We start from the raw sequence: 57,671 nt of genomic DNA, 5'->3' as shown, positions 1-57,671 counted from the left end.
CCGCTGTTTGCGGCGCTTTAGTTAGGTTATCGCATTGGTTTATCACTTTGGTTTACCAAGGTCGAATACGGTAAGTTAACTAAAGTATGATATTCGCTGAGTTAGGCACCTTTAAATGATTTTAAAGCAGGAGTTCAATAAGCAATGGCAGCGTATTTTTCCATTATTCTAGTGCTAATCACCCTGATCTCGGGACTTATTTGGTTAGTCGATGTGCTCGCATTCGCCCCTAAGCGTCGTGAGAATTTAGCGTTAGCCAAGGCCTCGCAAGCGACGTTAACCGAAGAAGCCGAGTACCAAATCATTCGTGAGTCGACCATAGTCGAAACCGCACACTCTATTTTCCCTGTGATTGCCTTTGTGTTGATCCTGCGTTCATTCATTTATGAACCATTTCAAATCCCATCGGGTTCTATGATGCCAACCCTCTTAGTGGGCGACTTCATTCTGGTGGAAAAATTCAGTTATGGGCTTAAAGATCCCGTATGGCGCACTAAACTGGTTGAAACTGGCGAGCCAAAACGCGGTGATGTGATCGTGTTTAAATACCCTGAAAATCCGCAAATTGACTACATCAAACGTGTTGTCGGTTTACCGGGTGATAGAATTATTTACCGTAATAAGCAGTTGATGATCCAGAAGGCCTGTGGCGTTGAGCAAACAGATTGCCCAGAACCACAAGTTATCGCCCGTACTGAGATCAGCCGTGGTGATTACAGCCAAGATGGCGTGCCATTACTGCGTTACACGGAGCAACTGGGCGAAGTCGCCCACGATATTTTGATCAACCCAAGTCGTCCCGACATGTTGGGATATTTTAAACGCGAAGGTAACTTACCTGCAGGTGAGTTTTTAGTTCCTGAAGGCCATTACTTTGCCATGGGTGATAACCGCGATAACAGCACCGATAGTCGTTTCTGGGGCTTTGTGCCAGAAGAAAACCTTGTTGGTAAAGCGGTAGCGATTTGGATTAGTTTTGAATTTGACCGCTCAAAAGCCGACTTCCTCCCAACTTGGGTACCGAGCGGCGTGCGTTTTGAGCGTGTAGGTGGAATTAAATAGCATGGAACCGATTAAAAATTTGCCACGTTTGTGTCGTACTTTAAGTTATGAGTTCAAGAATATTGAGCTGTTGACTCAAGCGCTGACCCACAGAAGTGCGGCAAATAAGCATAATGAACGCTTAGAGTTTTTAGGTGATTCAATTTTATCTATTGTGATTTCTGATGCCTTATATCATCAGTTTCCGAAGGCGACCGAAGGCGATTTAAGTCGGATGCGCGCTACCTTAGTGCGCGGTGATACCTTAACGATCATCGCCCAAGAATTTAAGCTCGGCGATTATTTATATCTTGGTCCTGGTGAATTAAAAAGTGGCGGATTTAGACGCGAGTCGATTCTTGCCGATGCGGTTGAAGCCATTATTGGCGCCGTTTACCTTGATTCCGATCTCGAAGTTTGCCGTGTATTACTGCTGAAATGGTATGCCGAACGTTTGGCCGAAATCCAACCTGGGATCAGCCAAAAAGACGCGAAAACCTTACTGCAAGAACATTTACAAGGGTTTAAAAAGCCGCTGCCTGATTACCAAGTAATCAACATAGAAGGCGATGCCCACGATCAGACATTTACCGTTGAATGTCGTATTGAAGACTTGAGCCAAAGCGTCATTGGTGTGGCGAGTTCACGCCGTAAAGCCGAGCAAATCGCGGCCGCTCAAGTATTGGAGTTACTAAAGAAATGACCAAAAAAACAGACTTGTCAGGTATCGATGCAGCAAAAGCGGCAACTGAGCCGAGTTTAGATGAATTACTGGCAAGGATGAATGCGGCCGCGCCAACGCCGTCGGCCCAATACGATGTCACTTATTGCGGCATGGTGGCGATCATTGGTCGCCCTAACGTCGGTAAATCGACGTTAATCAACCGTTTGCTTGGCCAGAAGGTGAGTATTACTTCTAAAAAGCCGCAAACGACGCGCCACCGTATCATGGGTATTCATACCGATGGTCCTAAGCAAATCGTGTTTATCGATACACCGGGTTTGCACATTGAAGAGCAGCGGGCGATTAACCGATTGATGAACCGCGCTGCGGCCAGTTCACTTGCTGATGTGTCTATGGTGATTTTTGTGGTCGATGGCATGACTTGGACCGCAGATGATGAGATGGTGCTCAGCAAGTTACGCCGTGGCGGCGAAGAGCGTCAGACGATTCTGGCGATCAACAAAGTCGATAATATCAAAGACAAAGAATCACTGTTCCCATATTTGGAAGAAGTCGCCAAAAAATATCCTTTCGATGAAATTTTGCCGATTTCAGCCAGCAAGGGCACTAACGTCCAGCGCATTTTAGAGCTAGCGGCGGCGTCGATTCCTGAAGGACCTTTCTTCTTCCCTGAAGACTATGTTACCGACCGTTCGCAACGTTTTATGGCGTCGGAAATTGTGCGTGAAAAACTGATGCGCTTCTTAGGTGATGAATTACCCTATGATGCGACGGTTGAGATCGAACAGTTTAAGATGATGGAAAATGGCGTTTATCAAATCAATGCCCTGATCCTCGTTGAGCGTGAAGGTCAAAAACGTATGGTGATTGGTAGTAAGGGCGAACGTATTCGTACTATCGCAACTCAAGCTCGCTTAGACATGGAGACCTTGTTTGATAATAAAGTCTTCCTCGAAGTGTGGGTGAAAGTGAAATCCGGTTGGGCCGATGATGAACGCGCCTTGCGTAGCTTAGGTTACGGCGACGATTAAGCATTAATTTCAGCGAGCGCGCTTACCGATGAAACGTGGTTACGTTTTACATCATCGCCCATATCGAGAGTCCAGTGTCTTAGTTAACCTCTTAGTTGACGGTATTGGACGGGTCGATGTGGTTGCCCGAACCGGCAGCGGTAAGCGCTCTATCAAGAGTATTCTCCAGCCCTTTCAACCGCTGATCTTCGAATTTAGTGGTAAGTCTGAATTAAAAACCTTAACTCAAGTCGAAGCTGCTGCGCCTGCTGTGCCTCTTTCCGGCCAAAGCTTGTTTGCTGGCATGTATATCAATGAGTTATTGGTTCGCACTTTGTCTGTGCAGCACAACGCCGAAGAGTTGTTCCTCATTTATCATCAAGCCTTAGTCGGCCTTGCCGCGAAGTTTTGCCAATCCCAACTGCGTTATATTGAGCTCGCCTTGCTGAGAGAATTAGGTTTTATGCCTTCGCTTAGCCGCGATACTCAGGGCGAACCACTCGTTGCTGAAGATTATTACCAGCTCGTGCCTGAGTTAGGCTTTCAATTTGTGCTCAACTCCCGTGCTCGCAACGCCTATCAAGGTGCTATGTTGACGGCGCTTAACGATAACCAACTCACCGATGTGCATTTTTTGAGCGCTAAGTTATTGATGCGCTCCCTGTTAAAGCCATTACTTGGGACTAAACCTTTGCTGAGTCGACAATTGTTCGTCAGCGCTGCCAAGCCAACCAAGATTGATGGGAATAATTCGCCCTAGCTCCTGTTTTTTTGTGTAAGCCTAAGTACAATAAGCCGCAATATCAGCGTTCAACATTAAGGAGTTCCCGATGAGCCGTATCTTATTGGGCGTGAATATCGACCATATTGCTACCCTGCGTCAGGCGCGTGGCACCAGTTATCCTGATCCTGTGCATGCCGCCGCCGTAGCTGAGCATGCTGGCGCCGATGGCATCACTATCCATTTACGTGAAGATAGACGCCACATTATAGACCGCGATGTGTATCTGCTGGCGAAAACCTTGAAAACTCGCATGAATTTCGAATGCGCTGTGACCGAAGAAATGCTTAACATCGCCTGTGAAATTAAGCCGACCTATGTCTGTTTAGTGCCAGAAAAACGTCAAGAAGTTACTACTGAAGGCGGTTTAGATGTGGCAGGGCAGTTAGATAAAATCACTGCCGCAGTGACTCGTTTAGCCGCTGAGGGCATTCAAGTTTCCTTATTTATCGATGCTGATAAAACCCAAATCGATGCCGCTGTTGCCTCTGGCGCACCGCTTATCGAAATCCACACTGGCTGTTATGCCGATGCGAAAACGGAAGCACAAGAAGCCACTGAGCTTGCGCGTATCAGCGAAATGGCCAAATACGCCCATGGCAAAGGTTTAGTGGTTAACGCGGGTCATGGTTTGCATTATCACAATGTGAAACCGATTGCGGCGATTCCTGAGTTATATGAACTCAATATCGGCCATGCGATTGTCGCCCGTGCCGCCATTGACGGTTTAGCGACAGCAGTAAAAGACATGAAAGAGTTAATGCTTGAAGGTCGTCGAGGCGAATAATGGCGATTGTCGGCCTAGGCACAGATATCGTTGAGATTGAGCGGATTCAGGCGCATGTGGCGCGCGCAGGCGATAAGCTGGCGAAACGTGTGCTAACCGAGGCTGAGTTGGCCATTTATACTGGCCATAGTCAGCCAAGCCGTTATCTTGCCAAGCGTTTTGCCGCCAAAGAAGCTGCAGCCAAAGCGCTCGGTACGGGCATTGGCCGCGGCGTGTCGTTTCAGCATATTCACATTGGTAATAATGCTGATGGTGCGCCGACGATTCACTTTACTGAAGGGGCGCTTGCGCGCTTACAGCAGCTTAAAGCGACGATTGGACATATCTCTATTGCCGATGAAAAATCCTATGCGATTGCGACGGTAATCATAGAGTCTCAATAAATCCGAGTTTTGTGTTTGTCGTCTATCAAGAAGGAACCTCAGGGTTCCTTTTTTCATTTCTGGGTGGGTATCAAAATAAGTGCCAAACCAGTGAATGCAACAATTTATTTACTTTTGCTGTTCAGCTTAATTGTTTTACGTTAGTTTATGGCTTGCGCGCCTCTCAATTTGGCGCAGGCAAAGCAGGGGCAAATGAAGAGGAACCCAGAATGAAATCCGCCGCAGAGCAGTTATCGACCTACAAAAGTGTGCATTTAAATCACCGTAATATTCAGACCCATTTTATTGGCATCCCACTGATTATTTGGTCTGCTTTCTTGTTGCTGGCCACTGTACGTATTCCGCTGGGCAGTCTGGGCGAGACCAGTTTAGCCCTGATTGTCGGCGTGTTAGTGTCGGCCTACTATGTCCGTTTACACTTAAGGCTCTCAATGGGGCTGATCTTATTTATGGTTCCTGTACTGCTCACAACTGAATGGGCGGCGCATATTGCCGGTGCCACTTGGCTTGCCCTAGGGGTATTTGTGGTGGGCTGGCTGTTCCAGTTAATTGGCCATAAATATGAAAAAGCCAAGCCTGCCTTTGTAGATGATTTGAATCAGTTATTAATTGGGCCATTCTTCTTGATGGCGGAAGTGTATTTTATGCTGGGCCTAGAAAAGGCGCTCAATGCCCAGATAACGCCGATGGCGATTGAAAAGCGCCGTGCACTTGAGGCGAAAAAGATTTAACTCGTTACATCACTTGGGAAAAGTATTGCTCGGGGGAGCAGTCGGCCGAACGACATTTTAGTATGTGGTTCGGCCGATTTTTTATGGGGCAAATCGAAAGCTAAGCTCTGGGCGGGTGATAATGCAGCGGTATGATGCGCACGGTTTTAATCATATTTTCTGCCACATCGATAATCTCTAAGGGATAACCGGCTAAACGTAAACTGGTGTTAGCTGAGGGGATTTCCTCTAGGTATTCTAGGATCAGACCGTTGAGGGTTTTAGGGCCGTCGGTCGGGAAGTTCCACTTCATTTCTTTATTCAAATCGCGAATGGTAATGCTGGCATCGACTAAGTAACTGCCATCTTGCTGCACTTTGATATCTTCACTCGGCGTGGTTAACATTGAAGTAGTAAAGTCGCCGACAATCTCTTCGAGAATATCTTCGAGCGTCACCAGACCTTGAATGTCACCATATTCATCAACCACTAAGCCGATGCGCTCTTTGTTCTGTTGAAAGTTAGCCAACTGCACATTGAGTGGCGTACCTTCAGGCACAAAATAGAGTTCTTTCACCGCGCGCAGCAGAGATGACTTACTAAATTGCTCTTTAGATTGTAATCGTAGGGCATCGCGCAAATGAATAAAGCCCACCGCATCGTCAACTGTGTCGCGATACACTAACACTCGGGTGTGCGGGCTTTGGATCACCTGACGATTGATGACTTTAAATTCGTCATTGACGTTAATTCCGTAGATATCCGAGCGCGGCACCATAATATCTTCAACAGTGACTTTCTCTAAATCTAGGATAGATAACAGCATTTCTTGGTGACGTTGGGGGATAAGTGCCCCAGCTTCATGTACGACAGTGCGCAACTCTTCTTGGCTCAACGCATCGCTACTATTGACGGTTTTAATTCCCATTAAACGTAAAAAGCCTGACGTGATAAGGTTAACGCCTTTCACGAAAGGCGCTAATAGGATCAACAACCAGCGCAGCAGTATGCTGGAGGGGAAGGCGATACGTTCGGGATTGAGTGCGGCGATGGTTTTGGGGGTGACTTCAGCAAATACCAGTACAACGAGTGTCAGCACACCAGTAGCGATGGCGACACCTAAGTCCCCCCAGAGGCGCATACCAATAATGGTGGCGATAGCCGATGCTAAAATATTGACTAAGTTATTGCCGATTAAGATTAAGCCAATCAAACGGTCTGGACGCTCAAGCAACTTCAAAGCTCTAATCGCCCCTTTATGGCCATTGCTGGCTAAGTGGCGTAGACGGTAACGATTGAGTGTCATCATGGCGGTTTCTGAGCCTGAGAAATAGGCTGAGAATAGGATAAGCACTAGTAAAACGATCAGGAGTGCGCTTGTCGATATAGCGTCCAAAAAAGGCTCCAATATGGCCAGTAAATTTAAGTAAATACCGACATTTAAAAAAAGTGTCAAGTCGGCAGCGGCATTAACTGCCTTTGCCGACTTAAATGTTTAGTTGAGGATTAACTCTTTGACAATGCGCGCGCCAAAATAAGCGAGCGAAAGTAAGGTGGCGCCAGTCAGAGTATAAATGACCGCGGTACGAATTTTACAGCCGACCCAATACTGTTGCCACAACATAGTTATGTATACAAACCAAGCCATTATCGACAGGATTGCCTTATGACCTTTGCCATCGGCGAACATGTCTTCAAGGAAGATAAAGCCGGTTGCGAGTGACAAACTGAGCAAGATAACGCCGATAATCACTAAATGATAAAGTTGTTTCTCAACTGTCATCAGTGGCGGAATACCTGGGCTCAGCATAAATTGTTTTTTCTTCAGCTTATTTTGGATCATCGCCAGTTGTATCGCATACAGGGCGGCAATCATCAGGGCACTGTAGGCCATGAGTGACAAGACGACGTGGGCTAATACTTCAGGATAAAGCTCAAAATGCGTGATGAACTTAGGCGGCAATAACCAGAGTAGGGCGACCGAGAGCACAGAGCAGGCGTAAACCACTGGCACTACGACAATCACCTTCAGCCTGAACATCAACACAGTAAAAGTAAAGGCGATAATCCAGTTCACTAAGGAAATCACGTTCGTCAGGCTAAAGTTTTGCCCATCAGTAGTGAAAATCACTTGGGATAATGCAGCAGCATGCAGAATGACCGCAATGGCTGCAATGCCTGCGACGGCGCGGCGATTCGGACCGTCGGGGTGAAACAATCGACTCGTCACTAGTACCAATGCAATGCAATAAAAAAACATGGCTGAGGCAGAAAAGATGACCATGGGTAATTAACCTATTTGTGTAGTTAAAGGTGCCTTATAAACGGGGCATACAGATCAATATTTTCCCTAGAATAACATGAGCTGTCGGCAAATGGGCAGTGACATGAGTTGCAAAATTTAGCAGATTCTTATTGTTAGGGTTAAATAGTGTGTTAACGACAATAAAACATGACTCAGCGCAAGTAAAACACTTAACCACAATCAAGATGGGTGCAGCAGTAGCATAATGCGCATGCATCGTTATAATACAGCCCATCAATCGAGATTCTTAAAGGTATAGAACAGGACGATGTTTGAGAACCTAACCGACAGACTGTCACGCACACTGAAAAATATCAGTGGCCGTGGTCGCTTAACTGAAGAAAACGTTAAGGAAACCCTGCGAGAAGTGCGTATGGCACTGCTGGAGGCCGATGTTGCCCTGCCTGTGGTGCGCGAATTCGTTAATAATGTAAAAGAACGTGCCGTTGGCCAAGAAGTCTCTAAAAGCTTAAGCCCAGGTCAAGCCTTCATTAAGATAGTTCAAAGTGAACTTGAAAAATCCATGGGCGAGGCGAATGAAGCCTTAGATTTAGCCACTCAGCCGCCAGCCGTGATCATGATGGCGGGTCTGCAAGGTGCGGGTAAAACCACCAGTGTGGCCAAACTGGGTAAATTTTTACGCGAACGCCATAAAAAATCGGTATTGGTGGTCAGTGCCGACGTTTACCGCCCAGCGGCGATTAAACAGCTTGAGACGTTAGCGCAAGAAGTCGCGGTGGAGTTTTTCCCATCGGACGTTAGCCAAAAGCCAATCGACATTGCGAAAGCGGCGATTGCCCACGCTAAATTAAAGTTCATCGATGTGGTGATCCTCGATACCGCGGGTCGTCTGCACGTCGACGAAGCCATGATGGACGAGATCAAAGGCTTACACGCTGCGGTCAAGCCTATTGAGACCTTGTTCGTTGTGGATGCTATGACAGGTCAAGATGCGGCGAACACGGCTAAGGCGTTTAACGAAGCTTTGCCACTGACAGGGGTTATCTTAACCAAAGTCGATGGTGATGCACGTGGTGGTGCAGCGTTATCGATTCGCCATATTACCGGCAAGCCAATTAAATTCCTCGGTGTCGGTGAAAAAACCGATGCGTTAGAACCGTTCCATCCCGATCGTATTGCTTCGCGTATTTTGGGTATGGGCGATGTGTTATCGCTGATCGAAGAAGTTGAGCGCGGCGTCGATAAAGAAAAGGCCATGAAACTGGCTTCGAAAGTGAAGCAGGGTGGCAGTTTTGATTTAGAAGATTTCCGTGAGCAGTTACAGCAAATGAAAAACATGGGCGGCATGATGAACATGCTGGAAAAACTGCCCGGTGTAGGTCAATTGCCCCCAGAAGCCTTAGCGCAAATCCAAGACGGCAAGATGACAGGCCAAATGGAAGCCATCATTAATTCGATGACGTCCAAAGAGCGTAAGAACCCTGATTTAATCAAGGGCTCACGCAAGCGTCGTATTGCTGCGGGTTCTGGCACGCAAATCCAAGACGTAAACCGTTTATTGAAACAGTTTACGCAAATGCAAAAGATGATGAAAAAAATGTCTGCTAAGGGCGGCATGCAAAAAATGATGCGCGGAATGCGTGGCATGATGCCGCCTGGAATGAAATTTCCAGGCCGTTAATCGGACATTTTTAGTTAAACCTAGCACTTTATCAGTCGGTTGACTCTGGTAACAATGAACCGCTTACGAAGGACGCAGGCGTAATAATCGCCATCTTTGGTTGCATTAGTTGGAAACTCAGGTAAAATCTTCCGGCTTTCTATCTGGGACTCTTCGCGAACACGGGGTTCCAGTTTTTATTTTTGCTTCAAAGCAAATCATTAGAGGATTGAAAACGCATGGTTACCATTCGTTTAGCTCGTGGCGGCGCAAAAAAGCGTCCATTTTACAACATCGTTGTTGCTGATAGCCGTAACGCTCGTGACGGTCGTTTCATTGAGCGTGTAGGTTTCTTCAACCCATTGGCCCGTGGCCAAGAAGAAACATTACGTTTAGACCTAGCTCGCGTTGAGCACTGGGTTTCTAACGGTGCAGCTGCTACAGAACGCGTAGCAAAATTGATCAAAGACGCTCGTAAAGCAACTGCTTAATAGCGTTAAGGTATAGATTGATGAGCAGTAACCAACAGCCAGTCGTACTGGGGAAATTAGGCTCCTGTCATGGCATTAAAGGTTGGCTGAAAATCACCGCCTATACCGATTCTGTTGAAGGTATCTTTGACTACTCGCCTTGGCTTATTAAAGAAAATGGTGAGTGGCGCGAAATAAAGGTCACCCAGTGGCGTTATCAAGGCAAGGCCGTTGTTGCCTTACTTGATGGCGTAGAAACACGGGAGCAAGCGCAAATGCTCACAAATTGTGAGATTGCGATTTTGCCGGAACAGATGAACGATTTGCCAGCAGATGAATTCTACTGGCGTGATCTCATCGGTTGCGAAGTGGTCAATACAACTGGCTATAACATGGGAATTGTCGATCAGATCGTGGAAACAGGATCGAACGACGTATTACTCGTTAAAGCCAACGCTAAAGATAGTTTCGGCAAAGTGGAACGTATGATCCCCTTTGTCCCTGAGCAGTTCATCAAAACGGTGGACCTGCAAGGTAAACAGATTTTAGTGGATTGGGATCCTGACTTCTAAGTCGAGGTACAACAGATGTGGTTAGGGGTAATAACCCTGTTCCCAGAGATGTTCCGTGCCGTGACAGACTTTGGAGTTACGGGTCGAGCCGTGAAAAACGGCCTGCTCGAGTTGCACACGTGGAATCCCCGTGATTTCACCCATGATAGACATAATACGGTAGATGACAGGCCTTACGGCGGTGGTCCCGGAATGTTGATGATGGTGCAACCCTTGCGCGATGCCATCCATGCAGCGAAAGCCGCAGCGGGTGAAGGTGCGAAGGTGATTTACTTGTCACCTCAAGGACGCAAGCTGGATCAGCAAGGCGTCACTGAGTTGGCTCAATCATCACGTTTGATTTTGGTCTGTGGTCGATACGAAGGTATTGATGAACGCATCATTCAAACGGAAGTGGATGAAGAGTGGTCGATAGGGGATTACGTGCTTTCGGGCGGCGAATTACCGGCGATGACTCTGATAGATTCAGTATCGAGATTGGTTCCTGGCGTGCTAGGAAAACAAGCTTCGGCGGAGCAAGATTCTTTCTCCGACGGTTTACTGGATTGTCCACATTACACTCGCCCTGAAAGCCTTGATGGTGTTGACGTACCGGCAGTGCTGCTAAGTGGCAACCACGAACAAATTAGACTCTGGCGTTTACAGCAAAGCCTTGGTAGGACTTTACTGAGACGGCCAGAATTATTGCAAAATCTAGCTCTGACTGACGAACAAACGACTCTATTAGCGCAGTTCGTTGAAGCAATGAACAAGCATGCTTAGTCGTAGCTCAGTTAATTCTAGAACGGAGTAAGTTATGAACAACATCATTAAAATGCTCAACGATGAGCAAATGAAACAAGACGTACCTGCGTTTGGTGCTGGTGATACAGTAGTAGTTCAGGTTCGTGTTAAAGAAGGCGATAAAGAGCGTTTACAGGCTTTTGAAGGCGTTGTAATTGCTAAGCGTAACCGTGGTCTGCACTCTGCATTCACAGTACGTAAAATCTCTAATGGCGAAGGTGTTGAGCGTGCTTTCCAAACGCACAGCCCACTGATCGCTAGCATTGAAGTTAAGCGTCGTGGTCGCGTTCGTCGCGCCAAACTGTACTATCTGCGTGATCGTTCAGGTAAATCTGCACGTATCCGTGAGAAGCTGGCAACTAAGTAATAGTTACCGCTACAGAAAACAAGACGTAGTGTTCGCACAGAAAACCGCCCTAGTGGCGGTTTTTTGTTGCTGTTTTTTGAGTATTTATACTTGATCTAAAGAGAATGAACAGGCATAGTGGTCGCCTAATTGTAATGGTGTAGCATTACAAAAGTACATTGCGATGGATTTACGCTATTTTTCTTCCGAAATGAATGCCCAAGCTGACTTGAAGTCCTGCTTCGATAACTGGGTTAAACACTAAGTCTTAGGTGGTAAGCATGCAACAAGATACGATTAACAACGTACACATTAGTTCAGAGAAAGTTTTAATCACGCCGCAAGAGCTTAAAAATGCCTTGCCACTTTCTGAGCATGCTTATCGTTATATCCTCAATGCCCGCAAAACCGTGGCTGATATCGTCCATAAGCGCGACAATCGAGTATTGATCGTCACCGGGCCTTGCTCCATCCATGATATCGCCGCCGCTAAGGAATACGCTTTAAGGCTTAAAACCCTGCACGATGAACTCAGTGATGAGTTTTACATATTAATGCGAGTTTACTTTGAAAAGCCGCGTACCACGGTAGGTTGGAAGGGCATGATCAACGATCCCGATATGGATGAATCCTTCGATGTCGAAAAAGGTCTGAAAATGGCCCGTGAGCTAATGATTTGGTTGGCCGAATTAGGGCTGCCAGTCGCCACTGAAGCGCTTGATCCTATCAGCCCTCAGTACATTTCTGAGCTAGTGACTTGGTCGGCCATCGGTGCCCGCACCACTGAATCGCAAACCCATAGGGAAATGGCATCGGGTCTTTCTATGCCAGTTGGCTTTAAAAATGGCACCGATGGTAAGCTCGATGTGGCGATTAATGCGCTAAAATCAGCGGCCAGCAGTCACAGATTTATGGGCATTAACCAACAGGGCCAAGTCGCCTTATTACAAACTGCGGGCAATCCCGATGGTCATGTGATTTTACGTGGCGGTGCATCACCAAACTACGATGCCGCAAGCGTGGCAGAATGTGAGGCACAGCTTCACAAAGCCAAACTCAATGCACGTTTGATCATCGATTGCAGCCATGGCAATTCATCCAAAGACTACAGCCGCCAAAAGCCTGTGTGTGAAGATGTGTTCGAGCAGATTTATAACGGCAATAAATCGATCATCGGCGTTATGCTTGAAAGCCACTTAAATGAAGGCAATCAAAGCTGCGATAAGCCATTAAGCGAGCTAGCTTACGGTGTATCTGTGACAGATTCCTGTATTAACTGGGAAAAAACAGAAACCATTTTACGTGACGGCGCGGTGAAGTTATCTTCAATACTCCCGGCACGCTTCGATATGCTTAAAGTTGCTAACGCTTAAATTGGCGACAGCTTAATGGACTCAGGTATGAATGAAAAAACAACGGCCGAATTAGAACATCTTCGCGGCCTGATTGATGGTGTCGATCAGCAATTATTGCATTTACTGCGTAAGCGCTTAGATCTCGTGGCGCAAGTGGGCACAGTGAAACACGGCGCCGGTTTACCGATTTATGCACCGCAGCGTGAAGCCGCCATGCTCGCTAAACGCCGCGAAGAAGCGAAAAGCATGGGGATTGCACCGCAATTAATTGAGGATATTTTACGCCGCTTGATGCGCGAGTCTTATCTCAATGAAAAAGATGTAGGCTTTAAGCAAGTTAAAAAAGATCTCGGCTCAGTGGTGATTGTCGGCGGTAAAGGGCAACTCGGTGGACTGTTTTCACAAATGCTGACCTTATCTGGCTACCAAGTGAATCTGCTCGATAAAGATGATTGGCAGCAAGCAGATAGCCTATTTGCCGATGCGGGCATGGTGTTAGTGACTGTGCCGATTGCGATTACTTGCGAGCTTATTCGCGAAAAGCTGACCCAATTACCAGCCGACTGTATTCTAGCGGATTTGACCTCCATCAAGACAGAGCCGGTTAAAGCCATGCTTGAGGCGCATTCTGGTCCTGTCGTCGGTTTCCATCCTATGTTTGGTCCCGATGTGGGCAGTTTGGCGAAACAAGTTGTGGTGGTGTGCCACGGTCGCTCGCCAGAGAAATACCAATGGTTGCTTGAGCAGATCGCTATTTGGGGCGCGCGGATTGTCGAAGCAGAGCCCGAACGTCACGACAGTGCAATGCAGTTAGTGCAGGCGATGCGTCACTTCTCGACCTTTGTGTATGGTTTGAATCTGTGCAAGGAAGAGGCTGATATTGATACTTTACTGCAATTTAGCTCGCCAATTTATCGCTTAGAATTGGCTATGGTAGGGCGCTTATTCGCCCAAAGCCCAGAGCTTTACGCCGATATTATTTTTGCCCAGCAAGATAGCCAGCATGCTATTGGTGATTACTTAGACAACTACCGTGAAGCGTTAGAGCTGCTAAAACGCGGCGACAGGAACGAGTTTATTAAGCAGTTCCAAACCGTCGCTAAATGGTTTGGGGATTTTGCCCCTCAATTCCAACGCGAAAGCCGCATTATGCTGCAATCGGTAAATGATATGAAAACCAATTAATAAAGAGTAAGTTACTCTTAAAAACGCCCGTCATTGACGGGCGTTTTTTTATGGATTTTTGGCAGGTTTTATAGCTTTTATTAGTGATTACTTAAGGTGATCGTTCTCTAACATTTAGCATCCCATTCTAGAAATGACTGTCGCTTATGGCGTGTTTAGGTAGACTAGTTTTAAACATGTAAAAATAAAGCATGAATTTAAATTAGGAGTCTATCCATGTTCTGTATTCAATGTGAGCAAACCATTCGTACACCCGCTGGCAATGGTTGTAGTTATTCCCAAGGTATGTGTGGCAAGTTGGCGGCAACGTCAGATCTGCAAGACTTGCTGATCTATATGCTGCAAGGCGTGTCTGTTTATGCCGTTAAAGCCCGCGAGCAAGGCATTATCGATGCTGAAATTGACAGCTTCGTGCCTAAAGCCTTTTTCTCTACCCTTACCAACGTCAACTTTGATGACGAGCGCATTATGGACTATGCGCAGCAGGCGGCTAAGTATCGAACTCAGCTAAAGGCATCCTACGAAGCGGCTTGTGAACAAGCGGGCATTGTTGCTGAGCAAGTGCCTCAAGTCGCTCAGTTAGTGCTGGGGACCAGTAAGGTTGAAATGCTCGCGCAGGCACCGATTGCGCTGCTAAATAAAGATAAGCATAACGTTCATGAGGACATCATGGGGTTAAGACTATTGTGTTTATATGGCCTTAAAGGTGCTGCTGCGTATATGGAGCATGCTCGCGTGTTGGGTCAAACTGATGCCGATGTGGCAGGGCGCTTCCATGAAATCATGTCTTTCTTAGGTGAACTGAGTGTCGATGGCGATAAGCTATTTACCACGGCGATGGATATTGGTCAGTTGAACTACCGCATTATGGCCATGCTTGATGCGGGTGAAACTCAGGCGTTCGGTCACCCTGAACCTACAGTGGTTAACACTAAGTCAGTTAAGGGCAAGGCAATCCTGGTCTCTGGTCATGATATGAAGGATTTAGAGCTTATCCTTGAGCAGACAGTCGGTAAGGGCATTAATGTGTTTACCCACGGCGAAATGTTGCCCGCACTGGCGTATCCTGCCTTTAAAAAATACCCGCACCTTGTCGGAAATTACGGCAGTGCTTGGCAGAATCAGCAGCAAGAGTTTGCCAATTTCCCCGGTGCTGTGGTGATGACGTCCAACTGCATTATCGACCCCAATGTGGGCAGTTATAGTGATCGTATCTTTACCCGCAGCATAGTTGGTTGGCCTGGGGTGGTGCATATCGAAGGCGATGATTTCTCGGCTGTGATTGATAAGGCGTTGGCACTAGAAGGCTTTATCTATGATGAAATTCCCCACACTATCACTATTGGTTTTGCCCGCAATGCCTTGATGGCGGCTGCGCCAGCAGTGGTTGAAAATGTAAAAAGTGGCGCGATTAAACACTTCTTCCTCGTCGGCGGCTGCGATGGTGACAAGGCCGACAGAAGCTACTTTACTGAACTTGCGAAATCGACGCCTAAGGATTCATTAATTTTGACCTTAGGCTGCGGCAAGTACAAATTCAATAAACTCGAATTTGGTGATATTAACGGTATCCCACGTTTGCTTGATGTGGGCCAGTGTAACGATGCCTATTCTGCAATTCAGTTAGCGATTGCATTAGCTGAAGTATTCGAATGCGATATCAATGAATTACCATTGAGTTTAGTGCTTTCTTGGTTCGAACAAAAAGCCATTGTGGTGTTGCTGACGTTGTTATCACTCGGCGTGAAAAATATTCGCACAGGCCCGACGCCGCCTGCATTCTTAACCGCTAATCTCGCTAAAATTTTGGAAGAAAAGTTTGGCTTACGCAATACCACCACAGTTGAGGCCGATTTAAAGACCATGTTGAACGTGGCGTAAATTAGTCGGTGCTCATTGCTGAAGTCCGCTGGACATCGTGGCTTAAATCAGCAATGAGTCGTTGTTTAACTGCGGTTTTCTTTCGGTTTTGCCGAGGGTTAAACCGCAGTGTGTTGCAGGTAAGAATCCTATGAATGCGATAAATTTGAGTGTGATGACAGAGGCAATATCAGCTTTGCCCCATAAACCTGAGAGTGTTAGTCCATTGGTGCACGCCGAGCCAGCGCGAAACGGACCAGTGCTTAGCGAACTGGTGTGCATTGAGCGCTGGAATGAAACCGTCGATGTGGTGAGTTTTCGTTTTCAAGCGGGCGAGCCGATGAAGTTTGACTATAAACCCGGCCAGTTTATGACCTTTGTGCTCGAGATTAGCGGCGAGCAAGTGTGCCGCAGTTATACCTTGTCCTCATCGCCATCGAGACCCTATTCCTTGATGGTGACGATTAAGCGTGTGGCGGGTGGACTGGTGTCTAATTATCTTATTGACCACTTGCAGCCAGGCCAGCGTGTGCGAGTGCTGCCACCTATGGGTCAATTTAACTTAGTTGATATCCCCGCGACGAAATACTTGTTTTTGAGTGCCGGTTGCGGCATTACGCCCATGTATTCGATGTCGCGTTATTTAACTGACACTCAAATTGATGCCGATATTGCCTTTGTGCACAGTGCGCGTTCAGACGCTGATATTATTTTTAAATCGTCATTGGAGACGATGGCGAACCGCTTTAATGCGTTTAAGCTCAGTTATGCGCTGGAGTCGGCGGCAGCATCACTTTTATTCTCTCCAAAGATAAGTTTTGATATAGGGCGATTAACAGCGCAGATGCTGCAAACCTTAGTGCCTGATGTTGCTGAGCGAACGGTGTATCTCTGCGGGCCCGAGCCTTATATGCAGGCGGTAAAAGCGTTATTGGCCGAACTCAACTTTGATATGAGTCGGTTGCACCATGAGAGTTTTGCCACGGCCGAGAAAGCCGCACGTAATAAGCTCATGCAAGCAAAGTCGCCTACAGAAGCAGATGAAAATTCGCAAGCAGGGGCTTTTACTTTGCCTACTTTTAACTTAACCATTGGCGATCGCAGCACAAGGCTAACACAAGGGCAGAGTTTACTTGAGGGAATAGAGTCTGAAGGATTACCGATTATTGCTGCCTGTCGTTCGGGCGTGTGCGGTGCCTGTAAATGCCAAGTATTGGAGGGAGAAACCGTATCGACGAGTGTGATGACGCTCAACGCCGCGGAAATTGACGCGGGTTTTGTACTGGCGTGCTCTACAACGCTAACATCCGATGTGACACTTAAACTCTAGCGCGCTGATTAATTAGTGACAGTTACACAGGGCTTATCAGGCTTATTCTTAAATGGATGGAAATATTTCTAATCCTTAGTTGCGCTTATCTCAGTGAGAACGTAAGGTTAATGACAAGGGCGTATGATGTTTGCGCCCAGTCTATTAGTCTGGCTGGAGTCTCTCAATGACAATGACAACTACTTATGCCGCAAAAATTGAAGACCGTTCTCTTGGGCATTTGTTGTACGCCTTGATGTCGGGCTTTCCCTTATTATTACTCCCCGTGCTGCTAAGTTTGTTCATTAATGTTTCCCAACGTCAATCCCATGGTAATCCATTATTGGCGTCGCATTTGCGTTGGCAACGGCATTCTAATGTCGCCTTTCTTGGCTTGTTAGTGCTGGGCTATTGCGTGCCGTTAACTTGGCTCAGTCTTTCGATTTATCTCTTTGGGATCATTTGGTTTTGCCACAGGATCATTAAAGGGTGGTTAAGTCTATTGGATGGTTTAGAAATCTAAACTTGTGCTAGAGTCTCTAAATTGATGATATTTAGAGGCTCTTATGTCCAGTTACCAAATTCTGTGTATCCTCTGCGCCTTGGCGTTAGTCACTTCGGTTGTCTCTTCACGCGTCCATAAATTGCAGGAAACTGTGGCCATTACGGTTATCGCCTTAGGTATGAGTTTGTTATTGCTCCTAGGGGGAAAGGCCTTAGGCGGACATGTTTATCTGTATTTTGTATCAGGCTTAGAGAAGCTCGATTTTCAAGCCTTGCTGCTCAATGGCATGTTAGGTTTTTTACTCTTTGCCGGCGCATTGCAGATCCGTTTAAAAATACTAAGGCATCAGAAGTGGGAGATTTTAATTCTCGCCTTTGTCAGCACTTTATTATCGACCTTTATCATAGGAGGACTGTTATTTTGGGTCGCACCTATGTTGGGTCTACCGCTACAACTAAGCCACTGCTTGCTGTTTGGCGCCTTGATTTCTCCCACCGATCCCATCGCCGTTTTGGCTATTTTAAAGAAAATGGGTGCACCGGAAGATATTGCTATCCAAGTGGAGGGTGAGTCTTTATTTAACGATGGTATAGGGTTAGTGATTTTTGTGGCGATATCGCAAGTTGCTTTTTCCACTGAACCACTAACATTTATCCATGTCTCTGAGTTATTTATTCGTGAAGCGGTAGGTGGGGTCATTTATGGCGGCATACTTGGCTTTTTATTGCATCATTTTTTCCGCTACTGTGAGGAAGAAACGCAATTGATGCTGGTTACACTGTTGATCCCAACCGCGGGTTATGTGATGGCGGAAGTGTTTGGAGTTTCTGGACCTTTAGCTATGGTGAGCGCGGGGATCATCATAGGTAATTTCAGTGTGCCTAAATTTTTTGCTCGCAACGAGCGAGTGAAGTTACTGACATTTTGGTCGCTGATTGAATCCTTCTTCAATGCTTTACTCTTCCTACTACTCGGCTTACTGCTTTTGTTAGTTACTTTTAAAGCACCATTGTGGTGGTTTATGTTTGTGGCGATTCCATTGGTATTATTGGCGCGTGCCGTGAGCGTGTTATTACCTTATTTGGGCTTTAGGTTGTTTAAGTCTTACAACCCCTATGCAGAGACGATTCTGATTTGGGGTGGTTTAAGGGGAGGATTAGCACTCGCGATGGCGATGAGTTTACCTGAGGGGATTGTCATAGATGCTATTGGTGGTGTGGAGCTGAGGGAACTATTGTTAGTAATGACCTATGCCGTCGTCGTATTCTCTATTCTAGTACAAGGTTCGACTATGACAGGGCTTATTCGCAGGAGCAATGCGGTTACCGAACCATCGAGGGCTGTCGGCGCTTCTGAAAAAGCATAAAGGATGATTGCGCTACGATAGTAAACAATATTAAGCCTGTTAGTCATCACGCTGACTAGCAGGCTTATTTCAGTCAATCAGGGATAAAATAAGTGCCTTTTATCCCTGAATACACTTCGAACTAACCCCATTTCACTTTAAATTAAATCACTCAAGATCAAAGTTTTAAACCGCCCGATATAATTCCCGCACTACAGCGCTAATTAAGTTAAGCGACTCAGAGTCATTATTGCTGTCGAGTGGGCAATTGAGTATCAATCCATCCACTTTAAGCTGCTTAATACCTTGGGTTTGAACCAGCAGGGCATCATCCGAAACGGCATAGCTAGGGTTGATCAAAATGGGCAAATGACTCGTGGCTTTAATCTGGATCAGGCTTGCCAAATCGAGTGAGGGTAGATTGGCGTTATTTAAGGTTCTAATGCCAGAGTCACACAGAATAAGTTGCTGATTGCCTTGGCTTAAGATAATTTCTGTTGCCGTGAGTAATTCTTCAAAACTTGCCATATCGTTACGTTCAAGTATTAAAGGTACTGGTAAGGTGCCCGCTTGAGTGAGTAAGGTTTGATTAAACATCTGCTTACCCGCCAAGAACAGCATATCGGCGTGCTGAACGGCTAATGGCATATCGGCTTCTTGCTCTATGGCAATAATGCACACTAGGCCATATTGATGCAGGATTTGGCGTAGTTTAGCGAGAGTAACTTCTGCCATAGTCAGTTGATTAACAGCGCTGAGCAAAACGGCTTGGAATCCCGCTTCTTTAAGCTGCTTCACTTGCTGCTCGAAAGCCGATAATGCTAAATGTGAAATGTCATTATTCAGTGTGATTTGGGCTATGGCACAGACATGCCCTGCACCGATTGTCATTGCACCGCAGTTGATCTCACTAGCTTGCTCTTTATAGGCTTTGCTATATCGAACTGGACTGGCATTAGCACCATTTTCACTGATAACTTGATCCTTAGAGGTGCTGGGCTCAATCAGTAGCTGGCTGTTGCTCAGCTGTGTGGGCTTGACTGTTTCACAAGGATAACAGCCTAATACTTTGATAAAACGGGTAATCCGCTCTAGTTGCTTTAAACCTGCCTGCATAGATTCACTGGAGATATTCGCGTCGATATCCAAATAGAACATCTCTTCCCAAGGAGTTCCTGGAATCGGGCGTGACTCTAATTTACTCATGTTTAACTGATGCGCTTTTAGAACCAACAGGGCTTCTACTAATGCACCGGCTTTTTGGCCTGTTGCCATGATCAATGTAGTCTTAGCGGGTAACTGCTCTGGCACGGCAACGGCTTTGCGGGCAACAACGATAAAACGGCTCTGGTTGATCTTCTGATTCGCTAAGCCTGCTTCTATCGACTCTAGCTGATAGAGTGCACCACCTTCGGCGCTACCAATTGCTGCAGCGCTGTTATCTGGGCTTTGATTCACCTTGTCCATGGCTTCTGCGCTGCTTGAGCAGTACTCCAGTCTCAAGTCTTTGTGCTGACTTAAATATCTGCTGCATTGGCTAATAGGCTGAGGGTGGGCATAGACAGTTTTGATGTCGGCTAATTTACTGCCAGCTTTTCCTAGTAGGCAATGGCTGACTTCAATCGTCGTTTCACCAACGATTGATAGACTGGTGTGCTGCAGTACATCGTAGACTTCGTTGATTGAACCCGAGGAAGTGTTCTCAATCGGCAGGAAACCATAATCAGCATGCCCAGACTCAACGGCTTGCACTATTTCATCGAAACTTTGGCAACCTAAGTCTAGCATTTCAACTTGGCGGCGTTGGCAATAGCGGGTCGCTGCGAGATAAGAGTAAGAGCCTCGTGCACCGAGGTAGGCGATACAATACTGCTGTTTTTGTGTTTCTGGGTTGGCACGGCCGTGAAGGTAAGTTTGTTGATTCAATACAGAATCTTCAATGATGCTTTGGTAAAGGGAGATAACATAGTGGGCATCTAATCCCTTTTCTCTGCCTTCTTTCACTAGTCTAGCGAGCAGTTCCTTTTCCCTTTGAGTATCTCTGATGGGTCTGACATCCACTTCTTTGCTACGTGCCACTTCTAGACTTAAGCGACGGCGCTCTGCGAGTAATGCCAGCAGTTCATTATCCAGATTGGTGATCTGCTCTCGGGTTTGATTTAAAGGCTGTGGTGTATGCATTCTGACCTCAATTGCCGCCATGTATTTTATCAATCGTTTAAGACAAAAAAGCCTCCCAGTTGGGAGGCTTTGGATTTTTACTTTCGTTTTTACACAGTAAATCCGCCTCCTAGAGTGGGGGTGTAAAAAAGAAAGTAAAAAAAGCTGCTGTTATCATTTTCATGGTCTTAAAACTAAAGGGCTAGGGCTTAGCTGTCAATCAAAACTTTCTCACAGAGAGACTAAAAAGAAAGCGCACCCGAAGGTGCGCTGGTTTGAGTATGAATATATGGTCAAGCGAGTTTATCCTCCTTATGGTCAATGTAGGACAAGGTAAAACACTCGTTTATCTTACATTTACGTGTAACAGTAAAACGTTAACAACTTACTAGATAACGACTTGCATTTACTATGAACACTAACAAGTACTTTATGCGGCATAGCGTATAACATTTTAACTATGCTGTTTGAGTACCAGCGAACTTACGTTGACATGTCTTGCACTTATATTTTAACAATTAACACTTACGTGGATCTATAACATTAAAAACTAACACTAAAAAAACGAACATTTAAAATAAACGATTTACGGCTCATTGGTTGTACTAGGTACATATTGCTGTAAAAACAGCTTAGCCTTATCATGCGCTTAGGTCTTGCTACTTACGTTATTACTTTTTACTTTAAAACCTAACGTGTTAATACATGGAGCGTATAACAAACTCTCATTTACTGTTATTACATTTTTCGTCAAGTCTAGATGCCCTCCTTTTTAGTTGATAATCAAACATTATTTAAGGTGTCTATAAAATATCAAAACTCAACTAACGGTAAAAATTAACACACTACATAAAAATATTTATACAATTTACAGTTTTTACTATAAAACAATCTAATTAAACTAATAATTTGTAATAAAACACAACGAGTTGGACTTACATTAAATATTGATGTTAAGCGCCTGAATTCAATCTCACGCTAAAAATTAACTACATATCAGTGTAAATAGCACTCACTTCATATAACTAATATACATCTCACTAAATGTGACCGTTGTTACCTCATTTATCTCAGTGTTTAGCACACATTGGTGCCGACCCGTTTTACAATAAGCACTTTTGGTAATGTAGCTTTTGTTAATGTGACTTTTGTTTATGATTAACTGAGCCTCCATTGTGGATATAAAAAATTGGATAGTTAAAGGCTTTGCTAATGTACTTTTGTGCTGTTCTCTGCTCCTCATGTTTACTCTGGTATTCAGTAATGCCGCCTGTTTTTGGTGGTCATTCTGTTATTGGGTCAAAATTGAGCACTACTTTTAGTGAATGCAAACATACTTGATTGTAACTAATGTCAACAATATCAACAATATCAATATTTTCAAATTGTTTGCTTTTGTGTTGCCTCCTTTCCAAACTTACTATTGAAAGTGGAACCTAGTTGAAGGTATAACATTGAGCTTTTGAACGTGAAAATTATAAGTAAAATTAATCATTAACAACAAATTTTAGAACTTAAAACCCTTTGAGCTTAAAATCTTAGTACTTAAAACTATATGGGTTGGATTGGTCGTGCTCCTTAGTTATATCCAGTAACGTTATTTATAAATAATATCTTTTAATCAATATATGTAAATCAAAAGTTAAAGTAAATCAACATTTGAAACGATTTAAATTCGCACCACTTCGATTCTTGCTGTCACTTTGTAAAGTGTAGTAGGTATTTAGTCAAACGAACTGTTTTTTTCGTCATTAAAATGATTGCACTAAGCTTTTGTAAAAACTGTGATCTGATTAAATATTTCTACTTTATTGCTCTCAAAGTGGTGCGTTTCTCGCACTCACTAAACTTAAATTATGCCGCATCTTCCTCCTCGTAATCGTCGTTAACTTCAACAATATTATTAGTCGGTGTTAATGATGTGGAACGTTGTGCTTCCGGTTTATGTGTTATGCGATTGAGCTGCTTCTCTAATTTTTGGCCCATGGCGTTAATCGCAGTATATAAATTTTCATGTTTTGCTTGAGCGAAGAGTTCTCCATTTGGGATGCCAACCGATGCTTCAATTTTGAAACCAGGTTTCTCCTCCGTAATGATTACATGGGGATTTATCATTTGCACATCATGCCTTGAAAGTTTTTCGAAACGGCTTTCAATACGTTCACGAATAGGAGATGTGACTTCAAGTTGCTTGCTAGTAATCTTTAGCATATTTCGAACCTTCTGTTGTTTCCTTGGATTTCAGATTACCAAGGTCTGCACTATAAAACGAGATCTAGATCACATTTTTGCGCTGGTTAGTTACTGTTCGTTGGATATTTGATCACTTAGACAAATATCAATAATTCCTGGCCAAAAAGCCTTGTATTACCTGCTAAATCGGGTCATATTCGATGGGATAACTCCGCAGTCTTTGCCCTTATTTACTTATATTTACTTTAAGTTTCATCCCAAATCCCGATAAAATACCTCAACTTATTTCATTCGTTCACTTTGAGTTTGCCCATTTTATGAATATTGAACACGTTAAGATTAAGGTCTGGGATTTACCCACGCGAATTTTCCATTGGGGCATGGTGTGTCTGTTGGCACTTTTATGGTGGAGTGCTGACGCTGGCGAAATGCAGTGGCATCAAATTTTTGCTTATAGTTTGCTTATCCTCATTGGATTTAGGATCCTTTGGGGGATCATTGGTAGCGATACGGCAAGGTTTAGCCACTTTGTTCATCACCCTAAGGTTGTGCTCGACTACTTGAAAGTAATCAAAACGAAGGGAATGTCCGTTGTGCTGGGGCACAATCCTATTGGTGGCTACATGGTTGTCGCACTGATTGGGATCATTAGCCTGCAATTAGTCACAGGCCTTTTTGCGACCGATGATATTTTTACCGAAGGTCCGCTCTATAGCTATGTCAGTTCAGATACCAGTGGATTTTTGACTTGGCTACATAAGATGAACTTTAACCTTATCCTAGCGCTGAGTGCCATTCATGTACTGGCAGTGGTTATCCATGCCATCAAGGGCGATAAGTTAGTTGGTGCTATGCTCAGTGGCTACAAGAAGGTCTCTAAGGTGACACTGTCATCAAGCGTGAATCGTGATCTTACATTCAAGTCAGAGTGGCTTGCCTTAGTGCTGCTGGCTGTATTAGCGGCTGTGGTCTTTGTGTATTTAATGTGGCCGATAGTGCAAGTGCTATAGTTTTACGCAGAGTGTTTGAGTAACAAAAAGCCTGCTAATTAGCAGGCTTTTTGATGGACGAAAAACTAAATAGAACTAGTCTTTCTTATAAACGTCGTGACAACCTTTACAGCTTTTTCCTGTATTCATAAAGGCTTGCTTGATTTCAGCTTGATCACCTTTTTGAGCAACAGTAGCAAGAATGGCGGCATTCTCTTGGAAAGTTTTCATTTTTGCATCGAAATCAGCTCTGTCTTGCCAAACTTTGGCTAAGGCTTCAGTGTCGCCTTTGTCTGAGCCATCAATAAAACCTTCGAAAGGAATTTTTGATAATGCAGCAACATTCGTTGCGCGCATTGCGAAGGTTTCCGCTTCGAAAGGTTTTTTGCCTTTCATCATGGCAGCCATATCGCCGAAGTTATAAGCAATAAGACCAAAGGCAGATTGGCGGTATTCAATCGCATCTTTAGAATCTTCGAAATTGTGTGCCTGTGCAGCTGAAGCCAATAGGGTACTGGCAACGAGAGTAAGTAGTAATTTTTTCATCGTATTCTCACAAATTAGCGTCGAAGTGTGACATTGCGCTTCTATTGTACACAAATTAACTTGATGTACTAGAAGCATTTTTGTCAGTTTTTGTCTGGATAAGATGACTAAACGTAACAAGTTATTTGTATGTAGAGTAAATCTGTTAGACTGCCAATGTAATGCTTGAACAGTACTTATGAGGGTTATTATGCGAGCGAACTGGGATCTAGTATTAGAAAAAATTTTGAGCCACAGCAATTATGAAGATCTTTCTGTGTTGTTTCATTTACTGTTAACCGAAGAAGAGCGTAGTGCGGTTGCCGGACGCTTAAAGGTATTTCAGTTGTTATTGGATGGGGATATGAGCCAAAGGCACATAGCTGCAGAATATGAAGTGAGTATTGCGACGATCACGCGTTGTTCTAATTACTTGAAAAATATGTCTCCTGAGCATAGAGCGAAAGTTCAAAAGTTGATTGGTTAATGCCCACATGGAAACAAGCCCTGTGGACATTTTTTGCGCTTGTTTTGGTGAATAGAACTCTGCCTTAAGGCGTGATGGGCAGCTTATGGCGACGATAGAGTGAACGACGTACCAGAATATATAAGCCGTAGCTAAGTAAGCAGATAGCCAAAATAGGGTAAAGGTCCTTGGGAAGAAATTTAAAGATAGCTAATGCCGCGATGAGATAGATAAAAGGTAAGAAGTTATAAATCATTTCGGGAAGATAGCCTGACTTACGACGTCTTACCGAGTCAGTTCGACGGTTTTGAGAACGCATAACGTAGATCCTCGCACCTAAGACGAACACTACTGTAGCCGCAACTAGGGCATAGTTGATGTCGAGTGCAATAAAACTCGAACTACCGAGCGCCATGTAGCCAAAAGGCAAAAGGCAAAATTTCGTAAAGGGGTTTGGTTAACATAAGCACTCCGTCGCTTAACTCAGGTTGATATCAATATCTAATTGAAAATATTCATATAAAATTTGAATTTTTTCAATTTACCAGTCAGTTATTTATCAATTACGAATAGTATAAACGCTTGCGTATAAAAAATGCACGACCTTAAATTAAGGGCGTGCATCTTAAAAGGTTAAACTATGGCAGTTCAACCGCTTAGGGATAAACTATTTCTAGCTCATCTTGGGCATCAATCTGTATCTAGCCGCGGCAACCACAGCCGCCATTGCCGTCACAACCTGTTTTAGGTGTGTCACAGGCTTCATGCTCTTCATGGTGATGTCCATGATCGTGGTCTGAACCACCACAACAGCCGCCAGCTTCTTCTTTACCTGAACCGCCACAGCATCCACCGCCATGGTCGTGATCATGTCCATGACTTCCACAACCGCCTTGGGCATGAACGTGGCCATGGGTAATTTCTTCGGCAGAGGCTTCGCGAACGTCAACGATTTCGACGCTGAAGTTGAGCGATTGACCCGCTAAAGGATGGTTGCCATCGACGATAACAACATCGTCTTTTACTTCCATGACTTGGACTGGGCGTTGACCCATTTCAGTTTCGGCGATGAAGCGCATGCCTGGGACGATATCTTCGATATCACCAAAGGCTTCTAATGGCACGGCTTGACGTAGGCCATCGTGGTAAGGGCCATAGGCTTCTTCGGCACTAATAGTGACATCGAGTTTTTCGCCTTTGGTTTTACCATCTAATGCGGCTTCTAAACCTGGGATCAGGTTTTCAGTGCCGTGTAGATATAGCATAGGTTCAGAGTCGAAAGAGTCTTCTAATAGTCTGCCTTCTTGATCTGATAAACGGTAATGAATAGTTACCGCGCTGTGTTGAGTGATCTTCATATCGCCTCCGGTTCGGAATGTGCGCGCATAATAACGTGCTTTTTTAGTGCTGGCGATAATTTGAAGTGGCTTATGTTAGATATCGCACAGCTTTTTTTTCGGCAGATTAAAGCCTGTTTTATGCGGTGCAGCATGTGTAATGTGATTTTTGCGCGTTAGCCTGTCAATTTGGTCTGAGTGATGAGGTAGAACAAATAACGCATTAGTTAAAAGTGAACTATAAATAATTAACTGAAAAACAAGTGATTTTATAATAGGTTTCCTGTTTGGTTACGTTAACGTCAACAGTTATCTGTTGCATAAATCGCATTTTTACCCCTAGAAAACTTTATATTAACTAATCTTGATACAGTATTTTATCGAGTGTGAAGATTTGCTGATAAATAATCCATTTTAGGGGTTGACAAGCGCGGGTAAAAAAAGCAATTCTGTTTATCAAGAAATTAACATGGATTAGCCCAAACACATGCATAGCCTAGGTTTCGTAGTAACTACCATTATTACAACCACCACTACAACAATAGTGGGGGCGGGCTGATACACCCTAAAGAATTTTAACAATGAGCCCGCTTCCCACAAAGAAGCGGGCTTTTTTGTTTCTAGCTCTTATTTCTAAGTCGGGCGCGGTACAGGAGAACAAGATGAAAGTAATGAAATTTGGTGGTACCTCGCTTGCAAATTGGCAGCGATTCTCGATGGCAGCGGATATCGTTGCTCAGTCATCTAAGCTTGAACCCATAGCCACTGTGCTATCGGCCCCTGCAACTGTGACGAATGCTTTATTAGAAATGGTCGACGTAGCCGTTAAAGGTGAAGATTATTTACCTGTGCTGCAGCACGTTGAGCGGGTATTTACTTCGCTGTACCAAGACGCCGTTAACTCAGTGTTGTCGAGTGAGCAAAGCGAACAGCTTTTTTCTGGACTCAATGCCCAGCTGGTGATCTGGCAGGATAGATTACGTGGTATCGGATTACTGCAAGAATGTCCCGATGGCATCCGCGCCGAAATCGTGGTTGCTGGTGAGCGTTTATCTGCAGCCTTGATGGAACAAGTGATGATATCAAAGGGGATCACTTCGGCTCAGCTCGACCCACGCGCCTTATTTTTAGGTCGTGGTCGTCCGTTAGAATCTGTCGTTGATATCGCTGTGAGTAAGCCAAGATTTCGCGCGTTGGCGCTGGGTGAAAAACGCGTATGGGTGATGCCGGGATTCACCGCTGCCGATGAACAGGGCAAAGTGGTGACGTTAGGCCGTAATGGTTCTGACTATTCTGCTGCCGTGCTCGCCGCCTGTTTGGATGCTTCAAGTTGTGAAATCTGGACCGATGTTGACGGTGTTTATAATACCGATCCCCGTGTGGTTGCCGATGCTAAGCTGTTGTCACAACTGAGCTATCAAGAGGCAATGGAGCTCTCCTATTTTGGTGCGAAGGTATTGCATCCTAAGACGATTGCACCTATCGCCCAGTTCCATATTCCCTGTTACATCAAAAACAGTTTTAACCCTGATGCGCCCGGCACTCTGGTATCAAACCAAGCCGATGAAACCGGCTTACAGGTTAAAGCTATCTCCAATTTAGATAACCAGACCATGTTCGATATTTCAGGCCCAGGCATGAAAGGCATGGTTGGCATGGCGAGCCGCACTTTAGCGGCGATTTCCCGCAGCGGCGTATCTGTGTCTTTAATCACCCAAAGTTCTTCTGAATACAGCATTAGCTTCTGTGTGGCCACATCTGATTCGGCCAAAGTGAAGTGGGCTTTAGAGCAAGAGTTTGAATTAGAAATAAAAAGTGATTTGCTTGAGCCTATCGCTATGCGCCATGAGCTGGCAATTGTGTCCTTGATTGGTGATGGTATGCGTACCCACAAAGGTGTGGCGGCGCGTTTCTTCCAAGCGTTAGCGCAGGCGAGCGTGAACATTATCGCTATCGCCCAAGGATCGTCCGAGCGCTCAATTTCGACTGTGATCGAGCAGCGTAAGACTAAGCATGCGGTGGCGGCTTGTCATCAAGGCTTTTTCGATGTGCAGCAATATTTAGATGTGTTTTTAGTGGGATGCGGCAACGTGGGTGCTGGTCTGCTCGAGCAGATAAAACAACAGTCCGCCATGCTCAAAGAGCAGCACATCAGTATCCGTGTTTGCGGCATAGTGAATTCGAACAAGATGTTACTCGACAGCGCAGGCATCGATTTAAGCAACTGGTCTAGCTTGCTTGCCGATAGTCAGCAAACATGTGATATCCCAGCGTTACTGGCGTGGGCGAAAGAGCAACAATTACTGAATCCTGTGCTGGTGGATTGTACTTCGAGCGAGCAAGTGTCGGATCTGTATTTGGATGTGATGAACTCAGGTTTGCATGTGGTCACACCGAACAAAAAGTCGAACACCCGCGATTATGCTTATTACCAAGCGCTTCGCCAAACCGCCTTAAAACAGCGTCGCCAATTTTTATACGAAACCACAGTCGGCGCGGGTTTACCTGTTATCGATAACCTGAAAAAACTGTTATTTGCGGGCGATAAGCTGCATAAGTTCAACGGTATTTTATCGGGATCTTTATCCTTTATCTTCGGCATGCTCGATGAAGGCATGACATTGTCTGAAGCGACTGGTCTGGCGCGGGAAAAATGTTTCACTGAGCCAGACCCCCGTGATGATTTGAGCGGTATGGATGTGGCGCGTAAGGTGCTCATTCTTGCCCGTGAAGTGGGACTAAAGCTAGAACTCAGTGATGTGCAGGTTGAATCTGTATTGCCAGCCGAATTTGACGATTCAGGTGATGTTGAGAGCTTTATGGCGCGTTTGCCGCAGGTTGATGCGGCGATTGCTGCTAAAGTGGCGCAGGCCAAAGCCCAAGGTAAAGTGCTGCGTTATGTGGGGCAAATTGAGGATGGTGTGTGCCGAGTGCGTATCGCCGAAGTCGATGCAAATGATCCGCTTTACAGTGTTAAAGGCGGCGAAAATGCCTTGGCATTCTACAGTCGTTATTATCAGCCCATTCCCTTTGTGCTGCGCGGTTATGGCGCAGGAACGGAAGTGACCGCCGCTGGCGCCTTTGCCGATGTATTAAGAACCTTGAATTGGACTCGTGAGGTGAGTGTATGAGTTTGACCGTTTACGCTCCAGCCTCTATGGGTAACGTGGGAGTCGGATTTGATTTACTGGGCGCCGCTTTGGCGCCGATTGATGGCAGTTTACTGGGCGACAGAGTGACTATCGCGGCGGCAGAGTCGGGTGTGAGTCTGGCGCAGACTGGTGCTTGGGCCCATAAACTGCCTGAAAATCCGCAAGACAATATAGTGTACCAATGTGCCGAATTCTTCTTAACCGTCCTGAGTAAGGAGTATTTAGACGCGCTTGGTAAAGCAGATGAAGGCGTAGCGCTGACACTGGAAAAGAACCTGCCCGTCGGCAGTGGTTTAGGTTCGAGTGCAAGTTCAGTCGTGGCGGCGTTATATGCACTGAATGAACATTTTGACAGACCTTATAACGAGCAAGCCCTGCTGGAACTGATGGGCGAGTTTGAAGGTAAGATCAGCGGCAGTGTGCACTATGACAACGTCGCCCCCTGTTATTTGGGCGGCATGCAATTGATGCTCAATGTGCCGGGCACAGTTTGCGAAGCGATACCGAGTTTTAAAGAATGGTATTGGGTTGTAGCCTATCCAGGGATTTCACTCTCGACGGCGATGATGCGTAAAATCATGCCCGATCAATACGATAAAAGCGTCACTATCGATTTTGGCCGTTATTTAAGTGCCTTTGTACATGCCTCTTACCAGCAAAATGCCAAGCTTGCGATCAGCGTGTTAAAAGATGTGTTAGCCGAGCCTTACCGCGCCGCCGCGATTCCCGGTTACGACAATGCTAGAGCCGCGTTAGCCGATTTAGGCATGTTGACGACGGGGATTTCGGGCAGTGGCCCAACCTTGTTTTCGATAACCGATGATTTAGCCACGGCCAACGCCGCTAAAGTCTGGTTAGAGCAGCATTATCTCACCGAGGCGGGTGGCTTTGCCCATGTATGTCGCCTCGATGAGCAGGGCACGCGTAGAGTCGATTAATTCTTATTTTTAGTATCAAGCCTAAGCATTAAGGCTAAATATCCATCTTATGCATAAAAAGCATGCATCAAGAATTAGCATTTAAGGCTTAGCATCAAAAGGTCGAGTGAGCATGGAACTATATAATTTAAAACACCCTTCGCAGAAAGTGAGCTTTAAAGAAGCAGTGCAATTAGGTTTAGGTCAGGACAGAGGTTTGTTCTTTCCCACCCAAATTCCGGTATTAGACGATATTGAAGGGCTGCTGGCGCTGCCATTTGTTGAGCGCAGTAAAAAAGTGCTCGGTGCATGGCTTGCCTCTGAATTAGGGCAAGATGCGGTTGATGAACTGGTTGAACGTGCCTTTAACTTCGATTTACCTTTGGTTGCCGTCGATGAGCAGCGCGCTTGCCTCGAATTGTTCCACGGTCCTACTCTGGCATTTAAAGATTTTGGTGCACGTTTTATGGCGCAATGCGTCAATGCCTTTGTCGGCGACACACGCTTAACCATTCTGACTGCGACTTCGGGAGACACCGGCGCCGCGGTTGCCGATGCCTTCTATGGGCTTGAAAAAGTCAATGTGGTGGTGCTCTATCCTAAGGGTAAGATCAGTGAGCTACAGGAAAAGATGTTCACGACGTTGGGCAAAAACATCCACACAGTTGCCGTATCGTCCGATTTTGATGCCTGCCAAGATCTCGTTAAACGCGCCTTTGATGATCCAGAAGTCCGCGAGGGTTTGAGCTTGAACTCGGCGAACTCTATTAATATCAGCCGCTTACTTGCGCAAATTTGTTATTACTTTGAAGCCGTTGCCCAGTCTAAACAAGGCCACGACGCCGATCCTGTGATTTCAGTGCCAAGCGGTAACTTTGGTAACCTGACGGCGGGTTTATTCGCCAAAGCCATGGGATTACCGGTTAAACGCTTTATCGCCGCAACCAATGCGAATGATACAGTGCCGCGCTATTTAGAAAATGGCCAATGGCAGCCCAATCAAACCCAAGCGACTATGTCTAATGCGATGGATGTGAGTGAGCCAAGTAACTGGCCGCGAGTGGAAGCCATTTGTGAGAAATTAGCTTGGCCGCTGAGTAACTTAGTGGGCATGCGTTTATCTGAAGAGCAAACTTCACTGGCATTAGCTGAGTTGCATGCACAGGGTTATGTGTCTGAGCCCCATGCAGCGATTGCAGCTAAAGCCTTGTCTTTAACCTTAGTGCCCGATGAAGTGGGTATATTCTTAGGTACGGCGCATCCCGCTAAATTTAAGGATGTGGTGGATAGAGAGCTAAAACTTGACTTACCCCTACCGGCCGAGCTTGAGGCGGTGGCGACTAAGACGATTTTATCTGCAGAGTTACCCGCAGATTTTGCCACATTGAAGGCGCATTTATTGGCTGTACTCGCCTAGTCTTAGGCTAAATAGCCGTTTCGGATTCTAGATCTCTGCATCCTGTGATGTAACATAATTAGGGGCAGTTATTTAGAGACATAAATGGCGAGTTTGTATAGAAGGGGAGCTATGCTCCCTTTTTGCTAGTGCCTGCTAAGTACCGATACACTTTGATGCTGTAAATGAGCGTTTATTGGGAGAGATATTTCGCTTATGGCGTCAACCCCAGGTGCGGACTACCCTTATTAATGATGAGGGGACCCCCTGAATTTAGTGTCATTGGATTTGATGCTTTTATCACTGGGAGTGTGTTATTACCTGCGGGGCTCAAATTGTGCCTATATTAAGGTTAAAACTGAGCTGTATTTTTATATGGTTTATCTGCGTCTTGCCCGCCCACAGTGCGTCGCCAGCAACGGCCACTTTTGCCTGTTCAAATCCCATTAAAGTCGGTTATAACGATTGGGCACCCTACGCATGGCAAGATCCCCAAGGTGAGGCTCAGGGACTCGATGTCGAGTTGATGCGTTCATTTGCCCAATTTCTAGGCTGTGACGTGAATTTTATCAACGTGCCCGCTAAGCGTTCGCATCAAATGTTAAAGGCTGGCACTCTCGATGTGATGATGGGGGCCACTAAGACCCAAGACCGCCAAAAATATGCATTATTCTCTGAATACTATCGAAATGAAGCAGTACGCCTCTTTGTATTAGATGAGAAAAAAGAACAAATTCACTTGGACCAATGGCAGGATATTTTTACCCACAAATTGCGTTTGCTTGTTCCGACAAGTGGTTGGTATGGCAATGATTACCATGATTCTCAGGGGCGACTCGAGCAAGCGCAATTATTAGTCTTGAGTCCCAGTCTCGATAAATCTGTACAAATGCTCTATCACGGTCGTGCAGACTTAATCATAGGTGATGCTATGGCTGTTCCCTATATTGCTAGCCAATATCAAGGCGTAAAGTTAGCACCTCTCAGATTAGTATTAGAGGAGAATCCAATCCATCTGATGCTCAGTAAGGTGAGCATGTCAGCTTTACAGCTCACACAGATAAATACTGCTATTCGTACTTTGAAAGATAATGGCGAAATCGCCAGAGTGCTATTGAAATGGCAGCAGATCTCCCTCGCGCAACAAACCAATATGAGCCGTCAGAACCATACCCAAGAGGTTCGTTATACCTTAGCTTTGATTTATCCCTAATTGCGCGATAATCACTGAGTGATTTATTGAGCCCCCTTGGTGGTAACGCTATGACACATTTGCTAAAACTTCTCCGTTTTGAAGTTACTGAACTCTCTATTAAATTCTGCTAGTTTGGTGAGCTAAATTGTCATGCTTTGGGTTTGATTGCGTTTTTTTACAAAAGCCCATGGCAAGAATGTCTTCGCTCACTCTGCTAGCAAAATCTCGTAGTCAAAGAGTCCATTGCTAAAAATAACAATAGGATAGAGGTCATACATGAAACTTCGCCATTCTGTCGCCTGCTGCATGCTTGCCCTAGGCACGTTCACTGCGGCCCAAGCCATCGCTGCCGATGCGGTGAGCAATCAAGGATATTACCGCGCGCCAGCCCTGCACGATCAAACCTTAGTCTTTACCGCTGAAGGAGATTTATGGACTCAGACCTTAGGTCAAAAAGCGGCGACCCGCTTAACGAGTTTACCCGCAGAGGAGCTAGGTGCGACCATTTCAGCCGATGGCAAGTGGGTTGCTTACGTGGCTAATTATGAAGGCGCGAGCGAAGTGTATGTGATCCCGGTTGCCGGCGGTGTGGCCAAGCGGGTGAGTTTTGAGAATAGCCGTGTGCGGGTTCAAGGTTGGACCCCAAAAGGCGAGATTTTATATTCCACCGACAGTGGTTTTGGCCCCGCGAATAATTGGATGCTACGCAGCGTCGATCCTAAAACCCTCACGACCACTGATTTACCCTTAGCCGATGCGGTCGAAGGTGTGATTGATGACCGCAACGAATATGTGTATTTCACCCGCTTTGGCCTGCAAGTCACCGGCGATAACACCAAAGTGTACCGTGGCGGCGCAAAGGGCGAGTTATGGCGCTTTAAACTTGGTAGCAAAACCGAAGCCCAGTTGCTCAGCGGCCAGCACGATGGTTCAGTGCGTCAACCTATGCTATGGCAAGACAGACTCTATTTTATCAGCGACAGTGATGGTAACGACAACCTCTGGTCGATGGCGCTCGATGGTTCAGATGCAAAACAGTTGACCCAATTTAAAGATTGGCAAGTCCGCGGCGCGCAGATGGATCAAGGCAAAGTGGTCTTCCAGCAGGGTGCAGATATCCATGTATTTGATATCGCCGCCGCTAAAGACGCATTACTCAATATCGAACTCACGTCCGATTTTGCCCAGCGCCGTGAGCACTGGGTGAAAGATCCTATGGATTATGCCTCCTCCACCGATTTAGCACTTGCTGGCGATAAAGTGGTGATCACCGCCCGCAGCCATGTGGCAATTGCGGGTGTTGATGGCTCGCGCTTAGTTCAAGTTGCGCTGCCAGGGACTTATCGCGTGAGAGAAGCGATATTGAGTCAAGATGGCAAGTCTGTTTATGCGATTAGCGACATGACAGGTCAGCAGGAAATTTGGCAATTCCCCGCCGATGGCAGCAGTGGCGCTAAGCAGCTGACGAAAGACGGTCATACCTTAAGAATGAGCCTGAATCTGTCCAGTGACGGTCGATTTATCGCCCACGACGATAATGATGGTAATGTTTGGCTGCTCGACTTAAAGAAAAATACCAATCAAAAAATCATCACTAACGGTGAGGGACTTGGGCCTTACGCCGATATCCGCTGGTCCGGAGACAGCCGTTTTATCGCATTAACTAAGTCGGAAATTGGTAAACAAAGACCGCAAATTGTCCTTTACTCTGTGGATGAAAATAAGGCCGAGACGCTCACCAGCGATAAGTACGAATCCTATTCGCCAACCTTTAGCTGTGACGGCCAGTGGCTATATTTCCTGTCAAATCGCCAATTTAGCGCCACGCCAAGTTCACCTTGGGGCGATAGAAACATGGGCCCAGTGTTTGATAAACGCAGCCAAATTTTTGCCATCGCCTTAGTTAGCAATGCCAAATTTCCCTTTAGTAAGCCCAATGAACTCAGTGTTAACCAAGCCGACAAAACCGATGCTAAAGATAAGCCGGAACCGGTGAAAATTGATTGGTCAGGTATTTCGCAGCGCTTATGGCAAGTACCTGTCGATTCAGGCAATTACAGTGAACTGCGCGCCGTCGATGGCAGGCTATATGTGCTCGACCAAGCGATGGGTGATGATGCTGAACCGAGTCTGATGACCATCAAGTTTGATCCTTTGAGTCCGAAAGCCGAGGTTTTTGCCGAGGATATTGGCCATTATGCGGTTTCTGCCGATGGCAAAAAGCTGATGCTGCGTAAGTTCAGCAATGACAAGGCGCTGATGATTGTTGACGGTGGCGATAAGCTAGGCGATACGGATAATGCCAAAGTGCAAACGGATCAATGGCAATTAGCGATTTCTCCCCAGCTTGAATGGCAACAAATGTTTGAAGATGCTTGGTTGATGCACAGAGAATCTTTCTTCGATAAGAAGATGCGCGGCCTCGATTGGCAAGCGACCAAAGTTAAGTATCAACCTTTGCTTGACCGCCTGACTGACCGTAACGAACTGAACGATATCTTCATGCAAATGATGGGCGAATTGGATTCTTTGCACTCACAGGTTCGCGGCGGTGATTTACCCAAAGATCCCGATGCGGCTAAAGCAGCTAGCCTAGGTGCGCGCCTACAGCAAACTGCAGATGGCGTTAAAATTGCGCATATTTACAGTAACGATCCTGAGTTGCCAGCTAACGCTTCACCGTTAAATCGTATCGAAGTCGATGCCAAAGAAGGCGATGTGTTGTTAGCTATCAATGGCACGCCAGTGGCGAACGTGGCTGATGTCACGCGTTTATTGCGCAATCAACAGGACAAGCAAGTATTGCTGCAACTTAAGCGTGGCAGCCAAACCCATAAAACCATTGTTATGCCCGTTAGCGCTATGGTGGATGGCCAATTACGTTATTTAGATTGGGTGAGCCATAACGCGGCAGTGGTCGAGGATGCTAGTAAGGGCAAGATTGGTTATTTGCACTTATATGCCATGGGCGGCGGCGATATTGAAAGTTTCGCCCGTGAGTTTTATACCAATTACGATAAAGACGGTTTGATTATCGACGTTCGCCGCAATCGCGGCGGCAATATCGACAGTTGGATTATCGAGAAGTTATTACGCCGCGCTTGGGCGTTTTGGCAACCGACTCACGGCACACCAAACACCAATATGCAGCAAACCTTCCGTGGCCATTTAGTGGTGTTAACCGATGAACTGACCTATTCCGACGGTGAAACCTTCTCAGCGGGAATTAAAGCGCTGGGTATTGCGCCGCTAATTGGTAAACAAACGGCAGGCGCGGGCGTGTGGTTATCTGGGCGAAATTCGCTGACCGATAAAGGTATGGCGCGAGTGGCCGAGTATCCACAGTATGCAATGGATGGTCGCTGGGTGCTGGAAGGACATGGCGTAACGCCGGATATTGAAGTCGATAACTTACCTTTCGCCACCTTTAACGGTAAAGATGCACAGCTTGAGACTGCGATAAGCTATTTGAAAGATGAGTTGGTTAAGCAGCCCGTTCCAGCCTTAAAAGCGCAACCTCTGCCTGCAAAAGGAATGGCACAGGATATAAAAGCTAAGTAATTGATATTTAAATTCAGTATTTAACTAAAATTTAAGGTAGCTCAGTTAGCATAGTCGCGTACAAAGTTAGGGTGTTGTCTCTTAGTTCCCGAGACAACACCCATTTTTATGCCCATTCATTAATATTCTTACTCGTTTCTGCGTAGATCTGCATAGTGTTCACTTGCTGTTGTTGGGCAATGTGATTAACTGTTATCGCTCTCGCGTCTTCGTTATGGCTTAGGTAATAGGCCGTTGGCGCCGAAATCCCTTGGCTTGTTCCTGTCGCTATAGTGGTTGAATGTGCATCTTTTAACTCCAACAGTTGGCACTAATTTAGCCATCGTACGGTTTAAAAGCTGGACATGAGCTGAACCATAGAAAAGGTTTCGGGGATGCGCATGGTAAGACTCTGTGTGGGGGGGCGACGGTGATTCGGTGATGACAATGAGTCAGACTGGTAATGATCTGCGGTGTGGCAATAAAAAAGCCCGCTTAGGAATCCATTAGCGGGCCGTAGACATCAGCACAAATCTTAAAATTTGATATGGATATCTGTCGCTAAACTATTGGCGACAAAGCAATTTACATGTGCTTTTTCGTGAATTTTCTCAAGGGTTTCTTGGCTGACTTCAACCCCTTCGGCAAACATGACCTTAGGATTCAGCACCATCTTAGTCACGGCCAACTTGCCCGCGTCGTTTTTACCCAGCTCTGCAGTGGCATTGTCCACATAGGACGTCACAGGTAAGCGCTTAAGATGTGCAATCGCGAGAAAGGTCAACATATGGCATGAGGATAACGCCGCCAGCAGGCTTTCCTCAGGGTTTACATTCTGCCCATTGCCTTTGTATTCCGGCGCCGACGAGGCTTGAATCGTCTGGCCACTGCCAAATGTAATGCTGTGGTCTCGACAAAATTCGCCTTCTTCGGCGGGCGAGGTTTGCCAGTTAACCGTTAAGTTAAAGCCCATTATTTTCTCCTATCTGAAGGACATCAGGGCACTATAGCCTAGCGGTGCGCACTTAGCCATGACCTGTGGCCCAGTGCGGCAAGAAGTTATAGCTTAGTGCTACAGAAGTTATAGCCCAGCACTCAGGAATAAACTGCTTGTGAGTACGCTACCAGCCACGATACCAATCGGTAAATGGCGTGGACTGTAGCTTAACGTCAGTATGACCAGCATGGCCGCGAGGGAAATGATCCCCATAAACAAAATGCTACCGTAGGCCCAGCCTTGATCGCTCGCGCAGGCACTTAAGCTAAATGCCAGTAATAACCAAGCAAACAAGGTGAGTAAATGGCTTTGCCATTGTGCTGGTGGACGGTTAAACACATCCTTAAAATGGCCAAACTTAGCTAAGGCGAATAGGGCCAGTGAGAGATAACTTAAGCCTAAGATCCCAAGTACAGGGATAAATTCTGGCATCATGATTTGGCTTCCTCCAATGAAGACGGCGAGGTAAGTTCGTTGGCTAGGGATGTTTGTGGCTCGCTGCGGCGTGCTTTATTCGCCTTGGTATTCGGCGCATTGAATGCGGGTCTTGCTGGGCGCTTGGCTGGGGCTTTAGCAATTAAAGTTAATCTTTTGCTGGCAAATAGCATAGCGCCGCCAAGTAGAATGGCGAGCACGTCAAATCCGACTAAAGGCCATTGATGGGATTGGATATTATCGATGAGATTGCTCGGCGATGTGAAGGCATTAAGCACGGGCAGTGCACAGCACAAACTGCCTGTGATTATCAATGCTGCTTGCCACTGGCGACGTGAACGACCAAAAAAAGCCCACACTCCCATTGCCGCTAACGCGATAAAGAAGCAGTGAACTTCCCATTCGGAGCGGCCTGCAAAACTTGCCGATAGCAGACGGTTTGCGTAAAAGAAGCTCACAGCGCCTAAGGGTAATCCTAAGATAAACATGAAGTTTAACCCTTCGACGAGACGTAATCCCAAGCTTGGTTTCTCGCCTTTATCTATAGCTTTCTGTTGTTTTTGACGTAGGCGAATGGCCCACATCAAGGTGCCTGTAGCGACCATAGCGCAACCTAATAAGCCGCAGAAAAAGAATAATATTCGTAATAGTGGGGCGGCAAAACGCGCCGTGTGTAGCGACATCATAGTGTCGTAGGTGACTGACGCCCCCGAGGCTTCATGCGGGCTGGCATACTTAAGCTCACCATTGACCCCGTTAAATATCAAAATGTTGGCCTCATCGGTCACATCTTTACCTGTGTTTTGGTAAAAGGTCACTTGGCTATTTTGATCGTTAGGGTATGACACTATCACTTGCTTAATTGGCGCATCGCCCCAAGCGGCTTGCACCTGCGGCAGTAATTGACTCAGCTGCACCTGTGGCGCGCTAATCCCCGTGGCTTTCTCGGTTTGTCTGGCGGGGTTTAGCTCTTTTAAAAAGGCTTGGTTGTCACCCGAATAGGCGGTATCCACCGTCCACGGAATATAGATCAACATTAGGGTGATAAGCCCGGTATAAGTGATCATCAGATGGTAGGGCAGGGCGATGACAGAGCTCACATTGTGCGCATCTAACCAAGAGCGGGCGCCCTTGTCGCGTCTAAAGCTGAACATATCCTTGAAGATCCGCTTGTGGATCACTATGCCGCTGATAAGGGCAATTAGCATAAACATAGTGCAAACACCGACGATATATCGGGCCGTAATCGCGGACATATAATGCAAGTCAAAGTGCAGACGATAGAAGAAATCACCGCCGCGACTTGCGCGCACTTCTGAGATCATGCCGCTGCCATCGGCGAGGGCGACATGTTCTTCAGTCTTGCCGCGACGCTGACCTTTTTCTGGTGGCAGTTGCCAACTAACACTTTGAAAGGGTTTACGTTCGGTCGGAAAACCTATCATCCAGCGCTGCGCCGATTCGGGCGAATGCGCTGCGATATAATCTTGGCCTTTATCCAGCTGATTTGCGAGCGTATCGGCTTGATAGTCTTGATAAACCCCTTGGTGTAATTCGGGTTCGTTCCACAGGCTGATTTCATGGCGGAAATAGCTCAAGCTACCCGCAAAAAAGATCAACAATAACACCCAACACACGAGCAAACCTGCCCAAGTATGTAGCCAAGATAAGGTTCTAAAAAATGTCTCTTTCATCTTACTGTCCGCACACCTGAATTAACCCAAAACATAACAAACTCACTAGGCCTAAATCTCGCCATGCATGCCAGGTTTTACGTACACAAAAGGCGTAAATAATGGCAACGGCATAAAACAGAAAAGCCAACATATTGGCCGTTATTGTGCTTTCGAAGCGGGGCATTGGTAGCACGACTGTCAGCAGGCAAGCCAAGGTAGCCGCCGCAATATAACCCGCCAGCAGTGCGGCGCTCGCGCGGGCAAAGACTTTGAAGGCAAACTGCGATTGCTCTTGCTTAAACCATCGCGCAATTTGCATAATCCCCAGTGAAATCAGTGAGAAAGAGCGCGTTTGCACTGCAGATGATTGCGTTGACGTTTTAAACGCGGGTGTATTAGACATAAGTGCCACTTCTCATTTCGAGCCAATATGGGTCCGTTATGGCTATCCGTTACGGTTAATTCTGCAACGTGCGCTTAAGCTTTCTGGTTTAACGGCAGAAGACTCGGCTTAACGGTGAATGCATTTCTATTAACAGGGGATAGCTAACCGCGAGAAGTATAACTTAGTTAATTCAAATGATAAACGATATCATTTAGATTCGAATGTAAATATGTGATCTTGGGCTGATCCGCTTTAATCGATGTAGAAGTAACGAGTGCTTCGTCACAGTTGTTTGTTTTAATTTATTATTGTGTGTCTAGTGGTTACTGCTTGTTTAGCGTTAGGTTAATTTTTGTGCTGTCAATGTGAGCTTTATCAATTTTGATGTACTGAGGTTTTGGCAGAATGCTCGTTATCTTTTTTACCGAGACCTAGCCTGATAACCCTATGCATAAAAATTCTAAGAATGGTGAAACACACCTGTCAGATAATGCGATTTTACTCTCCACGACGGATTTGAAGGGAAACATCAAATATGTGAATCAGACTTTTTCGCAGATTAGCGAGTTTAGTGCTGCTGAGTTGCAAGGGAATCCCCATAACATAGTGCGTCATCAAGATATGCCAGCGGCTGCGTTTAAGATCCTTTGGGAGCGAATTAAGCAGGGTAAACCTTGGATGGGTATCGTTAAAAATCGCACTAAAAATGGCGGTTATTACTGGGTAAATGCCTATGTCGCACCTGTGTATGAAGACGGTAAAATTCACGAATATCAATCTGTTCGCCGTCAAGCGACCCCTGAGCAGATTAAAGCTGCCGAGCGTATTTACAGCGATATAAATCAGGGCAAGCAACCTAAAGCATTGCGCAAAGATAGGCTAGGTTTCAGTGGTAAGATACTGCTGGCCATGCTGATTTCGATTATGACTACGACGATGATTGCCAGTTATTCTCCCATTGTTGCTGCGATTGCGGGGGTGACGGTAGCGTGCCTAGCATGGTATTACCTGATGCAGCCGCTGCAAAAGCTCGTTTCTATGGCGACCAACATTATTGACGATCCTGTGGCGACGGGCGTGTATACCGGCCGCCAAGATGAGATTGGAAAATTGGATCTTGCTCTGCGCTTTTTGATCACCGAAATTGGTGGCGTTGTCGGGCGCATGGCGGATTCTGCCAGTGAAATCCAATCTCAAAGTGTCAATCTTAAACAAACCATTACCAACACTTGGGAGCACGCCGATAGCCAGAGTGAGCAAACGACGCAGGCTGCAACAGCGATGGAGCAGATGAGCGCCAGTTTTGCCGAAGTGACGGGCAATATTCACCGCACCGCCTCTGAAATGGTGTCGAGCCACGAGGCGGCGCAACGAGGGCATTCACGTTTAGAAACAGTGATAGAGGCGATTCATCAGTTGAGTGTGCAAGTGAGTCACTTTTCCGATGTGGTTCAAACGATTGAAGAAGATAGCCGTGCAATTCACCAAGTGCTTGAGGTGATACGTGCCATTGCCGATCAAACCAATCTGTTAGCTTTAAATGCGGCAATTGAAGCGGCGCGGGCAGGGGACAGTGGCCGCGGTTTTGCAGTGGTGGCCGATGAGGTCAGACAGTTATCGAGTCGTACTAGCCAATCCACCTCGCAAATCGAATTAATTGTTAGCCGCTTTAGGGAAAGTACTCAAAGGGCGACTTCGACTATGATGGCGGGACAAGAGCAGGTTAAACGTTCGGTCGGCTTAGCGCAGGAAGCCAGTGTTGCTTTTGGCGAGTTGCTTTCATCTATATCAAGGATTAACTCCTTAAGTGATGATAATGCCGCTGCGATGACCCAGCAGACCTCAGTGGCCGCTGAAATTAGCCGTGCTATCCATGTGATCAGCGATTTGGCTCAACAGAGTTTAGAGCAGACGCTCGATGCGGCGGCGCGGGGCGATCAAGTGTCGCGTTTATCGACCAAGACGCATCATCTGTCCCAGCAGTTTTGGCAGCAGAGCGTGCAACGTAAATATTAAGCGTATTTACCTTATGTCGTATTGGATTTTGTGATTGATTTATTATTAATGCCTGTTTATAAATCAATCACTTAATCGCATTTTTCTGGCGGTTTTATTTTCAACTTCTTGATGGCGGTCACATTTAGGAGATGCTAATACCTGAGTTGATCGAAATATTTGCCAATTCCCCTTGTGTTTTATCCTGCATGCCCCAAGCTCTAGTAGTGAAGCAAAAATAAAAGTAATGACATTAAAAGGGACAACCTATGAAAATAAATATTTCTGGTCACCACGTCGATGTTACTGATTCTATTAGAGAAGATGTTAACGAGAAATTTGCTAAGATCGCCACTCATTTTCCCTCTCTGATCGCACTGGATATCATTATTGCGAAAGAGCATGGCGAGTATCAGGTTGAAATTCGAACCAATTATGAAGGCAGCCGCATTTCCGCTTCGGGTACCGATGAGGTGATGTACCCAGCTATCAAGGCCGCATCGAAAAAATTAGATGCAGCACTTAAGCACCGTAAAGGTCAATTAAAAGCAGATTTACATGAAACCCCGAGCTGCACAACGCCAGCCATTGCCCATGAAATTATCCAAGAGATGGAGCTTCGTTAGGTTTTAATCATTACTCACCGCCTTAGGTGAGCACAAAAAGGGCCTTAACTGGCCCTTTTTGTTGGCTATGATTTTTTCCAGAATGCTAATGGGTTAAATCAACGCCAGTTGTAAGCCCTTGAGTACAGCTTGAGTGCGGTCTCGGCAATCGAGTTTAGTGAGTATGTTAGAGACATGATTTTTCACTGTGCCCTCGGCTAAAAATACCGCATTGGCGATTTCCTTGTTGGAGAATCCGCCCGCCATAAAACTGAGGATTTCCCGCTCCCGTTCCGACAATAATTCATTTCTAGTTACCCCAACGCTAGGTGCAGGTTTAGGCTCACTCATCTGTTTGAGTACCGAAGGCTCTATCAAGTAGCCGCCTTTGGCGACGGTTTCGATGGCGTGCAGTAACTTATCGAGTGACACGTCCTTGAGCAAAAAGCCGTTGGCTCCCGCCTGCAAACTATTGAGGAATAACTCACTGTCGTCGAAGGTGGTCAACATGATGACAGGTAAGCTATTGGCACTCTGGCGTATCTGTTTGAGCATGGCGATGCCATCAAGGTTTGGCATGCGGATATCACTGAGCAGCACATCGACAGGATTATTGGCGAGTTGGCTGAGTGCGTCTTGGCCGTCTTCAGCCTGCCACAACACGCGAATGTTGTTGGAAATGGCGAGCAGGCTAGCGATACCTTGGCGAACCAATTGTTGATCTTCTACTAAGCCGACACTGATGATGTTGTTTTGCGTATCCATATAAATTCCAAAGCGTTTTTAGTAAAAAGTTAAGCGAGTGCTGGGAGGGTGAGTGTGAGTTGGCAGCCGGGCGCCAAGTCATTCGCCCTTAGCTGCACCTTGCCATTAAAAGGTTGCAGTCTTTCCTGCATGCCGCTAAGCCCTGTGCCGAACTGTCCTGTACCGTTTAGCTCTGTGCCGTTTTTAGCTGATACGTTTCGTGCGGTTCCCCGTGTTAGCCCCATGCCGTTGTCGCTCAGTTGCAATACCAATGCGTTTTGGGAGTCTTCCATGCTTAGTTGCAGTTGATTCGCCTTGCCGTGGCGCACGGCGTTGCTGATGCCTTCTTGTAGCACTAACAGCAGGGCTTGAGTCAGTTCGGCTGATTGCAGTGGTTTCATCGCATTGCAGGTGAGAGTGACGCTGGGTAAGCGGGTCATCAACGCCTCTAGAGGGGGGACTAAATCCAATCCGACTTGCACTCTTTGCGCCCTTACGACGGCGCGAATACTTTCAAGTAGCTCTTTGGCTAAGGATTTACTTTGGTTAACTTGAGGTTTGAGGTCTTCGGGCGCTTTATGACTCAGTACTTCTAATTGCAGAGAGAGTGCTGTGAGCTGGTGGCCGAGAATGTCGTGCAAATCGCGGGAGATCCGCAATCTTTCCTGCTGTTCGCTGGCTTGGCTAAGTAGGGCGCGAGTGGCGATGAGCTGTTGGTTTAGTTGTTCTTGTATCAAGCGAGATTTACGCTCGGAAAGCCTTGCTTGGCTGCTGCTGTAGGCAAAGAGTTGAAAGCCAAGATAAATCAAAATATTGAACACATTGCTTTGTTCATGCCAATGCCATTGCAGCAGCGCGTAATAAAGAAGGTTGGCTAACAGTAACTGCGAAATAGCTTGGCGGCGATTAAAAAACTCAGGCAAGAGTGATGCCCAAATAACGAAGAGGATCGGCAGCAATGCATGGTTTGCTGTGAGCAATAAGCTCAACACAATCAACGGCATTGCTAGTGTGGCAAGGCGACGAAACCGCATATTGTTATGCGCCACTTTATCGGTAGCGATCAGTATAAATGGCACTAAATACAGCCCATAAAGCGTGGCATTGAGCATGCCTTGCCATGTATGCAATGCGGCTTGGTTTATCCCAACCCAAGCCACTAATGCCCAAGTGAGCACTCCTGCGGCAATTAACATGCTCTCTTCTTTTGCTAATCGATTTTCTAGCACGAATGACGATTCCTTAATCCAATTCTGCCGACCATTCTAAGGTATCAGCGTCAGATGTCACTATGCCAAAAGTCATCTTGTTAAAATCTTGTTTCATGACTTTTGGCACCTGTTTTTAGTCCTGTGATTTTTTAAGCTAACTCCATCGCAGTTACTTATCAGCGCAAATAACAGGAGTAAGATATGAAACACGTGAACTTAACGATGACAACAACTCTGATTCGCCGAGCAAATATGACCAAAAGGACGTTATCAGCGATTTGGGGCGCAGGCTTAGCTTGCTTGCTCTTGTCGGCAGGAAGTGTATCGGCAGGAAGCATGTCAGCTGAGATCCAGGCACATACCCTGACTGTGGATATCGATAATATTCAAGTACAAACCGGCGCCTTAATGGTTGAGCTTTACGCTAATGCCGAGGATTACGCCGCAGGCCACAATCCTAGCGCATCTATGATAAAGCCCGTCACTAAGACAGAGCACAGACTGGTATTTAGCGATCTCGCCGATGGTCAATATGCGGTCAAGGTCTTTCATGATGAAAACGGCAACCACAGCTTAGATACCAATATGTTAGGAGTGCCGAGTGAAGGCTATGGTTTTAGCAATAACGCCGGCAGTTTTGGACCTGCGAGCTTTAAAGACGCCAGCTTTAGTTTGCAGGCCGATGCGCAAATCACGATACATATTCGCTAAGGGAGGGCTGCACCATGGATAGACGTCAATTTCTAGCAGGCTCTGCCGCCCTAATGACGACTGCTGTTTGGCCTAGTTCAGTGGATAAATTACTGGCACTGGATAACGCACAAGCGGTCGCCCGTGAGCCATGGGCCATAGGTTTTAGCGGGGCGGAAGGCGACTATCAGCCACTCACTATGCAGGTTTCGGGCGAGTGGCCAGCGCAATTGAGCGGCAATCTATATCGTAATGGGCCTGCAAAAATGTCTCGGGCAGGTAAGGCATATCAGCATTGGTTCGATGGCGATGGCATGGTGCAGCAGTTTAGTGTGGCCAATGGGCAAATTCAGCATCAGGCTAAGTTTATCCAAACAAAGAAGTTTAAAGTGGAGGAGGCCGCTGGCGCATTTAAGTACACCACCGCAGGCACAGTGATCCCCAATGCTTTACCCATTCGAAATAACGATGACTTGAATGTGGCTAACACCAGTTTATTACCGCGCCACGGCGAGTTGCTTGCCTTGTGGGAAGCGGGTTCACCCTATCGACTCGATGCGCAGACCTTAACTACGCTCGGCGTTAAAAGCTTTGGCGACAAGTTTAAGGGCTTACCCTTTTCCGCCCATCCACTCGATGATGGACAAGGTGGACTGTGGAATTTTGGCGTCTGGTATGTCGGCGGCGAGAAGCAATTACTTGTGTATCAAGTGGCAGCCGATGACAGCATTGCCAGAATGGAAGTGATTGAATTACCGCAGGCGAGTTATTTACATGCCTTCGCGCAGAGTGAAAATAAGCTAGTGTTTTATATTTCATCCTGCGTGTATGAAGAGGGCGAAACTTATATCGATGCTTTTAAATGGCGCCCCGAATTGCCATCGCAATTACTGGTTATCGACAAAGCCGACTTTAAAGCGCGCCAGTTACACCCGCTGCCTGCTGGATTTGTGTTTCACTTTGGTCAAGCCATTGAGAAGAATGGCGAACTTTCAGTACAACTTTGCCTCTATCCCAATTCGGCGATTTTTACTCAAGGGATGAAAGGGTTACTGACGGGCGCCCGAAAAACAAAAACACCCCATGCCGAGTTAGTGACGATCACTGTACCGCTGACTGCAACACTTACAGCAGCTAGCAAAACGCAGTTTGCAAAGACCTTGCCTTCCTCTGCACGTATTAACCGCAGCGGCGTGATGATGGAGTTTCCCCAGTTTGCGCAGCACACTATGAGTAACAAAGAGTCTGCACAGCAAACGAGCAATGCCGAAAAGCTTGCAGAGAAAACGGGTGGGGCATCAGAGTTTGTTCCGCTATTTGGCGTCGGAGCAAGATCAGATTCGGCTGCTAATTCTGGTTCCAATTCTACCTTTAAATATGAAGCCGAATCTGAATCAGGACTGAGTAATACTCTGTATTGTATTCATAATGCAAAAGACAGCAGCCAGCACGGTACGGATGCACTTGGCGACGCGAGCTATAGCGCGTTTTATCTTGGCAAAGGCAAGATTGCCGAAGAGCCGCTCTATATCCCCGCCACTGAGCAGCATGAAGCCTATTTGTTGATGACTTGGCTCGATTACCACAATGCACAATCTGGCTTGTCTTTGTTTCGTGCCAGCGACATCAGTGCGGGACCCATTGCTTCGGCTCATATGAACAGGGTATTGCCGTTAGGGTTTCACGGTTGTTTCATTAACGCTTAATATGTTGACCTATAAAAAAACGCAGCCAAGGGCTGCGTTTTATTTCAGGCGAAAGCGGTGCTTAGTCTTCAATTTCCGCATTGTGATAGACGTTTTGTACGTCGTCACAATCTTCTAAAGCGGCGATAAACTTTTCAAACATAGCCACATCTTCACCTTCAACTTTAGTCATGTCCTGCGGTACGAAGGTGATGTTGTCGAATTCGAAGTTAACTTCTGGCATCGCTTCGGTCAGTGCAGTTTTGACCTTAAAGTACTCAGTGTGCGGCGCGTAAACTGTGATTAAGCCATCTTCCAGCTCTACATCGCTCACATCAACGTCAGCCATCATCAGCAGCTCTAAAATTGCATCTTCGTCATCGCCCGCAAACACGAATACGGCTTGATGATCAAACATGTGGCCAACAGTGCCTGGGCCGCCGAGTTTGGCATCGTTCTTCACGAAGGCTTGACGCACTTCAGTGAAGGTACGTTTTACGTTATCGGTTAGGCAGTCAACAATAACCATGCAGTTGCCAGGACCAAAACCTTCGTAACGGGCGGTATCATAATCTTCACCGCCGCCGCCTTTGGCTTTTTCGATTGCGCGTTCAATAACATGCGCTGGCACTTGGTCTTTCTTAGCGCGTTCAATCAAGCGACGCAGTGATAAGTTTCCATCGGGCTCAACGCCGCCTTGCTTAGCGACGACGTAAATCTCTTTACCGTAGCGTGAATAAATGCGGGTTTTTTGACCGGCTGTTTTCGCCATGGATTCTTTCTTGTTTTGATATGCTCTGCCCATCTTGATCTCGTTAGCTCAAAAAAATTGCGCCGATATTAGCAGTTTTCTTGGCATAAGTGCAGTCGTCCCTATGTGATTTATTACCGAGAAGGCGACGGGGCACGCATTTCAGGGCAAAGTTGGCTTTTTCAGATGGGGTAAACTTGAGAATGGACTAAGACTAAATCACGCGAAATTAATACTAATGTCTAATGCCATACACACGCGAGACTGTTGATGATAGCTAGCTGCTACTTTGTTTATCTAGCGAGATAAATTTTCTAGCTTATTCAGAGAAATAGACTAAAACTATAAATCTTGAGCGTTATCATGGTGAGTCCTTCCTAGTCAGTTGTAATCGATAGCGGCTGAACGAGGGCTAATGATTCGACTTTTAGCATTTCCCTTTCATTTTTACCTTGCTCAGTTACGGGAAGTATATGGAAATACAGCACAAAGTTTTAATTTTCATCAGTTTCATGCTGATTACTCTGGGAAGTTTATTGCTCGAGGGACTGCATCTTCCGAGCATTGTGCAGGCGCTGATCTTGGGCGCAATCACCTCTGGCTCAGTGGTGTGGGTGTGTTTGCGCGCAACTAAGGCTAAGCTCGACACCGATGAGGCAAATACTAAGGCATTAAAAGATCAAAGCCTTCCCGCCCATGATATCAGTGTGCAAACCAGTAAAATTGCTATTGGTTCGGCTGAAGTGTCACATTTTATTGATTTACTGAACAAATCCATTGAATCAAATGGCGAGCATGCTAGCGCTATTGCCGTTGCCGCGGGGCAATTGAGCCATACTACGGCCCAACTTGGCGATAATGCCGCCGATATTTTAGGTCAGGCACAAGAGGCCGAGCGTGTTAGCGTGCAGGGGCGTAGCCAAGCCCAAAAAGGTGTAGCGGCCATTCGCTCGCTGAGTACAGATATTGATACCGCCGCCGAGCAAGTACAGTCGCTTAAGTCGCGAGCCGAAGAAATCCAAAAAATTACCGAAGTGATTAACTCTGTTGCAGAACAAACGAATTTGTTGGCGTTAAATGCGGCCATCGAAGCAGCTCGTGCGGGAGAGCAGGGTCGAGGTTTTGCTGTCGTTGCTGACGAAGTACGCAGCCTTGCGGGTAAAACCGCGGGTGCGACCCAAGATATCGGTAAGATGTTATTAGAAATCCGCAGCGAAACCGATAAAACCTCTGGACTGATGGAAAGGGTCGTAACGCAAACCGCCGATGTGGTCACCGCCATGGGTGAGTTAGATGCGCACTTCACCGAGATTTCGGCCTCAGTGACCCAATCGGCCCATGCGTTAGGTGACATGGAAGATTCGCTCAAACAATATAACAATACCACTAATGACATTAGCCGCTCGGTGACTCAAATCCGTGATTCGTTAAATTTAACCGGTAAACAGAGTCATAGCGTATCCGAGCAGGCCTTTACCTTATCTTTGACCACTGAGGGGATTTTTAAAGCGCTGTCTAAATGGGATACACAAACCTTCGATCAGCAAGTTTTGCAATTGGCTAATGCCGCCGCTAAAGCCTGTGGTGACAAGTTAGCACAAGGTTTAGCCAGCGGCAGTTTTAGTGAGACGGATTTGTTTAATCCTAAATACCAACCTATTGCCAATACTCAGCCACAAAAATACAGCACAGCTTTCGATCGTTATACCGATCAGCATTTTCCAACGATTCAAGAACCCATTCTGGCAAAACACAGCGAAATAATCTATGCGGGAGCCGTTGATAAAAAAGGTTATTTCCCGACTCATAACAAACGCTTTAGCCAAGCACTGACGGGTAAGGTCGAAGTTGATATGGTGCATAATCGAACCAAACGTTTGTTTAATGATCCGACAGGCATCCGCTGCGGCGCTCATACCGAGCCTGTATTACTGCAAACCTACAAGCGGGATACGGGCGAAGTGATGCACGACTTGTCAGTGCCCATTTTTGTGAATGGTAAACATTGGGGCGGATTTAGGGTGGGATTTAAGGCTAAGTAAATAAGTCATCACATTTAGGTTATTTACTCTAAAAAATGCATAAAAACGCACCTTGGGATGTATTGCATATGTGATCCTTGATGAGTAATTGATTAACATAATAGAAATAGATTGGCATCTTTTTGCTGAAGTGCTTAAATAGCTCAAGATGCACAGTTAAATACAGTGTTGTGCACCATAATAAAAATATAAAAATTAAATAAGACCTTAATCATTTGATTTAAAAGTGTTTAAAATATCTTTGGGGATATTTTAATTGGTAGAGGACAGGGAGCTCTCTTGCGACGTAAAACAACGCAGCAGACGCTGCTTAATGTGAGTTAAATGTGATGCAAGCAAATCAAGCGACTGTTACTGTTCTATATTATGATGCGCCCGTAGGGCTAATTATGCACAATGCTGTGCTAGCTAATTTGCCTGTGAGTGAAGCTGGGCGTGTGATGATACCGGCAAGTTTTCGTAAGGGAAAATCGATCATTGCCGTACTCGAAGGTGAGTGTAAGATACTCAACTCATTGGGCGAGCGGGTGTTTGCTCAGGTTAACTTAGGCTGAAATGAGACAAGTATTCAATAACTTGCCATTCAAAAGTAGTCATATTTGGGACGCATAATAGCCTTGCAAAAATAGTCGTCCCGATCTTCCAAGCAATACTTCTTTTACTCTTTTTATAATGTAGGAACTATTCACTGCCCTTCACTGGCTTGCATGGCGATAGCTTCTAAAACGTCAAACTCAATAACTGATCCTCAATAGCTCAACACTCAACGACATCTGAGCGATTACCCACTAAGCATTGGTATTCCCAGTGTCGATTTAGTCGCCCAGAGATTTGTCATTGAGCCGATTAACTGGTTTTAATGGCAGACTTCAGTCAGCAAGCGTTCGGCAAGATGCTGCAGGGTTTCGGCATCTGGATGTGTATGTGCGAAGGTTCTTAAACCATAAATTCCCATCATAAAATATTGGGCTCTTTGCTCGTCGCTACGGTGGCCTTGTAACAATCCTTGCTGGGCTGCGCGCGTAAATTGTTGCGTTAGCGCTTGCTGCCAAGATTGCAGATACTGATTGATGATATCTCTAATCTCAACATCTTGCTCAGCCACTTCATTTAATGCCTTGGTCAGTAAACAAGCTTGGGCACTGTCGCAACTCAAACATTCAGCAACAATATGATTTAAATAATTTTTTAAGTTTGTTTGCACATTTTCGCTATTAGCGAATAGGCTGTTGAACTGCGCATTTCTGTCGAGTTGATATTGCTCGATGGCTGCGATTAATAAGCCGCGTTTATTGGTAAAAGCACAGTAAATCGACCCCGGATGTAATCCCGTGGCTTGAGTTAGATCTTGCATGCTCGTTTTGGTGTAACCCTTGTGCATGAAGGCGGCCATAGCGCCACGAAGTACCTGTTCTCGGTCGAACTCTGCATTACGCATCGAATTTAATTCACTTGTATAGAAACGCTTAGGCTGAATTCTACCTAATGTTGAACGAACATTCAAAAATTAACTTGAATGATCGTTCAAATAATAATATCTTGAATGCATATTCAAGAATGGGACTGAGAAAATGACCACACAAACCACGCCAAATTCCTTGGCAAATCTGTTCGAAACCTACTCGCTTAATGACACTATTACCTTAAACAATCGTTTCTTAATGGCACCTTTGACCCGTTGTATGGCCGATGCCGACTTAGTGCCAACCTATGATATGGTTGCCTATTATGCACGCCGCGCCGAAGCGGGTTTGATCATCACAGAGGCGACCATTATTCGTCCCGATGCCCAAGGTTATCCAAATACCCCTGGTATTTTTACTCAAGCGCAAATTGCTGGCTGGCGCAAAGTGACCGATGCAGTACATGCCAATGGCGGTAAGATTTTTGTGCAGTTATGGCATACGGGTCGTGTTGCACATCCACACTTTTTTGGTGGTGGCGATGTGCTTGCTGCATCAGCACAGAAGATTGAAGGCAGCGTGCCAAGAATGCGTGAGCTAACTTATGTCACGCCAAAACCTGCCACACTCGAGGATATTCAAGGCCTAGTGCGTGATTACGCCAAAGCGGCGGAAAATGCCATTGAAGCTGGCTTTGATGGCGTTGAAATCCACGGTGCAAATGGTTATTTAATTGATACTTTCTTACACCATGACAGCAATCGCCGCACCGATGAATACGGTGGCACTCCTGCCAATATGTCCCGCTTTGCGCTTGAAGTTGTCGACGCTGTTGTGGCTCGTATCGGCAAAGACAGAACTGGTCTGCGGATTTCACCAGGGGCTTATTTCAATATGGCGGCAGATAGCCGTGACCGCGAAGTGTTCGATTATTTCTTACCTGAGTTAGAGTCGCGTGATATCGCCTTTGTGCATATTGGGATTTTCGATGACAGTATGGAATTTGACTATCTTGGCGGCAGAGCTTCAAGCTATGTGCGCGCACACTATGGCAAAACCTTAGTGGGAGTTGGAAGCTACAGCGCTGAAACTGCCAGTGAAGCGATTGCAGCGAATAAGTTCGACTTGATTGCTATCGGTCGTCCATTCATTGCTAACCCTGACTATGTTGCTCGCGTGCGTGATGGCGTTGAACTTGTACCTTACAGCGACGAAATGCTAGCAAGCTTAGTGTAATTTCACTTAATAGCCGAATAAAGAAAGGGTTAGCATTGGCTAACCCTTTTTGTTTGTCTTTCTCGCGTTTTTATTTAATCTGCTTTAACTAAGGATCTAAGTGCGGTGAGCTTTTGCTGGGCGATGCCGAAAATGCTCTCGGGAGAATATTGCCCTTGGCTAGGCGTGGCCGTTTGCGACAAACTGCCTGCGGTTTTACCAAGCAGCAACTCCATGGCTTGAGTCACATGGGTAATGGCCCAAATGTGGAACTCACCTTGCGCTACTGCATCGACAATGTCTTTACGTAGCATAAGGTTAGCCATGTTCGAAGCTGGAATAATCACCCCTTGATCTGACGTACGGCCTTTAATTTTGCAGACATCAAAGAAGCCTTCAATTTTCTCATTCACACCGCCAATGGGCTGGGCCTCACCAAACTGGTTCATCGAACCTGTGATGGCAATATCTTGCCTTAGTGCTTGCTCGCTAATGGCCGAGATAATGGCGCAACATTCGGCCATTGAGGCGCTATCGCCGTCCACGCCGCTGTAAGATTGCTCGAAGGTGAGGTAAGTGGTGAGCGGGATTTGCGCTGTTTTACCTAACACTGAGGCTAAATAAGCGGTTAAGATCAACACGCCCTTAGAGTGAATTCGCCCCCCTAGTTTGACTCTGTGTTCGATATCCATCACTTCACCTTTACCAAAGGCAGTGGTTGCTGTGATGCGATTGGGCATACCAAACTGATGATCTGAGGTCGAAATGACGGATAAGGCATTGATTTGTCCAACCACTTTGCCTTGAGTGCTGATCAAGGTGGTGCCGTTGGTAAAGCTCTGCATTATGTTATCGTGCAGACGCGAGACTCTTTGTTCTTGATTTCGAAGTGCTTGCTCAACGTGCGGCACTAAAATTTGCTGACTGGCCGCCGATTTAGCGCAGTAGTTTGATTCCCGCAGCAGGTTGGCAATATTGGCCGAGTGTAGCGACAGTTTTTGTTGGTCCTCGGCTTCCCGCGAGCTGTATTCGATGATGCGCGCTATGGCGGCGCGATCGCAGTGCAGCATGTTGTTGTCGTGGACTATGCTCGAAATAAAGCGGGCATAGTGCGCCTCAGAGGCGGCGGTTCTGTCCATCACATCTTCAAAATCGGCGGTAACGCGAAATAGCTCGCTAAAGTCAGGATCATAGTGTTGAAGCAGCTGATAGGTTTCATGATCGCCAAACAGGATGATTTTCACATCTAAGGGGATAGGCTCGGGCGCCAAGGAAATCGTACCCGACAGCGACACTTCCCGTTCGAGTGAGCTTAAATCCAGTTTGCGTGAACGCAGGGCGCGCTTTAGTCCGTCCCACACATAAGGGCGCTCTAATACTTTAACGGCATCCATCAATAACACACCGCCATTCGCCTTGTGCAGGCTGCCGGGACGGATAAGCGAGAAGTCGGTGAACACTGTGCCTCTAAATGTGGCGTTCTCCACATAGCCAAATAGGCTGTGATAACTCGGGCTTTCTTCGACGACTATGGGGAATTTTTGAGTGCCTTGGCCGACCAAAACGTTAACTTGATAGCGACGGGGCATTTTCTTTTCTAGGGAAGCGTAGGCTAGGCCCAATTGCTCTTCGCTTTCTTCTAAGAAAATATCCAGATTATCTAAGATATCCGCCTGCATACCGGTTAAGAAAGTGCGCGCTTCTGGCTGATGCTTGAACTTATCTTTAAGTGGCTTAATAAAATGGATTAACACTTCTTTGGCGACTTGCTCGTCATGCTCTTGCTGCTTGTCGCTAAATTCTTCTTCCCATTCTGTGATTTGGCGAATAATCCCGCGCAGTTTGACTTCTAGGCCATTGATATTGCTTTCAAATTGGCTGCGTTCAGCATCGGTCAAGGCTTCGAATGAGGCTTCGTCGTGGGGCTCTTCACCATTGAGGGCTAACATTTGATAGTCGCCCTGCATAGTCAAGCTGAGGCTGATGCCTTTTTGTTTTGCTTCTTCGGTTAATTCTGTGAGTGCGACTTCTTGTTTCTGTGATAGCTGGCTTTTGAGCTTTTCGGTGCGAGCATAATACATTTCATTATCAAAGGCTAAAGGTAAAGCTTTGACAAGTTTTAGCATTAATTTTTCGACGGCTTTTTTAAATTCAAGCCCAGTCCCCGCGCTCAGTTTGAGCACTTTAGGGCAACGGGTATCATCGAAATTAACCACGTAACACCAGTCGTACAGCGTATGATCGCTTGGCTTGTGACGGCTTAAATAGCGCAGCATCATAGTGCGTTTGCCAAGGCCGTTCTGGCCGATGGCGTAGATGTTATAACCCTTTTCTTTAATCCCCATCGCAAACTCTACCGCTTGCTGGGCACGTTCTTGGCCGACAATATCATCAAGTGGAGTGAGCTCGGCTGTGGACTGGCAATCTGTGCTTAATTGGTCTAGTTCGCAAATGCGATACAGTTGTTTACTGTCGAGTAGGGTGGCTTGGCTTGATACGACGTCAGTGGGCATAAATATCCTTGGTTTTTCAGCCTTATTATTTCCATTGTAGACAATAAGATAGCATTTTTGTCAATCAAAACTCCGTTATTGCTGATTTATGCCTTTAGGGATAGTTATCTGCTGCTCACAAAGTGCTGTAGCACTGCGGTCAGGCTTAATCGGTTAAGTCTAACTAATTGTTACGCAATAAACTTATCCCAATACTGACTCGAAAATTTTGTGCTAAAGTAGCAAAGGTAATGTCAGCGGCGCTTTACTGTGCTATGGCACTTTGAGTGGTCTCGGAAAATCTATCTAACCTTGATGGTTTGACCTCTCCAGCCTTAAAAGGTGGCTATGATGGGCACGGTTTAATAGCTAAGATTGGCGCCAATTGAGATGTAGTTAATTGATGTTAAAAGTAAAATTTTATGATGTTTTACCGCTTGATTAACGCTTTCCCTTTGGGGCTAATTTGAGCATGCGTTTGGGGTCTTATGGTGTTTTTTGCCGTGGGTCGATTGAGCAGTAACTAAGTATTAGTTGGCAAGATGATGATAGATGTACCTATTTCGCAGCAAGATCTTGATAACTGGTTGAAAGATGTAAACTTGGTTGCCGAGATATCGAACAGTAAAGCGACATTAATAGCATGGAATGCTGCGGGTGAACTTAGCAGTATGTTAAGTTCAGATTCTGCGGCTGACAGTGAAATCCAGGCAATACTCTGTCATTTAAGCGGCAATCACTCGGCGAAAACCCTACCTAGTGCAACATTATCAGCGGCGACATCATCAATAGCCACACAGTCAAAAGTTGTTCCTTCAAATACGACATCGACACTCTCCTCCAATACGTTTGAAACTTCCTCTGATGCTCAGTTAGCCCAAGAACAGTTGATTAGCCCAAACGAGTCGATTTCGGTATTACCGCGATTAGGTCACCATCAAATCACTACGTCATTATCTGTGTCAGAGTTAACTGAGCTTGTCAGGCAGTCGCAATTGATCATAGATACTCGGCAGCACTCAGATTGGCGAAGTTGTAGCTCAATCGGCAGTGTGATTTGTTTGTCTCTCGCTTGGCCATCTGGGGCAAATTTTGGCTTTTTATGTTTTTATCACCATGAGGCTCAAGGCGTAGATTCGAAAACGCTGCGACTTGCCAAGCTCATCAGCGATAGCATTCAACACCGGCTAGGCGAGATATTAAGCCAACACAGTGCAGCAGAAGCATTAAGCCGAGGTGCGCCATCGAATATCGATACGGTCGACTTACAAAGTTTTATCGATAGTTTTGAAGAACATATTTGGATGAAAAATGCCGCTGGTATTTACACTCTCTGTAATCGCAGCGTCGAAAAAGCGTGGGAAATGCCCCGCTGCGAGATTGTCGGTAAATCCGATGCCGAACTTTTTGGTGAGGATATTGCGGATATTTTCCTAGAAGGTGATAGGCTCGCTATCGAGTCTGGCATGCCTATTATTGTCGCTGAGTGTTTAGATGGCGGTGAAACTAAAAATCATCTTTGGTTAGAAACGCTTAAACTCCCAACCTTAAATCCCCACGGTGAATTTGTGGGCGTTATCGGTATGACTCGCAATATTTCTAAGCATAAAGCGGTTGAAGAGCAGTTGACACTGGCGACCAATGTATTTAAAAACTCGGTCGAAGGCGTGGTTGTGACCGACAGACACGGCAATATCACCGACGTTAACGGCGCATTTTTTGAGATCACAGGTTATGTGAGGGAAGAGCTGCTCGGTCAGAATCCACGGATTTTTAGCTCGGGTCGCCATGATAAAACATTCTTCGACAAACTGTGGAATGCCCTGTTGGCAAACGGTAAGTGGAATGGTGAAATCTGGAATCGGCGTAAAAACGGCACTATTTTCCCGCAAAATATCACCATAAGTACGATTTATGACGAAGTCGGTGATGTGCGTTATTTTGTCGCGGTATTTGCCGATATTTCTGCCCAGAAAGAGAATGAAGCGCAGCTTACGCACTTAGCCTATTTCGACCCGCTAACGCATTTGCCTAATCGCATGAAGTTTATGATGCAGCTCAAACAAGAAGTGCGACAAGCTAAGCGGCTGAATTTGCAGTTAGCGACTGTGATGATTGATGTCGATTTGTTTAAGCATATCAACGACAGTTTTGGCCATAGCATAGGTGATGAAATGCTGGTCGAGCTTGCCAAGCGTTTACGCAGCCAAGTGGGCGATCAAGATGTGTTATCACGTATTGGTGGCGATGAGTTTGTGGCATTAATTTCGGGGATCGACAATAGCGAAGATGCTACGGTTGCCATTCATCAATTGCGGCAAGTGTTTGAACAACCGTTTATTGTGAGCACAGGCGACCACTTGCGTTTGACCGCGAGCATGGGTGTTTCCTTGTATCCAAGTGATGGAGCCGATGCGGACAC

General features: G+C 46.1%; 48 protein-coding genes, 2 pseudogenes and 1 other annotated feature (1 of these 51 only partly in view). Of the genes and pseudogenes, 33 read left to right on the top strand and 17 right to left on the bottom strand.

Annotated features, from left to right (window positions below; all coding sequences use genetic code 11):
* Positions 1-144 precede the first annotated feature (144 nt).
* The 7 genes from lepB (at position 145) to NE536_RS04220 (ending at position 5,418) form a co-directional block, all read left to right on the top strand.
* Entirely contained in the window at positions 145-1,062 is a 918-nt protein-coding gene (lepB, locus tag NE536_RS04250; protein WP_261271897.1) for a signal peptidase I, read from the top strand.
* Position 1,063: 1 nt separating this feature from the next.
* On the top strand, positions 1,064-1,744 hold the full coding sequence (gene rnc / locus NE536_RS04245) for a ribonuclease III (RefSeq protein WP_259510151.1): 681 nt from the start codon (positions 1,064-1,066) through the stop codon (positions 1,742-1,744).
* Positions 1,741-2,757 carry a GTPase Era gene (gene era, locus NE536_RS04240; protein WP_259527064.1) on the top strand — a complete coding sequence of 339 codons (1,017 nt, stop codon included), beginning with the start codon at positions 1,741-1,743 and terminating at the stop codon, positions 2,755-2,757. The genes rnc and era overlap by 4 nt, the downstream gene beginning before the upstream one ends.
* A gap of 28 nt (positions 2,758-2,785) precedes the next feature.
* The gene (recO, locus tag NE536_RS04235; RefSeq protein ID WP_261271896.1) at positions 2,786-3,496 is read left to right on the top strand and encodes a DNA repair protein RecO; all 711 of its coding nucleotides are present in this window, start codon (positions 2,786-2,788) and stop codon (positions 3,494-3,496) included.
* Positions 3,497-3,566: 70 nt separating this feature from the next.
* Positions 3,567-4,304, top strand: a complete 738-nt coding sequence (gene pdxJ / locus NE536_RS04230; protein ID WP_261271895.1) for a pyridoxine 5'-phosphate synthase — start codon at positions 3,567-3,569, stop codon at positions 4,302-4,304.
* Entirely contained in the window at positions 4,304-4,687 is a 384-nt protein-coding gene (gene acpS / locus NE536_RS04225; RefSeq protein WP_220592340.1) for a holo-ACP synthase, read from the top strand. The genes pdxJ and acpS overlap by 1 nt, the downstream gene beginning before the upstream one ends.
* Positions 4,688-4,896: 209 nt before the next feature.
* Positions 4,897-5,418, top strand: coding sequence for an Mpo1 family 2-hydroxy fatty acid dioxygenase (locus NE536_RS04220; RefSeq protein WP_259584707.1), 522 nt, complete (start codon positions 4,897-4,899; stop codon positions 5,416-5,418).
* Between the two features lie 100 nt (positions 5,419-5,518).
* On the opposite strand, the gene NE536_RS04215 is transcribed toward NE536_RS04220, so the two are convergent.
* Complete coding sequence (locus tag NE536_RS04215) at positions 5,519-6,793, bottom strand: HlyC/CorC family transporter (RefSeq protein ID WP_006080785.1); 1,275 nt, start codon at positions 6,791-6,793, stop codon at positions 5,519-5,521.
* Positions 6,794-6,892: 99 nt separating this feature from the next.
* Positions 6,893-7,681, bottom strand: coding sequence for a cytochrome C assembly family protein (locus tag NE536_RS04210; protein WP_006080786.1), 789 nt, complete (start codon positions 7,679-7,681; stop codon positions 6,893-6,895).
* Positions 7,682-7,970: 289 nt separating this feature from the next.
* Between NE536_RS04210 and ffh the strand changes: the two genes are divergently transcribed.
* From ffh to NE536_RS04155, 11 genes are all read left to right on the top strand, one after another.
* Entirely contained in the window at positions 7,971-9,344 is a 1,374-nt protein-coding gene (gene ffh / locus NE536_RS04205; protein WP_006080787.1) for a signal recognition particle protein, read from the top strand.
* Positions 9,345-9,562: 218 nt separating this feature from the next.
* Positions 9,563-9,814 carry a 30S ribosomal protein S16 gene (gene rpsP, locus NE536_RS04200; protein WP_006080788.1) on the top strand — a complete coding sequence of 84 codons (252 nt, stop codon included), beginning with the start codon at positions 9,563-9,565 and terminating at the stop codon, positions 9,812-9,814.
* A gap of 20 nt (positions 9,815-9,834) precedes the next feature.
* A complete protein-coding gene (rimM, locus tag NE536_RS04195; RefSeq protein ID WP_006080789.1) occupies positions 9,835-10,365 on the top strand; it encodes a ribosome maturation factor RimM in 531 nt (176 codons plus the stop codon).
* A gap of 15 nt (positions 10,366-10,380) precedes the next feature.
* Complete coding sequence (gene trmD / locus NE536_RS04190) at positions 10,381-11,127, top strand: tRNA (guanosine(37)-N1)-methyltransferase TrmD (protein ID WP_006080790.1); 747 nt, start codon at positions 10,381-10,383, stop codon at positions 11,125-11,127.
* Between the two features lie 34 nt (positions 11,128-11,161).
* The gene (gene rplS / locus NE536_RS04185; protein WP_006080791.1) at positions 11,162-11,515 is read left to right on the top strand and encodes a 50S ribosomal protein L19; all 354 of its coding nucleotides are present in this window, start codon (positions 11,162-11,164) and stop codon (positions 11,513-11,515) included.
* A 260-nt stretch (positions 11,516-11,775) separates the two neighbouring features.
* Positions 11,776-12,867: a 3-deoxy-7-phosphoheptulonate synthase gene (locus NE536_RS04180; RefSeq protein WP_115335237.1), complete on the top strand. Its 1,092-nt coding sequence runs from the start codon at positions 11,776-11,778 to the stop codon at positions 12,865-12,867.
* Between the two features lie 27 nt (positions 12,868-12,894).
* Positions 12,895-14,034, top strand: a complete 1,140-nt coding sequence (tyrA, locus tag NE536_RS04175) for a bifunctional chorismate mutase/prephenate dehydrogenase (protein WP_259527058.1) — start codon at positions 12,895-12,897, stop codon at positions 14,032-14,034.
* Between the two features lie 216 nt (positions 14,035-14,250).
* Positions 14,251-15,915, top strand: a complete 1,665-nt coding sequence (hcp, locus tag NE536_RS04170) for a hydroxylamine reductase (RefSeq protein WP_261271894.1) — start codon at positions 14,251-14,253, stop codon at positions 15,913-15,915.
* A 130-nt stretch (positions 15,916-16,045) separates the two neighbouring features.
* Positions 16,046-17,224, top strand: a complete 1,179-nt coding sequence (locus NE536_RS04165) for an FAD-binding oxidoreductase (protein ID WP_261271893.1) — start codon at positions 16,046-16,048, stop codon at positions 17,222-17,224.
* Between the two features lie 166 nt (positions 17,225-17,390).
* Entirely contained in the window at positions 17,391-17,726 is a 336-nt protein-coding gene (locus NE536_RS04160) for a hypothetical protein (RefSeq protein ID WP_006080796.1), read from the top strand.
* A gap of 43 nt (positions 17,727-17,769) precedes the next feature.
* On the top strand, positions 17,770-19,074 hold the full coding sequence (locus tag NE536_RS04155; protein WP_261271892.1) for a cation:proton antiporter: 1,305 nt from the start codon (positions 17,770-17,772) through the stop codon (positions 19,072-19,074).
* Positions 19,075-19,239: 165 nt separating this feature from the next.
* Here the strand turns inward: NE536_RS04155 and NE536_RS04150 are convergent, their stop codons facing one another.
* Both NE536_RS04150 and hpf (NE536_RS04145) read right to left on the bottom strand, forming a co-directional pair.
* Positions 19,240-21,234, bottom strand: a complete 1,995-nt coding sequence (locus NE536_RS04150; protein WP_261271891.1) for a chorismate mutase — start codon at positions 21,232-21,234, stop codon at positions 19,240-19,242.
* Between the two features lie 41 nt (positions 21,235-21,275).
* Positions 21,276-21,392 (bottom strand) — a sequence feature (Phe leader region).
* A 1,675-nt stretch (positions 21,393-23,067) separates the two neighbouring features.
* Complete coding sequence (gene hpf / locus NE536_RS04145; protein ID WP_261271890.1) at positions 23,068-23,424, bottom strand: ribosome hibernation-promoting factor, HPF/YfiA family; 357 nt, start codon at positions 23,422-23,424, stop codon at positions 23,068-23,070.
* Positions 23,425-23,723: 299 nt separating this feature from the next.
* On the opposite strand from hpf (NE536_RS04145), the gene NE536_RS04140 reads away from it, so the two are divergent.
* Positions 23,724-24,416: a cytochrome b/b6 domain-containing protein gene (locus NE536_RS04140; protein WP_261271889.1), complete on the top strand. Its 693-nt coding sequence runs from the start codon at positions 23,724-23,726 to the stop codon at positions 24,414-24,416.
* A 75-nt stretch (positions 24,417-24,491) separates the two neighbouring features.
* Here NE536_RS04140 and NE536_RS04135 read toward each other — a convergent pair whose 3' ends face one another.
* Positions 24,492-24,941: a c-type cytochrome gene (locus NE536_RS04135; RefSeq protein ID WP_006080801.1), complete on the bottom strand. Its 450-nt coding sequence runs from the start codon at positions 24,939-24,941 to the stop codon at positions 24,492-24,494.
* Positions 24,942-25,131: 190 nt separating this feature from the next.
* Between NE536_RS04135 and trpR the strand changes: the two genes are divergently transcribed.
* The gene (trpR, locus tag NE536_RS04130; protein WP_006080802.1) at positions 25,132-25,407 is read left to right on the top strand and encodes a trp operon repressor; all 276 of its coding nucleotides are present in this window, start codon (positions 25,132-25,134) and stop codon (positions 25,405-25,407) included.
* 64 nt (positions 25,408-25,471) lie between these two features.
* Here the strand turns inward: trpR and NE536_RS22920 are convergent.
* Positions 25,472-25,850 (bottom strand): annotated as a pseudogene (locus NE536_RS22920) (hypothetical protein).
* A gap of 237 nt (positions 25,851-26,087) precedes the next feature.
* Positions 26,088-26,744 (bottom strand): peptidylprolyl isomerase, encoded by a 657-nt coding sequence (gene slyD, locus NE536_RS04120; RefSeq protein ID WP_261271887.1) that lies wholly within the window; start codon positions 26,742-26,744, stop codon positions 26,088-26,090.
* A 641-nt stretch (positions 26,745-27,385) separates the two neighbouring features.
* On the opposite strand from slyD, the gene thrA reads away from it, so the two are divergent.
* The 5 genes from thrA to NE536_RS04095 all read left to right on the top strand — a co-directional run bounded on the left by thrA (position 27,386) and on the right by NE536_RS04095 (position 36,944).
* On the top strand, positions 27,386-29,854 hold the full coding sequence (gene thrA / locus NE536_RS04115; RefSeq protein WP_261271886.1) for a bifunctional aspartate kinase/homoserine dehydrogenase I: 2,469 nt from the start codon (positions 27,386-27,388) through the stop codon (positions 29,852-29,854).
* Positions 29,851-30,813, top strand: a complete 963-nt coding sequence (thrB, locus tag NE536_RS04110) for a homoserine kinase (protein ID WP_261271885.1) — start codon at positions 29,851-29,853, stop codon at positions 30,811-30,813. Before thrA ends, thrB begins: the two co-directional genes overlap by 4 nt.
* Positions 30,814-30,925: 112 nt before the next feature.
* Positions 30,926-32,209, top strand: a complete 1,284-nt coding sequence (gene thrC, locus NE536_RS04105; protein ID WP_261271884.1) for a threonine synthase — start codon at positions 30,926-30,928, stop codon at positions 32,207-32,209.
* A 316-nt stretch (positions 32,210-32,525) separates the two neighbouring features.
* Positions 32,526-33,401: a substrate-binding periplasmic protein gene (locus NE536_RS04100; RefSeq protein ID WP_425347526.1), complete on the top strand. Its 876-nt coding sequence runs from the start codon at positions 32,526-32,528 to the stop codon at positions 33,399-33,401.
* 258 nt (positions 33,402-33,659) lie between these two features.
* Positions 33,660-36,944, top strand: coding sequence for a S41 family peptidase (locus tag NE536_RS04095; protein WP_261271883.1), 3,285 nt, complete (start codon positions 33,660-33,662; stop codon positions 36,942-36,944).
* A gap of 106 nt (positions 36,945-37,050) precedes the next feature.
* Here the strand turns inward: NE536_RS04095 and NE536_RS04090 are convergent.
* The 5 genes and pseudogenes from NE536_RS04090 to NE536_RS04070 all read right to left on the bottom strand — a co-directional run.
* Positions 37,051-37,230: pseudogene (locus NE536_RS04090) on the bottom strand (hypothetical protein); the annotation flags it as partial.
* A 228-nt stretch (positions 37,231-37,458) separates the two neighbouring features.
* On the bottom strand, positions 37,459-37,896 hold the full coding sequence (locus tag NE536_RS04085) for an OsmC family protein (protein ID WP_261271882.1): 438 nt from the start codon (positions 37,894-37,896) through the stop codon (positions 37,459-37,461).
* Between the two features lie 108 nt (positions 37,897-38,004).
* A complete protein-coding gene (locus NE536_RS04080) occupies positions 38,005-38,355 on the bottom strand; it encodes a DUF3325 domain-containing protein (protein WP_261271881.1) in 351 nt (116 codons plus the stop codon).
* Positions 38,352-40,049 (bottom strand): PepSY-associated TM helix domain-containing protein, encoded by a 1,698-nt coding sequence (locus NE536_RS04075; protein WP_261271880.1) that lies wholly within the window; start codon positions 40,047-40,049, stop codon positions 38,352-38,354. Before NE536_RS04075 ends, NE536_RS04080 begins: the two co-directional genes overlap by 4 nt.
* 1 nt (position 40,050) lies before the next feature.
* Positions 40,051-40,434, bottom strand: a complete 384-nt coding sequence (locus tag NE536_RS04070) for a DUF3649 domain-containing protein (protein WP_261271879.1) — start codon at positions 40,432-40,434, stop codon at positions 40,051-40,053.
* Positions 40,435-40,863: 429 nt separating this feature from the next.
* On the opposite strand from NE536_RS04070, the gene NE536_RS04065 reads away from it, so the two are divergent.
* Together NE536_RS04065 and hpf (NE536_RS04060) are read left to right on the top strand one after the other, a co-directional pair.
* Positions 40,864-42,432, top strand: a complete 1,569-nt coding sequence (locus NE536_RS04065; protein WP_107948584.1) for a methyl-accepting chemotaxis protein — start codon at positions 40,864-40,866, stop codon at positions 42,430-42,432.
* Positions 42,433-42,680: 248 nt separating this feature from the next.
* Positions 42,681-43,037, top strand: a complete 357-nt coding sequence (hpf, locus tag NE536_RS04060) for a ribosome hibernation-promoting factor, HPF/YfiA family (protein ID WP_006080817.1) — start codon at positions 42,681-42,683, stop codon at positions 43,035-43,037.
* Positions 43,038-43,130: 93 nt separating this feature from the next.
* On the opposite strand, the gene NE536_RS04055 is transcribed toward hpf (NE536_RS04060), so the two are convergent.
* Positions 43,131-43,781 (bottom strand): response regulator transcription factor, encoded by a 651-nt coding sequence (locus NE536_RS04055; protein WP_261271878.1) that lies wholly within the window; start codon positions 43,779-43,781, stop codon positions 43,131-43,133.
* Positions 43,782-43,810: 29 nt separating this feature from the next.
* On the bottom strand, positions 43,811-44,989 hold the full coding sequence (locus NE536_RS04050; protein WP_261271877.1) for a sensor histidine kinase: 1,179 nt from the start codon (positions 44,987-44,989) through the stop codon (positions 43,811-43,813).
* 234 nt (positions 44,990-45,223) lie between these two features.
* Here NE536_RS04050 and NE536_RS04045 point away from each other — a divergent pair, with 234 nt between their 5' ends.
* Together NE536_RS04045 and NE536_RS04040 are read left to right on the top strand one after the other, a co-directional pair.
* Positions 45,224-45,682 (top strand): DUF2141 domain-containing protein, encoded by a 459-nt coding sequence (locus tag NE536_RS04045; RefSeq protein WP_261271876.1) that lies wholly within the window; start codon positions 45,224-45,226, stop codon positions 45,680-45,682.
* Positions 45,683-45,696: 14 nt separating this feature from the next.
* Positions 45,697-47,367: a carotenoid oxygenase family protein gene (locus NE536_RS04040; RefSeq protein ID WP_261271875.1), complete on the top strand. Its 1,671-nt coding sequence runs from the start codon at positions 45,697-45,699 to the stop codon at positions 47,365-47,367.
* Positions 47,368-47,428: 61 nt separating this feature from the next.
* On the opposite strand, the gene NE536_RS04035 is transcribed toward NE536_RS04040, so the two are convergent.
* Positions 47,429-48,151 (bottom strand): YebC/PmpR family DNA-binding transcriptional regulator, encoded by a 723-nt coding sequence (locus tag NE536_RS04035; RefSeq protein ID WP_006085103.1) that lies wholly within the window; start codon positions 48,149-48,151, stop codon positions 47,429-47,431.
* A 419-nt stretch (positions 48,152-48,570) separates the two neighbouring features.
* Between NE536_RS04035 and NE536_RS04030 the strand changes: the two genes are divergently transcribed.
* The gene (locus NE536_RS04030) at positions 48,571-50,139 is read left to right on the top strand and encodes a methyl-accepting chemotaxis protein (RefSeq protein ID WP_261271874.1); all 1,569 of its coding nucleotides are present in this window, start codon (positions 48,571-48,573) and stop codon (positions 50,137-50,139) included.
* A gap of 329 nt (positions 50,140-50,468) precedes the next feature.
* Positions 50,469-50,693 (top strand): TIGR02922 family protein, encoded by a 225-nt coding sequence (locus NE536_RS04025; protein ID WP_261271918.1) that lies wholly within the window; start codon positions 50,469-50,471, stop codon positions 50,691-50,693.
* 302 nt (positions 50,694-50,995) lie between these two features.
* Here the strand turns inward: NE536_RS04025 and NE536_RS04020 are convergent, their stop codons facing one another.
* On the bottom strand, positions 50,996-51,577 hold the full coding sequence (locus NE536_RS04020) for a TetR/AcrR family transcriptional regulator (RefSeq protein ID WP_261271873.1): 582 nt from the start codon (positions 51,575-51,577) through the stop codon (positions 50,996-50,998).
* A 133-nt stretch (positions 51,578-51,710) separates the two neighbouring features.
* On the opposite strand from NE536_RS04020, the gene NE536_RS04015 reads away from it, so the two are divergent.
* Positions 51,711-52,778 (top strand): alkene reductase, encoded by a 1,068-nt coding sequence (locus tag NE536_RS04015; RefSeq protein ID WP_261271872.1) that lies wholly within the window; start codon positions 51,711-51,713, stop codon positions 52,776-52,778.
* 74 nt (positions 52,779-52,852) lie between these two features.
* Here the strand turns inward: NE536_RS04015 and NE536_RS04010 are convergent, their stop codons facing one another.
* Positions 52,853-55,270, bottom strand: a complete 2,418-nt coding sequence (locus tag NE536_RS04010) for a Lon protease family protein (RefSeq protein ID WP_261271871.1) — start codon at positions 55,268-55,270, stop codon at positions 52,853-52,855.
* A gap of 521 nt (positions 55,271-55,791) precedes the next feature.
* Here NE536_RS04010 and NE536_RS04005 point away from each other — a divergent pair.
* Positions 55,792-57,671: the 5' portion of a putative bifunctional diguanylate cyclase/phosphodiesterase gene (locus NE536_RS04005; protein ID WP_261271870.1), read on the top strand. It continues 859 nt past the right edge of the window; 1,880 of the gene's 2,739 nt are visible here — the first part of the coding sequence; its start codon is at positions 55,792-55,794; its stop codon lies beyond the right edge, outside the window.

The organism is Shewanella septentrionalis (assembly GCF_025370265.1).
Lineage (GTDB): Bacteria > Pseudomonadota > Gammaproteobacteria > Enterobacterales > Shewanellaceae > Shewanella > Shewanella hafniensis.
Note: the sequence above shows the minus strand (reverse complement) of the source record. Positions and strands in the feature narration are given on the sequence as shown.

Bases quoted from the DNA above. Each gene is read 5' to 3' on its own strand.
- NE536_RS04210 (WP_006080786.1), bottom strand. From the start codon at position 7,681: ATGGTCATCTTTTCTGCCTCAGCCATGTTTTTTTATTGCATTGCATTG.
- tyrA (WP_259527058.1), top strand. From the start codon at position 12,895: ATGAATGAAAAAACAACGGCCGAATTAGAACATCTTCGCGGCCTGATT.
- NE536_RS04220 (WP_259584707.1), top strand. From the start codon at position 4,897: ATGAAATCCGCCGCAGAGCAGTTATCGACCTACAAAAGTGTGCATTTA.
- NE536_RS04035 (WP_006085103.1), bottom strand. From the start codon at position 48,151: ATGGGCAGAGCATATCAAAACAAGAAAGAATCCATGGCGAAAACAGCC.
- acpS (WP_220592340.1), top strand. From the start codon at position 4,304: ATGGCGATTGTCGGCCTAGGCACAGATATCGTTGAGATTGAGCGGATT.
- NE536_RS04015 (WP_261271872.1), top strand. From the start codon at position 51,711: ATGACCACACAAACCACGCCAAATTCCTTGGCAAATCTGTTCGAAACC.
- NE536_RS04010 (WP_261271871.1), bottom strand. From the start codon at position 55,270: ATGCCCACTGACGTCGTATCAAGCCAAGCCACCCTACTCGACAGTAAA.
- pdxJ (WP_261271895.1), top strand. From the start codon at position 3,567: ATGAGCCGTATCTTATTGGGCGTGAATATCGACCATATTGCTACCCTG.
- NE536_RS04055 (WP_261271878.1), bottom strand. From the start codon at position 43,781: ATGGATACGCAAAACAACATCATCAGTGTCGGCTTAGTAGAAGATCAA.
- trpR (WP_006080802.1), top strand. From the start codon at position 25,132: ATGCGAGCGAACTGGGATCTAGTATTAGAAAAAATTTTGAGCCACAGC.
- era (WP_259527064.1), top strand. From the start codon at position 1,741: ATGACCAAAAAAACAGACTTGTCAGGTATCGATGCAGCAAAAGCGGCA.
- NE536_RS04080 (WP_261271881.1), bottom strand. From the start codon at position 38,355: ATGATGCCAGAATTTATCCCTGTACTTGGGATCTTAGGCTTAAGTTAT.
- NE536_RS04160 (WP_006080796.1), top strand. From the start codon at position 17,391: ATGACAATGACAACTACTTATGCCGCAAAAATTGAAGACCGTTCTCTT.
- NE536_RS04030 (WP_261271874.1), top strand. From the start codon at position 48,571: ATGGAAATACAGCACAAAGTTTTAATTTTCATCAGTTTCATGCTGATT.
- NE536_RS04070 (WP_261271879.1), bottom strand. From the start codon at position 40,434: ATGTCTAATACACCCGCGTTTAAAACGTCAACGCAATCATCTGCAGTG.
- thrC (WP_261271884.1), top strand. From the start codon at position 30,926: ATGGAACTATATAATTTAAAACACCCTTCGCAGAAAGTGAGCTTTAAA.
- thrB (WP_261271885.1), top strand. From the start codon at position 29,851: ATGAGTTTGACCGTTTACGCTCCAGCCTCTATGGGTAACGTGGGAGTC.
- NE536_RS04045 (WP_261271876.1), top strand. From the start codon at position 45,224: ATGACCAAAAGGACGTTATCAGCGATTTGGGGCGCAGGCTTAGCTTGC.
- trmD (WP_006080790.1), top strand. From the start codon at position 10,381: ATGTGGTTAGGGGTAATAACCCTGTTCCCAGAGATGTTCCGTGCCGTG.
- ffh (WP_006080787.1), top strand. From the start codon at position 7,971: ATGTTTGAGAACCTAACCGACAGACTGTCACGCACACTGAAAAATATC.
- rplS (WP_006080791.1), top strand. From the start codon at position 11,162: ATGAACAACATCATTAAAATGCTCAACGATGAGCAAATGAAACAAGAC.
- hpf (WP_261271890.1), bottom strand. From the start codon at position 23,424: ATGCTAAAGATTACTAGCAAGCAACTTGAAGTCACATCTCCTATTCGT.
- NE536_RS04020 (WP_261271873.1), bottom strand. From the start codon at position 51,577: ATGCGTAATGCAGAGTTCGACCGAGAACAGGTACTTCGTGGCGCTATG.
- NE536_RS04150 (WP_261271891.1), bottom strand. From the start codon at position 21,234: ATGCATACACCACAGCCTTTAAATCAAACCCGAGAGCAGATCACCAAT.
- NE536_RS04095 (WP_261271883.1), top strand. From the start codon at position 33,660: ATGAAACTTCGCCATTCTGTCGCCTGCTGCATGCTTGCCCTAGGCACG.
- hpf (WP_006080817.1), top strand. From the start codon at position 42,681: ATGAAAATAAATATTTCTGGTCACCACGTCGATGTTACTGATTCTATT.
- NE536_RS04180 (WP_115335237.1), top strand. From the start codon at position 11,776: ATGCAACAAGATACGATTAACAACGTACACATTAGTTCAGAGAAAGTT.
- recO (WP_261271896.1), top strand. From the start codon at position 2,786: ATGAAACGTGGTTACGTTTTACATCATCGCCCATATCGAGAGTCCAGT.
- lepB (WP_261271897.1), top strand. From the start codon at position 145: ATGGCAGCGTATTTTTCCATTATTCTAGTGCTAATCACCCTGATCTCG.
- NE536_RS04135 (WP_006080801.1), bottom strand. From the start codon at position 24,941: ATGAAAAAATTACTACTTACTCTCGTTGCCAGTACCCTATTGGCTTCA.
- rimM (WP_006080789.1), top strand. From the start codon at position 9,835: ATGAGCAGTAACCAACAGCCAGTCGTACTGGGGAAATTAGGCTCCTGT.
- thrA (WP_261271886.1), top strand. From the start codon at position 27,386: ATGAAAGTAATGAAATTTGGTGGTACCTCGCTTGCAAATTGGCAGCGA.
- NE536_RS04085 (WP_261271882.1), bottom strand. From the start codon at position 37,896: ATGGGCTTTAACTTAACGGTTAACTGGCAAACCTCGCCCGCCGAAGAA.
- hcp (WP_261271894.1), top strand. From the start codon at position 14,251: ATGTTCTGTATTCAATGTGAGCAAACCATTCGTACACCCGCTGGCAAT.
- NE536_RS04155 (WP_261271892.1), top strand. From the start codon at position 17,770: ATGTCCAGTTACCAAATTCTGTGTATCCTCTGCGCCTTGGCGTTAGTC.
- NE536_RS04025 (WP_261271918.1), top strand. From the start codon at position 50,469: ATGCAAGCAAATCAAGCGACTGTTACTGTTCTATATTATGATGCGCCC.
- NE536_RS04065 (WP_107948584.1), top strand. From the start codon at position 40,864: ATGCATAAAAATTCTAAGAATGGTGAAACACACCTGTCAGATAATGCG.
- rpsP (WP_006080788.1), top strand. From the start codon at position 9,563: ATGGTTACCATTCGTTTAGCTCGTGGCGGCGCAAAAAAGCGTCCATTT.
- NE536_RS04140 (WP_261271889.1), top strand. From the start codon at position 23,724: ATGAATATTGAACACGTTAAGATTAAGGTCTGGGATTTACCCACGCGA.
- NE536_RS04075 (WP_261271880.1), bottom strand. From the start codon at position 40,049: ATGAAAGAGACATTTTTTAGAACCTTATCTTGGCTACATACTTGGGCA.
- rnc (WP_259510151.1), top strand. From the start codon at position 1,064: ATGGAACCGATTAAAAATTTGCCACGTTTGTGTCGTACTTTAAGTTAT.
- slyD (WP_261271887.1), bottom strand. From the start codon at position 26,744: ATGAAGATCACTCAACACAGCGCGGTAACTATTCATTACCGTTTATCA.
- NE536_RS04040 (WP_261271875.1), top strand. From the start codon at position 45,697: ATGGATAGACGTCAATTTCTAGCAGGCTCTGCCGCCCTAATGACGACT.
- NE536_RS04165 (WP_261271893.1), top strand. From the start codon at position 16,046: ATGAATGCGATAAATTTGAGTGTGATGACAGAGGCAATATCAGCTTTG.